This window comes from Gilliamella sp. Gris3-2 (assembly GCF_001690345.1).
Classification (GTDB): Bacteria; Pseudomonadota; Gammaproteobacteria; order Enterobacterales; family Orbaceae; genus Gilliamella; species Gilliamella bombi.
The window spans coordinates 57,672-115,342 of the sequence record NZ_LZHB01000023.1 but is presented as its reverse complement, the minus strand read 5'-3'; the positions used below and the strand labels follow the sequence as shown (position 1 = coordinate 115,342).

The 57,671-nt window shown below is 34.0% G+C and carries 48 protein-coding genes and 1 pseudogene (2 of these 49 cut by a window edge); 35 read left to right on the top strand and 14 right to left on the bottom strand.

What is annotated here, in order from left to right:
- The 7 genes in view from A9G32_RS03905 to A9G32_RS03875 are tightly spaced (at most 27 nt apart) and all read right to left on the bottom strand, a layout consistent with a single transcriptional unit that may run on beyond the window.
- A protein-coding gene (locus tag A9G32_RS03905) for an ApeI family dehydratase (RefSeq protein ID WP_065574790.1) crosses the window boundary here: on the bottom strand, window positions 1-305 show its 5' portion. It extends 58 nt beyond the left edge of the window; 305 of the gene's 363 nt are visible here — the first part of the coding sequence; it begins with the start codon at window positions 303-305; the stop codon falls past the left edge of the window.
- Window positions 302-1,681 carry an AMP-binding protein gene (locus A9G32_RS03900; RefSeq protein WP_065590080.1) on the bottom strand — a complete coding sequence of 460 codons (1,380 nt, stop codon included), beginning with the start codon at window positions 1,679-1,681 and terminating at the stop codon, window positions 302-304. Before A9G32_RS03900 ends, A9G32_RS03905 begins: the two co-directional genes overlap by 4 nt.
- Window positions 1,651-2,220 (bottom strand): hypothetical protein, encoded by a 570-nt coding sequence (locus tag A9G32_RS03895; RefSeq protein ID WP_065590081.1) that lies wholly within the window; start codon window positions 2,218-2,220, stop codon window positions 1,651-1,653. Before A9G32_RS03895 ends, A9G32_RS03900 begins: the two co-directional genes overlap by 31 nt.
- Window positions 2,217-2,468, bottom strand: coding sequence for an acyl carrier protein (locus A9G32_RS03890; protein ID WP_065590082.1), 252 nt, complete (start codon window positions 2,466-2,468; stop codon window positions 2,217-2,219). Before A9G32_RS03890 ends, A9G32_RS03895 begins: the two co-directional genes overlap by 4 nt.
- A 12-nt stretch (window positions 2,469-2,480) precedes the next feature.
- Window positions 2,481-2,735 (bottom strand): phosphopantetheine-binding protein, encoded by a 255-nt coding sequence (locus A9G32_RS03885; protein ID WP_065574786.1) that lies wholly within the window; start codon window positions 2,733-2,735, stop codon window positions 2,481-2,483.
- Window positions 2,736-2,762: 27 nt separating this feature from the next.
- The gene (locus tag A9G32_RS03880) at window positions 2,763-3,557 is read right to left on the bottom strand and encodes a lysophospholipid acyltransferase family protein (protein WP_065590083.1); all 795 of its coding nucleotides are present in this window, start codon (window positions 3,555-3,557) and stop codon (window positions 2,763-2,765) included.
- A complete protein-coding gene (locus A9G32_RS03875; RefSeq protein WP_065574808.1) occupies window positions 3,539-4,258 on the bottom strand; it encodes a beta-ketoacyl synthase chain length factor in 720 nt (239 codons plus the stop codon). Before A9G32_RS03875 ends, A9G32_RS03880 begins: the two co-directional genes overlap by 19 nt.
- Before the next feature lie 138 nt (window positions 4,259-4,396).
- On the opposite strand from A9G32_RS03875, the gene A9G32_RS03870 reads away from it, so the two are divergent.
- The 8 genes from A9G32_RS03870 to A9G32_RS03835 all read left to right on the top strand — a co-directional run bounded on the left by A9G32_RS03870 (window position 4,397) and on the right by A9G32_RS03835 (window position 14,835).
- Window positions 4,397-5,476, top strand: a complete 1,080-nt coding sequence (locus A9G32_RS03870) for a methyltransferase (RefSeq protein WP_065590095.1) — start codon at window positions 4,397-4,399, stop codon at window positions 5,474-5,476.
- A 20-nt stretch (window positions 5,477-5,496) separates the two neighbouring features.
- Window positions 5,497-5,895, top strand: coding sequence for a hypothetical protein (locus tag A9G32_RS03865; RefSeq protein WP_065590084.1), 399 nt, complete (start codon window positions 5,497-5,499; stop codon window positions 5,893-5,895).
- Window positions 5,896-6,220: 325 nt separating this feature from the next.
- Window positions 6,221-7,921, top strand: coding sequence for an aspartate-alanine antiporter (gene aspT, locus A9G32_RS03860; RefSeq protein WP_065590085.1), 1,701 nt, complete (start codon window positions 6,221-6,223; stop codon window positions 7,919-7,921).
- A 29-nt stretch (window positions 7,922-7,950) separates the two neighbouring features.
- The gene (locus A9G32_RS03855; protein WP_065561708.1) at window positions 7,951-9,543 is read left to right on the top strand and encodes a bifunctional aspartate transaminase/aspartate 4-decarboxylase; all 1,593 of its coding nucleotides are present in this window, start codon (window positions 7,951-7,953) and stop codon (window positions 9,541-9,543) included.
- 468 nt (window positions 9,544-10,011) lie between these two features.
- Window positions 10,012-11,604: a bifunctional phosphoribosylaminoimidazolecarboxamide formyltransferase/IMP cyclohydrolase gene (gene purH / locus A9G32_RS03850; RefSeq protein WP_065590086.1), complete on the top strand. Its 1,593-nt coding sequence runs from the start codon at window positions 10,012-10,014 to the stop codon at window positions 11,602-11,604.
- Window positions 11,605-11,687: 83 nt separating this feature from the next.
- The gene (gene purD / locus A9G32_RS03845) at window positions 11,688-12,977 is read left to right on the top strand and encodes a phosphoribosylamine--glycine ligase (RefSeq protein WP_065590087.1); all 1,290 of its coding nucleotides are present in this window, start codon (window positions 11,688-11,690) and stop codon (window positions 12,975-12,977) included.
- 404 nt (window positions 12,978-13,381) lie between these two features.
- On the top strand, window positions 13,382-13,885 hold the full coding sequence (locus tag A9G32_RS03840) for a hypothetical protein (RefSeq protein ID WP_065590088.1): 504 nt from the start codon (window positions 13,382-13,384) through the stop codon (window positions 13,883-13,885).
- Complete coding sequence (locus tag A9G32_RS03835) at window positions 13,822-14,835, top strand: hypothetical protein (RefSeq protein ID WP_065590089.1); 1,014 nt, start codon at window positions 13,822-13,824, stop codon at window positions 14,833-14,835. The genes A9G32_RS03840 and A9G32_RS03835 overlap by 64 nt, the downstream gene beginning before the upstream one ends.
- 401 nt (window positions 14,836-15,236) lie before the next feature.
- On the opposite strand, the gene A9G32_RS03830 is transcribed toward A9G32_RS03835, so the two are convergent.
- Window positions 15,237-16,448 carry an MFS transporter gene (locus tag A9G32_RS03830; RefSeq protein ID WP_065590090.1) on the bottom strand — a complete coding sequence of 404 codons (1,212 nt, stop codon included), beginning with the start codon at window positions 16,446-16,448 and terminating at the stop codon, window positions 15,237-15,239.
- A gap of 194 nt (window positions 16,449-16,642) precedes the next feature.
- Between A9G32_RS03830 and gap the strand changes: the two genes are divergently transcribed.
- Together gap and A9G32_RS03820 are read left to right on the top strand one after the other, a co-directional pair.
- Entirely contained in the window at window positions 16,643-17,644 is a 1,002-nt protein-coding gene (gene gap / locus A9G32_RS03825; RefSeq protein WP_065590096.1) for a type I glyceraldehyde-3-phosphate dehydrogenase, read from the top strand.
- A 50-nt stretch (window positions 17,645-17,694) separates the two neighbouring features.
- Window positions 17,695-18,279 carry a TetR/AcrR family transcriptional regulator gene (locus A9G32_RS03820; protein WP_065590091.1) on the top strand — a complete coding sequence of 195 codons (585 nt, stop codon included), beginning with the start codon at window positions 17,695-17,697 and terminating at the stop codon, window positions 18,277-18,279.
- Window positions 18,280-18,378: 99 nt separating this feature from the next.
- Here A9G32_RS03820 and A9G32_RS03815 read toward each other — a convergent pair.
- The 4 genes and pseudogenes from A9G32_RS03815 to A9G32_RS03800 form a co-directional block, all read right to left on the bottom strand.
- A pseudogene (locus A9G32_RS03815) lies at window positions 18,379-19,043 on the bottom strand (aldo/keto reductase); the annotation flags it as partial.
- Between the two features lie 226 nt (window positions 19,044-19,269).
- Window positions 19,270-20,856: a sulfatase-like hydrolase/transferase gene (locus A9G32_RS03810; RefSeq protein WP_141672727.1), complete on the bottom strand. Its 1,587-nt coding sequence runs from the start codon at window positions 20,854-20,856 to the stop codon at window positions 19,270-19,272.
- Window positions 20,857-21,013: 157 nt separating this feature from the next.
- Window positions 21,014-22,330 carry a phosphoethanolamine transferase gene (locus A9G32_RS03805; RefSeq protein WP_218055824.1) on the bottom strand — a complete coding sequence of 439 codons (1,317 nt, stop codon included), beginning with the start codon at window positions 22,328-22,330 and terminating at the stop codon, window positions 21,014-21,016.
- Between the two features lie 704 nt (window positions 22,331-23,034).
- The gene (locus A9G32_RS03800; protein WP_176701311.1) at window positions 23,035-24,462 is read right to left on the bottom strand and encodes a phosphoethanolamine transferase; all 1,428 of its coding nucleotides are present in this window, start codon (window positions 24,460-24,462) and stop codon (window positions 23,035-23,037) included.
- Window positions 24,463-24,942: 480 nt separating this feature from the next.
- On the opposite strand from A9G32_RS03800, the gene A9G32_RS03795 reads away from it, so the two are divergent.
- The 23 genes from A9G32_RS03795 to acuI all read left to right on the top strand — a co-directional run bounded on the left by A9G32_RS03795 (window position 24,943) and on the right by acuI (window position 51,887).
- The gene (locus A9G32_RS03795; RefSeq protein ID WP_218055823.1) at window positions 24,943-25,176 is read left to right on the top strand and encodes a Flp family type IVb pilin; all 234 of its coding nucleotides are present in this window, start codon (window positions 24,943-24,945) and stop codon (window positions 25,174-25,176) included.
- Window positions 25,177-25,282: 106 nt separating this feature from the next.
- Window positions 25,283-26,590 carry a CpaF family protein gene (locus tag A9G32_RS03790; protein WP_081296737.1) on the top strand — a complete coding sequence of 436 codons (1,308 nt, stop codon included), beginning with the start codon at window positions 25,283-25,285 and terminating at the stop codon, window positions 26,588-26,590.
- The gene (locus A9G32_RS03785) at window positions 26,587-27,513 is read left to right on the top strand and encodes a type II secretion system F family protein (protein ID WP_065590812.1); all 927 of its coding nucleotides are present in this window, start codon (window positions 26,587-26,589) and stop codon (window positions 27,511-27,513) included. Before A9G32_RS03790 ends, A9G32_RS03785 begins: the two co-directional genes overlap by 4 nt.
- A 3-nt stretch (window positions 27,514-27,516) precedes the next feature.
- Window positions 27,517-28,395 (top strand): type II secretion system F family protein, encoded by an 879-nt coding sequence (locus A9G32_RS03780; RefSeq protein ID WP_081296736.1) that lies wholly within the window; start codon window positions 27,517-27,519, stop codon window positions 28,393-28,395.
- Window positions 28,396-28,408: 13 nt separating this feature from the next.
- On the top strand, window positions 28,409-29,821 hold the full coding sequence (locus tag A9G32_RS03775; RefSeq protein WP_065590814.1) for a tetratricopeptide repeat protein: 1,413 nt from the start codon (window positions 28,409-28,411) through the stop codon (window positions 29,819-29,821).
- A gap of 50 nt (window positions 29,822-29,871) precedes the next feature.
- Complete coding sequence (locus tag A9G32_RS03770; RefSeq protein WP_065590815.1) at window positions 29,872-30,756, top strand: hypothetical protein; 885 nt, start codon at window positions 29,872-29,874, stop codon at window positions 30,754-30,756.
- Window positions 30,757-30,758: 2 nt separating this feature from the next.
- Window positions 30,759-32,195 (top strand): type II and III secretion system protein family protein, encoded by a 1,437-nt coding sequence (locus A9G32_RS03765; RefSeq protein ID WP_065590816.1) that lies wholly within the window; start codon window positions 30,759-30,761, stop codon window positions 32,193-32,195.
- A gap of 18 nt (window positions 32,196-32,213) precedes the next feature.
- Complete coding sequence (locus tag A9G32_RS03760) at window positions 32,214-33,377, top strand: hypothetical protein (protein ID WP_065590817.1); 1,164 nt, start codon at window positions 32,214-32,216, stop codon at window positions 33,375-33,377.
- A 30-nt stretch (window positions 33,378-33,407) separates the two neighbouring features.
- Window positions 33,408-33,878, top strand: a complete 471-nt coding sequence (locus A9G32_RS03755) for a TadE/TadG family type IV pilus assembly protein (protein WP_065590818.1) — start codon at window positions 33,408-33,410, stop codon at window positions 33,876-33,878.
- 27 nt (window positions 33,879-33,905) lie between these two features.
- Entirely contained in the window at window positions 33,906-34,676 is a 771-nt protein-coding gene (tadF, locus tag A9G32_RS03750; protein ID WP_065590819.1) for a tight adherence pilus pseudopilin TadF, read from the top strand.
- 135 nt (window positions 34,677-34,811) lie between these two features.
- Window positions 34,812-36,674 carry a hypothetical protein gene (locus tag A9G32_RS03745; protein WP_065590820.1) on the top strand — a complete coding sequence of 621 codons (1,863 nt, stop codon included), beginning with the start codon at window positions 34,812-34,814 and terminating at the stop codon, window positions 36,672-36,674.
- Between the two features lie 15 nt (window positions 36,675-36,689).
- Window positions 36,690-38,048, top strand: a complete 1,359-nt coding sequence (locus tag A9G32_RS03740; RefSeq protein WP_065590821.1) for an RCC1 domain-containing protein — start codon at window positions 36,690-36,692, stop codon at window positions 38,046-38,048.
- 8 nt (window positions 38,049-38,056) lie between these two features.
- On the top strand, window positions 38,057-38,506 hold the full coding sequence (locus A9G32_RS03735) for an A24 family peptidase (protein ID WP_081296735.1): 450 nt from the start codon (window positions 38,057-38,059) through the stop codon (window positions 38,504-38,506).
- Between the two features lie 450 nt (window positions 38,507-38,956).
- Entirely contained in the window at window positions 38,957-40,192 is a 1,236-nt protein-coding gene (locus A9G32_RS03730) for an NRAMP family divalent metal transporter (RefSeq protein ID WP_065590822.1), read from the top strand.
- A 14-nt stretch (window positions 40,193-40,206) separates the two neighbouring features.
- Window positions 40,207-40,983 (top strand): LamB/YcsF family protein, encoded by a 777-nt coding sequence (locus A9G32_RS03725; protein WP_065590882.1) that lies wholly within the window; start codon window positions 40,207-40,209, stop codon window positions 40,981-40,983.
- 121 nt (window positions 40,984-41,104) lie between these two features.
- Window positions 41,105-42,712, top strand: a complete 1,608-nt coding sequence (locus A9G32_RS03720; protein ID WP_065590823.1) for an urea amidolyase family protein — start codon at window positions 41,105-41,107, stop codon at window positions 42,710-42,712.
- Window positions 42,696-44,453 carry an acetyl/propionyl/methylcrotonyl-CoA carboxylase subunit alpha gene (locus tag A9G32_RS03715; protein ID WP_065590824.1) on the top strand — a complete coding sequence of 586 codons (1,758 nt, stop codon included), beginning with the start codon at window positions 42,696-42,698 and terminating at the stop codon, window positions 44,451-44,453. The genes A9G32_RS03720 and A9G32_RS03715 overlap by 17 nt, the downstream gene beginning before the upstream one ends.
- 132 nt (window positions 44,454-44,585) lie before the next feature.
- The gene (locus A9G32_RS13190; protein ID WP_218055821.1) at window positions 44,586-44,945 is read left to right on the top strand and encodes a hypothetical protein; all 360 of its coding nucleotides are present in this window, start codon (window positions 44,586-44,588) and stop codon (window positions 44,943-44,945) included.
- Window positions 44,946-45,008: 63 nt separating this feature from the next.
- Window positions 45,009-45,935 (top strand): SWIM zinc finger family protein, encoded by a 927-nt coding sequence (locus A9G32_RS03710; RefSeq protein ID WP_218055820.1) that lies wholly within the window; start codon window positions 45,009-45,011, stop codon window positions 45,933-45,935.
- Window positions 45,925-46,584 (top strand): hypothetical protein, encoded by a 660-nt coding sequence (locus A9G32_RS03705; protein WP_065590825.1) that lies wholly within the window; start codon window positions 45,925-45,927, stop codon window positions 46,582-46,584. The genes A9G32_RS03710 and A9G32_RS03705 overlap by 11 nt, the downstream gene beginning before the upstream one ends.
- A complete protein-coding gene (locus A9G32_RS03700; protein ID WP_065640639.1) occupies window positions 46,559-49,240 on the top strand; it encodes a hypothetical protein in 2,682 nt (893 codons plus the stop codon). Before A9G32_RS03705 ends, A9G32_RS03700 begins: the two co-directional genes overlap by 26 nt.
- Before the next feature lie 182 nt (window positions 49,241-49,422).
- Window positions 49,423-50,682, top strand: a complete 1,260-nt coding sequence (sstT, locus tag A9G32_RS03695; RefSeq protein ID WP_442902817.1) for a serine/threonine transporter SstT — start codon at window positions 49,423-49,425, stop codon at window positions 50,680-50,682.
- 209 nt (window positions 50,683-50,891) lie between these two features.
- Window positions 50,892-51,887, top strand: a complete 996-nt coding sequence (gene acuI / locus A9G32_RS03690) for an acrylyl-CoA reductase (NADPH) (protein ID WP_065590828.1) — start codon at window positions 50,892-50,894, stop codon at window positions 51,885-51,887.
- A 169-nt stretch (window positions 51,888-52,056) separates the two neighbouring features.
- On the opposite strand, the gene A9G32_RS03685 is transcribed toward acuI, so the two are convergent.
- Window positions 52,057-53,127 (bottom strand): DUF3829 domain-containing protein, encoded by a 1,071-nt coding sequence (locus A9G32_RS03685; RefSeq protein WP_065590829.1) that lies wholly within the window; start codon window positions 53,125-53,127, stop codon window positions 52,057-52,059.
- A 1,247-nt stretch (window positions 53,128-54,374) separates the two neighbouring features.
- Here A9G32_RS03685 and A9G32_RS03680 point away from each other — a divergent pair.
- Complete coding sequence (locus A9G32_RS03680; protein ID WP_208610499.1) at window positions 54,375-54,824, top strand: LexA family protein; 450 nt, start codon at window positions 54,375-54,377, stop codon at window positions 54,822-54,824.
- Entirely contained in the window at window positions 54,770-56,086 is a 1,317-nt protein-coding gene (locus A9G32_RS03675) for a Y-family DNA polymerase (RefSeq protein ID WP_218055819.1), read from the top strand. Before A9G32_RS03680 ends, A9G32_RS03675 begins: the two co-directional genes overlap by 55 nt.
- A 317-nt stretch (window positions 56,087-56,403) precedes the next feature.
- On the opposite strand, the gene A9G32_RS03670 is transcribed toward A9G32_RS03675, so the two are convergent.
- Window positions 56,404-57,671 carry the 3' portion of an MFS transporter gene (locus tag A9G32_RS03670; RefSeq protein WP_065590831.1) on the bottom strand. 118 nt of this gene lie beyond the right edge of the window, so only the last 1,268 of its 1,386 coding nucleotides appear in the window; its start codon lies beyond the right edge, outside the window; the stop codon is at window positions 56,404-56,406.

Here is a 57,671-nt window from a genome sequence, read left to right as displayed (position 1 = left end):
ATGAAGGTATAGATGAATTCTAGTTTTTTAATCTTTTCATGCCATTTTAAATGTAAAGTAAGGCGATCTTCGGGAATTACAGGGCATTGAAATTTGATTACATCGATAGATAACAAGTGTAATGAATCATCAATATATTTTTGTGTGTAATGAAGCACCCAGTTAAGTTGAACAACTCCCGGTAATAAGGGTTGGGATTTAAAATGACCTTCAAACCAAAAAAGATCAGATGAGATTGTTAGTTCAATATCAGCGGAGGTGTTGCTAATATTAATTATATTTTCCTTTGCAAACTTTTTTTTCATTGTTTTTGTTGTGTATCAAATAATTTTTTTAAATCAATATAAGTACATTTCCCTTGAGAGTTTTTAGGTAAAGAATCAATAAATCGCCATTTTTTGGGCGTTTCAACTAATGATAATGTATCTTTCAATAAAAGTCGAAAATATTGTGTTAATTCGAAATGATTATACTGTTTTAATGACTGTTTGTATAAGGAAGATAATTCAATAACTGCACCGAGTATTGTTCGATTATTTTGTTCTAGCGGAATGACAATAGCTTGTGCCACCTCATCAAGTTGATTAAGCTGTTTTTCAATGAATACTAGCGATACTCTGTTTTCAGATATTTTTATAATCTTATCTATTCGCCCGTTTAAATGAAAATGGCTTTCATCCACTACCTTGATTTCATCGTTTAATTGTTCAGGTTGAGTTAGTAAAGGTGAAAATAATAAAGGCGGCTTTGATTTTTTGCATTCGATATGCATTGATGGAAACAGTTTCCAAGGTGTGTCTGCTTGTGTTTGTTGCCGAGTTGCTATAATGCCCGTTTCGCTTGAGCCGTATATTTCATCAGGTAATACGCCATAGCTTTTTCCACATAATAGTGCTTCTTCATATGTAAGCTTGCCGCCAGATGAGATTATTTTATCACAATTTATTGTTGGCAATTTGTCATCCAAATTTTTGATTATTGATGGTGTTGTAATATAAATAATTTTTTTATGACTATAAGTAGTTAGCTGCTCTTGATAAAGTATAGGTTCACAAATGAATGGAATTTTACAGCTAAGAGGTAACATTATCTTAAATGTTAAACCATACATATGTTCATGGGAAACCGATGCAATAAATAGGTTATTTTCAAATTTTCCCCAACCCGCTTCAAGTACACCAATCTCTAATTCAAGCTGAGAAACCGATTTTTCAATCGGTTTTGGCATTCCAGTTGAGCCTGAAGTAAACAGTGTTAATGTTTGGTGTTTAAATCCAGATTCTATTAATTGCTTTTCTGTAATTATATTATTTATATCAATTTTATTGATATCGATAATTTGTTTGCTTGAGAAATATTGATTAGTAAATTTAATATCATCAATTAATAGACCATCATAGTGATGTTTCATTTCTTTATGGTGAGGGTTGATTAATATTGGTTGCTTACCGGAATAGAAAAGCGCCAATAATCCTGCAATGAAATTAAAACTATCTTGCATGTATAATGCCCAACGCATATTAGAATAGTTATTTAATACATTATTTATGTTTAAAACCTGTTTTTTTAAATCACCTATTGTTAACGGCTGGTTATTTCTAAATGCTACAATTTCATGTTCTGGTCGTAATAGTTGCTTTGATAGCGATATTAATGTTGTATTTTTTGACGTATTAACCATTCAACCCCCATAAATATACCAATCAAAATATAGCTAATCAAACCATTATATAAAGTCCACCAGTACATATTATTTATCAAGCAAGTAGTTAAAGCGATAGCTCCATTGACAATAAAAAATAAACACCAATATAAGGTTACTTTTCGCGTATATAAAACACCCTCTGCAGATAAATTTACATGTTTTAATCTAGCAAATTTTTCAACCATAGATTGTGGTTGGTATAAGGTGTAACCAAATGTGATGAAAAATACGAAGTTAACTAATACTGGATAAAAAAGGAGTATTTGATATTTAGCACAAAACCAACTCATCAACGCCAAAAATAGGCCTATACATGCAATAAGCTTCGTCATCCAACGTATATTTGCAAATAAATTGGGTAAAGTGACTAGTCGTAAAACAAAAGAAACAACTAAATAAAAAATAGCTAGGTTAACCCAGTTGTAGTATAAAGATAAGTAAATAATAAATGGGTAACCGACAAATAGAATATTTGTCACAATATTTATTATTAACTTAACTCTATTTATTTTCATTCTTTTGCATTCACTAAGTTATTAATTGCCTCAACAACATCTTGTACTGTTCTAACAGACTTGAATGTTTCGGGATCAACTTTTTTACCAATCTTTTTTTGAAGGTGTACAACCAAGTCAACAGCATCAATACTATCTAAATCTAATTCTTCAAAGAGTTTAGACTCAGGTTTAATATCTTTTGCTGATAACTCAAAAAGTTGCACCAGTGCAGACTGAATTTGTTCAAAAATCTGTTGTTTGTCCATGCTATGTCTCTCCTATTGTTGTGATGAGATAAAATCAGCTAATGATTGAATTGAGTAAAATGCTTTTTTCGTTTCTTCACTTTCTGCAGATAAAACGATCCCATATTTGTTTTTAATAGCAAGACCAAGTTCTAACGCATCAATAGAATCTAGCCCTAGTCCATCATTAAATAAAGGGGCTTGAGAGTCGATATCATCAGGTGTGATAGCTTCCAAATTTAGTACATCAATTATGAGTGTCTTTATTTCATTATGTAGTTTTTCCATTAGTTTTCCTTTTACATTGAGACTGTTTTAATTTATTTCAGTTTCATTAAATACTGAAGTCAAATACCGTGTTAATTGCCTTGCTGCAACAGTTGTATTTGGGCTGATAAAATCAGCAATTGAAATTTTTTCTCCGACAGTAATATTAAAACAAGCTTTTTTTATTGGTATATCATACCATTTCTGTTCCTTTATAAGAAAAGGAGGAGCACATTTTATATGAATGACTCGAATATCCACTTGGCAACGTAATGCTATATTAGCGGCACCTCTTTGTAATTTTATTGGTTTGTTTGGTATACTTCTTGTCCCCTCGGGAAATATCAGTATTCGCCCACCTTTTGCCAATATTTGTTTGCATTGTGGTAATATTTTTTCTGATTCGGCATTTAAAATGTATCCCGCGGTTTTTATGATGCGGCTGATAAAAATATTGTTGATAAGTTCACCTTTAATTAAGCAGTCACAACGAGGCATTACTGATGCTAAAAGTACAACATCAAGCAAAGAAGGGTGATTTGCCACAACCAAACAATTTTTGTCTTGTTTGAGTTTCTCAAGTCCATTGAATTGATAATTAATTACCCCTAATGATTTTATTATCCATATAAAAACTTTAAAACTAAAACAAACACTTTTTTGGGCAATAATGCTTCGTTGATGTTTGTTCCAAATAAATATTCTTAACAGACTAAACCATAATAGTGAAATTATAAAAAAACCACATAATCCAAATAACGTAAAGCCTAGCGCAGTAATTAATAAACGCCAATATTGATTAAAATTATAGGTGTTTATTTTCTCTATAAATTTATTATCCATTGCCAATCTTGAACGTTTCCTTGTACTATAAATTGTTTTTGTTTATTCAAATAAGCATGCAAAAAAGCAAGAGATTGCGGATAATCTGACTTATAAACTTTTGATGTTTTTTCTATACTTTTACAACTAAATTCATTGCCACTTGTTAATATGTATCCTACAGCATAAATCGGAACTAACTGTTTGATACCCGTTTGATAAAATTTGGGAACGATGCCATCAAAATCTATTAATAGTATTTTTTTGTTGCTTTGATTTAATAAAGGTAAAGCTTCTATCAAGCCTTGATGAAAACTATCATTATGTGCTGATAACGAAGTAATAGGAACCGTTTGATTTGCAACAATTGTTAGTAAACCTGCAGTCGTATTATGAACTGATAGGGCAAAATCAGTAGGTGAAATCTCATTATTTTGATTAAGTTCAGATAATATTTTATAAGTTCTTTCTAATTCACCATGTCGACTAGTAAAGATAGCCAAATCAACGCTATTATTGTTTATAAGTTCCAGACCAACCTCAACAGCTAAGCGTGATGATGTACTCATTCGGCGCACTTGCATCATGGGCAGTTTATTTGATTTAGGTAGAGGTAAACTCCAATCGTGTTCTAATTGTTGAGACCACAAAAACCAATCATCTTTACTAGATAATCCGGAAGATAAAGCAAACCAATTTTCAATAGAAAAAGAAAAATTCATTTCGTTAATATTTTTAATTAATTCTTTACTTAACAATATTTTGTAATATTATTTAATATAAATTTACTTAAGTATGCAATGTGCTGATACAATACATTAAAAATTTAAAAAGGCAAGAGATTGACTGAACAAGAAAATATAAGATATGGATATTATAAAGATATTTATACCGCATTAGACGCAATAACAGAAGCACAAAAAATAGCATTTTATCCTATCTTTTTTCAAGCAATAGTTTGTATGAAAAACAAAGGTATCTTAACTTGCATAGATCAAGCAGGGAAAAGAGGCATTTGTTTTGACGAAATAGCAAAACAAATTTCTTTATCCCCTTACGCAATTGAGCTTTTGTTGGATATTGGATTAAGTATGCATGTTATCTATAAAAATGATGGGCACTATATTCTTGGTAAAGTAGGGCATTATTTATTACATGACAAAATGACCGAAGTTAATCTTAATTTTACTCAAGATATTTGTTATCAAAGTATGTTCTATCTACAAGATTCGCTTGAGTCTGGAAAACCTGAAGGATTGAAAGTCTTTGGTAATTGGAAAACAATATATCCAGCATTACAGTCATTGCCTAAAAAAGCTAAAGAAAGTTGGTTTGAATTTGATCATTTTTATTCTGATCATTCATTTCCAATTGCTTTTTCTCATATTACCCAATTGAATCCCAAACACATTTATGATGTTGGTGGTAATACAGGTAAATGGGCTATTTATTGTACTAAACACAACCCCAATATCAAAGTTACATTATTAGATCTACCCGAACAGATTTCTGTTGCCGAAAATAATATTAAGCAAGCAGGTTTTGATGATCGCATTGACTTCTATTCCGTCAATTTATTGACTGCAGAGATATTACCAAATGAAGCAGATATTTGGTGGATGAGTCAGTTTTTAGATTGTTTTAGTATTGAACAAATCACCCATATTTTAAAATTGATTCACAGTAGCATGAAAGATGATGCTATAGTATGTATTATGGATCTATTTTGGGATAGACAAAATTTTGAAGCTGGAGCATTGAGTTTAAACGCTTCTTCTTTGTATTTTACATGTTTAGCAAATGGAAATAGTCGCTTTTACCATTCTAAGGTATTTTATAATTGTCTTAAGAATGCTGGTTTTTATGTCGAAAAAGATATTGATAATTTAGGTTATGGCCATACGCTGTTAATCTGTAAAAAGCTAATTAGTAATAAATAAACAAAATAAAGGAGTAAACAATGAAGTTTTTAAAATATATCGTTGGTGCATTATTACTTTCGCTATTAATTGGATGTTCTGGTAAATTCCAAGAACCTAAAAATATTACCACCCCAGTAACTGGACTGTCAAAAGATCAAGTGAAAAAAGCTATTTTAGCTTCTGCTACTAATGGTCGAGCTGCATTTGGTACATGGAAGATGGATGTTATTGACAGTAATACTATCCGAGGGCGTTTATTCAACCGTAAGTTTGAAGTTGTAGTGAATATACCTTATTCTGCTAAGAGCTACTCTATTAATTATGTATCAGTTAGTAATAATTTAAAAAATAGTCAGGGCGGAGTTCATCGAAATTATAATCGTTGGATAAATAATCTTGATGCTAAAATTCAAGAAAATATTTTCAAAGCAAAATAAAGTAGATTTTTGGCTGATTTAACCATATCTGATAAAAGATAAAATGAAAGTATAGTTAGTCTAAATTTATTAATTAAAAATATTGAGCTCAATTCAAAAATTGAGCTTATACAATCTAAATACATTTATTTCAAAATTTCTTGTCCTTGATTAAATATCCATTAAACATAGCGCTTGTTAACTAATTTTTAACGATAGCATTAATTGTCAAAACTGAATATCCATTATTCTAAATAGGTTTAATATATAAACAGTCCATGAAAATTAATGGATAAACTCTTTCTTTAATCGCATTTCTTTATGTTTCTCCTTGAGGACAATTAATATGTTTCAATGGCTTTCAAATTGGGTTTTAGATGGGCTTAAACACTCCCCAGAAATTCTATTATTTTTATCGTTAAGTTTAGGATATTTAATTGGTGGCATTCGAATGGGTAAATTCCAACTCGGTGGTGTTGCCGGTTCGTTACTTGTCGCTGTTGCTTTAAGTGTTTTTGGCGTTACTATTGATGCTGGGGTTAAGTCGATTCTCTTTGCACTATTTATTTATGCTGTGGGTTATGAAAGTGGTCCTCAGTTTTTCCGTTCACTAGGCGTGAAAACATTACGCGAAATATTCTTAGCATTATTTATTGCTGTCGCAAGCTTTGTGACTGTTGTAATTTTAGCTAAAATATTCAATTTAGACAAAGGCCTTGCTGCTGGTTTAGCTGCAGGAGGATTGACCCAATCAGCCATTATGGGCACAGCCTCTGATGCATTAAGTCAGCTTGGATTAAGTGCTGAAGAATTAAGTAAAATGCAAGCTAATGTCACTATTGGTTATGCAGTCACTTATATATTTGGTTCACTAGGTGCCATTATAGTGTGTGTCAATATTCTACCAAAAATAATGGGTAGAGATATTGGCGATGATGCAATTAAAGCACAAGCAGAACAGCTTCATGGTTCGCTCTTATTGGGCAATGATCAAAATTTAGCTTTATCTGATATTAGTGGTCGTTTGTATCGTATTACCAATAAAATCAACCAAACTGTTTCCCATATTGAACAAACTGTAAATGGTATCAGTATTGAACGTATTAAACGTGGCAATAAAATAATAGAAGCAACCCCTGAAACAGTATTAAAGTCAAAAGATATCATTCTGGTTGTGGGTCATCGTGACGCTATGATTAAAGCACAAGATCTACTTGGTAGCGAAGTAAATTCAGCATCAGGTATGGATGTAGTGATGAACAAACTAGATGTTGAAATGCGTAATAGCCGTTATGTGGATCAAAATCTTACTCAAGTACTTCAATCTGACGAAGTTATGAAATTAAAACATGGAATATACCTTTTGGCTATTCATCGTGATGGACAATCCCTTCCACTTAATAACGATATTAATTTAAAATTTGGTGATGTTATTACTATTTATGGTGCTGATGGTGATCTTCGTCGTGTTGTAGATAAAATTGGTGCTCCAATCACTAAAAGTGAAAAAACTGACTGGATATTTCATGGTTTAGGGCTTGTTGTTGGTCTTATTATTGGTTTAATCGTTATACGTGTTAGCGATATTCCTATTACATTAGGAGCTGGTGGCGGTGCGCTTTTATCGGGATTATTATTCGGCTGGTATCGCTCTGTTCATCAAACTATTGGTAACATACCAACTGGTGCTGTGCAACTTTTAAAAGATTTTGGCTTGGCAGGTTTTGTGGCGGTTGTTGGTTTAAGTTCTGGTCTTCAAGCGATTAATACTATTAAAGAACAAGGTTTATCCCTATTTTTAATTGGTGTTGTTGTTACTTTATTGCCAATGTTACTTGCCATTTATTTTGGTAAATATGTACTAGGCTATAAAAATGTAGCGGTGTTTGCCGGTGCTTTAGCGGGTTCGCGTAGCGCTAATCCTGCTTTTGGTGAAGTGCTAAATAAAGCCGGTAACTCAACACCAACCAACTCTTTTGCCATTACTTATGCTTTAGCTAATGTTTTCCTAACTTTATTAGGACCATTAGTTGTTGCTTTTGTTTAATTGATCCATCAAATTAAGGATACAAATGTATGAAAAACAAAACAGAATACAGTCAATATGCTAATTTAAGTCCTTTTGAATTAAAAGATAACTTAATTAAACTGGCACAAAGTCATACTGATCGAGTAATGTTAAATGCAGGTAGAGGTAATCCCAACTTTCTTGCTACTTGGCCTCGTCAAGCTTTTTTCCAATTAGGTGTATTTGCAACCCAAGAATCCGAAATGTCATTTTCATATTTAAATGAAGGTATCGGTGGCATGCCAATTAAAGCAGGACTAACCGGACGCTTTGAACATTTTATTTGCCAAAATTACAACACTCCTGGTGTTGCCTTTTTAGGTAAGGCATTTTCTTATATTCGTGATCAACTAGGGCTTGACGAAAACGCCTTTTTACAAGAAATGGTAGAAGGAATTTTAGGATGTAATTATCCAGTACCAGATAGAATGCTACATTTTAGTGAAGATGTGGTTAAAGCATATGTTTTACAACAAATGGGTGCTCAATATCTGGATCGTAATGATATAGATTTATTTGCTGTCGAAGGTGGCACAGCTGCCATGGCTTATATTTTTAACTCAATGAAAGAAAATGGATTAATCCAAAAAGGTGACAAAATTGCCATTGGCGCACCTATATTCACGCCTTATCTCGAAATTCCTGAACTTAACGATTACCAATTAGTTGAGGTATTAATTAATTCTGATCCTAACTCAAATTGGCAGTATCCTGAGTCAGAATTGCGTAAATTAGAAGATCCAGCAATTAAAGCCTTTTTTGTTGTTAATCCTTCAAATCCACCATCAGTTAAAATTGATGACAAAAGTTTAAAAATCATTGCTGAGATTGTTAAAAAACGTCCTGAATTGATCATTTTGACTGATGACGTTTATGGAACATTTGCCGATGACTTCCAATCTTTATTTGCAATTTGCCCTCAAAATACTATTTTAGTTTATTCATTCTCTAAATATTTTGGTGCTACAGGTTGGCGTTTAGGTGTTATTGCAACAGCACATGATAATGTAATAGATAAAGCCATTAAAGCGTTACCAAGCAAAACCAAACAGATCTTAAATAAACGATATAGCTCAATTGTTACTGACCCTGAAAATCTAAAATTTATAGACCGCTTAGTAGCCGATAGTCGTGCGGTTGCATTAAACCATACTGCTGGACTATCAACACCACAGCAAGTACAAATGGTATTATTTGCATTATGTGAAATGATGGATAGCGATCAAAGCTATAAAACAGCATTAAAATCACTAATTCGACGCCGTGCAGCATCACTTTATCAACATTTAGGTCTTAAACATCAAACCGATGAAAACAGTGTAGATTATTACACTCTAGTGGATCTTGAACATATTTGCCGAGAATTATATGACGATAAATTTGCTAAATGGATCCTAAAAAATAAAAATCCTTCTGAAATGTTATTCAGAATTGCTGATGAAGCAGGTGTTGTACTACTACCGGGTAAGGGATTTGCTGTACAACATCCTTCTGCTCGAGCATCGTTAGCAAACTTAAATGAATATCAATATGCCGCAATTGGATTATCAATGCGTAAATTAGCAGAAGAATATTATGCTGAATATAAAGCGAAGAATTAATAGTTAAATATTTAAATCAATAAACTTAATTAATACCCTAGCTAGTCTAGGGTTTTATTCAACCAAAATGTTGTAAATTTTCTACTACTGATGTATCCAAAAGTAACAGTATTACAACAATCTATCTTTTGGGAAAAATATAAAATCAATATACTACCTGAGTTATGTAAAACGAAAAATAGACCTATCTTTATACGTTAAAAGGTTAATATAACCATTTATACGTCGTCAAAATATGCCGACAAATAAGCGAGCATAACACGTCAAACAAGCATTTTGGAAGCGGAAGTGTTAGGTATTTTGTCAAGAATAAAATATAGCTGATTTGTCAAAACCGAAATAAAGTCAAATATTATCATTCAACTACTTTGATCGTTTTTGATAAGTTAACACTAAACTTCTATCTTTAATTTATATATAATGTTGGCTCAATAACTTAGATTGTAGATATCAATTTCGGAGCCTTTCATGCAGCAGTTTCGTCCTATCCGTCGTGCTTTACTTAGTGTGTCCGACAAAACCGGTATTTTAGAATTTGCAAAAGCCTTATCAGAACGTAATGTGAAACTCCTTTCGACTGGGGGGACAGCAAAATTATTAATGGAAAACCAAATACCTGTTATTGAAGTATCAAATTACACTGGTTTCCCTGAAATGATGAACGGGCGAGTTAAAACCTTACATCCTAAAATCCATGGGGCAATTTTAGGGCGACGGGGTATTGATGATGATATTATGCAACAACACCAAATTGCACCGATTGATATGGTTGTTGTTAATCTTTACCCCTTCGCACAGACTGTCGCTAAACCAGATTGTACGTTAGATGATGCGGTTGAAAACATTGACATTGGTGGCCCGACAATGGTTCGATCTGCTGCCAAAAATCATAAAGATGTTGCCATTGTAGTTGATTGTAGTGATTATGAAAATATCATCAATATGATGGATAGTAACCAAAACTCCCTTTCATTTAAATATCGTTTTAACCTTGCAATTAAAGCCTTTGAACACACGGCTAAATATGATGGTATGATTGCCAACTATTTTGGGCGATTAGTGCCACCTTACATGGATGAAACCAATCAACCATCGGGCGAGTTTCCTCGAACTTTAAATCTACAATTCATTAAAAAACAGAATATGCGTTACGGTGAAAACGCACATCAGCAAGCGGCTTTTTATGTTGAGCAAGATGTCAAAGAAGCCTCGATTGCAACAGCAAACCAATTGCAAGGTAAAGCCCTTTCTTATAACAATATTGCTGATACCGACGCTGCCCTTGAATGTGTAAAATCATTTGATGAGCCAGCATGTGTGATTGTAAAACATGCTAATCCTTGTGGTGTAGCGGTTAGTGATAATATTTTACATGCTTATGAAAAAGCCTTTAAAACTGATCCAACTTCAGCTTTTGGTGGCATTATAGCCTTTAATCGACAGCTTGATGTAGATACCGCAAAAACCATTGTTGATAAACAATTTGTAGAAGTAATTATTGCCCCATCAGTTAGCCAAGAAGCTTTAGCCATTACTCAAGCTAAAAAAAATGTGCGTGTACTTGAATGTGGTGAGTGGTCAACATCAGCATCAGTAAGTTTAGATTTTAAACGTGTCAATGGCGGTTTATTAGTCCAAGATCGCGATCTAGGCATGATATCGCCAAATGAATTAACAGTAGTAACCAAACGTAAACCAACTGCTCAAGAGCTTTCAGATGCGCTATTTTGTTGGAAAGTGGCAAAATTTGTTAAGTCAAATGCCATTGTCTATGCAAAAGATAATATGACAATTGGTATTGGAGCAGGGCAGATGAGTCGTGTTTACTCTGCTAAGATAGCGGGAATTAAAGCTAAAGATGAAAATTTAAACGTTGCTGGATCAGTTGTTGCTTCAGATGCGTTTTTCCCATTTAGAGATGGCGTCGATGCCGCTGCAGCCGCAGGTGTGACTTGTGTGATTCAACCTGGTGGCTCGATTCGAGATGATGAAGTGATCCAAGCCGCAAATGAGCACAATATCGCGATGATCTTTACTAAAATGCGTCATTTTAGGCATTAATTGTGTGATCACTTTGTTAGTTTTTAAAAAGAGTTATCTATATATATCTTTATATTATGAAAGGCATCTTAAAAGGATCTTTTATGAAAGTATTAGTAATTGGTAATGGTGGGCGTGAACATGCGCTTGCTTGGAAAGCAGCACAATCTCCATTGGTTTCAAAAGTTTTTGTTGCACCTGGCAATGCTGGTACTGCGCTGGAACCAAGTTTAGAAAATATTAATATCAAAGCCACCGATGTGAGTGGACTGCTTAACTTTGCCCAGCAACAGCAAGTGGATTTGACCATTGTTGGTCCTGAAGCACCACTGGTTATTGGCATTGTTGATAGCTTCCAAAAAGCTGGATTAAAAATCTTTGGCCCAACCAAAGCGGCTGCACAACTTGAAGGATCAAAAGCCTTTACTAAAGATTTTTTAGCACGTCATAAAATTCCAACAGCTGAATATCAAAACTTTACTGAAGTTGAACCAGCAATTGCTTATATCCGTGAAAAGGGCGCACCGATCGTGATTAAAGCCGATGGACTTGCGGCTGGTAAAGGCGTTATTGTTGCCATGACACTAAAAGAGGCCGAAGACGCCGTTCGTGATATGTTAGCTGGAAATGCCTTTGGTGATGCAGGTCACCGAGTAGTGATTGAAGAGTTTCTCGATGGTGAAGAAGCTAGCTTTATTGTTATGGTAGATGGCAAAAATGTCGAACCCATGGCAACTAGCCAAGATCATAAACGTGTTGGCGATGGCGATACAGGTTTAAACACGGGTGGCATGGGCGCTTATTCGCCAGCTCCTGTTGTAACTGATGCGGTTTTTGCAAAGGTAATGGATGAGATCATCTATCCAACGGTCAATGGTATGGCGCAAGAAGGCAACGTTTATGTCGGCTTTTTATATGCTGGCTTAATGATTGACAAAAACGGCAATCCCAAAGTTATTGAATTCAACTGCCGATTTGGCGATCCCGAAACACAGCCGATAATGATGCGAATGCAATCAGATTTGGTCAAACTTTGCTTAGCGGCGGTAGAAGGCAAATTAGATACGGTCAAATCAAAATGGGATCCAAGATCCGCATTAGGTGTAGTGCTAGCTGCAGGAGGTTACCCAGGTGAATATCATACCCAAGATGTAATTCTTGGACTACCAGCAGAATCAACAGAAGATTGTAAAATTTTCCATGCAGGTACTAGTTTAGAAAAAGGGCGAGTCTACACCAATGGGGGACGAGTATTATGTGTAACTACACTTGGCAACACAGTACTTGAAGCTCAACAACGTGCTTATCAGCAAGCCAAAGACATCTATTGGCATGGTTGTTTTTATCGGCATGATATTGGTTACCGTGCAATTGAGCGGGAAAAAAATAAATAACCGTTTATGAAAAATTGATTTATTAAAAAACAATAAATAAAAAGTTCAATAAAATCAATGCTCTACCTGAATGTTTTTGCCTTGGGTAGAGTGTTTGATAGCGCTAAGTGCTTTATCATTTTGATATAAAATAGCTTAAATAGTATGATGTCACCGTTGCGATTTGCTACTCTCAAAGCTCAAAATATCAGAATTTTAGCTAAATTTTTAAATAAAAAATGTATCCTAAAAGTTGTTATAATCCCAAAGCAATAACACTCACTCCTAACAAAAATTAACCAAAACTTATCTAAAAACTAGCAAAAATTTACATAAACGGATATAATTTCATCAATTCGGTAATAGTTAATTTAATTATAAGGTTAATATAGAAACCAATAAACTTAATCGACAGGTGGAACGTAATGCAGTATCATTTTAGACACAAGCAGAGGCAAGCCAATGTCTTAAATTTATTAAATAACCAAGCTAGATGTAGTGTTACACAAATCTTGTTTATCTTATCAAAGTTATCTTTAAAATTTTTATCGAAATCACTTGCTAAATTTCCGTTTTCATTGACACTACTACTATTATTGCCGTATTCATTGGAATCGCAGGCATTATCGGCCACGACTTCTAAACGTATTAATGGTACTGTACCTTATTTAACTTTTGAGGATGGTACTACCAAAGTGACTACAACAGATGACTTATTAAGTATTAGGTTATCAGATGGTCGTACACTCACACCGCAAAACAATTCTTCATCATCAACAAATCCCATTGAGCTACCCGCATCAGGTCAAAGTTTTGAAAATATTGACATGATAGTACCGACATCAACCAATTCTGTGAACCTGGAATGGCAACACATTTTAGTATCACAGATAAAAATAACCAAACGGTTAGTCGTAATGAAGTATTAACGATAAGTAATGCACCTTATAAAGTAAAATTAAGTAGTACAGAGGGATCTTTAAGCACACAATACGGGAAACCAAATGCTAGTATCTTCACAGAAGGTAGTGAAACATATTACATCAAACCAAAGGTTAAAGTAGGAGTCAACTTCGTAAGGCCGAATTTGCAATTAGGAACAGATATTTTCGCGGGTCCTGCTTACGAATGGAACCCTGATAAGGGATTTCTAGTTCAATCAACCAATTCAGTATCATACGCGTTAAATTTTCCGACTACGGGTGCTGATGGTTTATATTTTGATTTAGATATAGTTGGAGTAGATGCAAGTCAGTTAACTTGGGAGCCCGTCACGCATGAAGGAATAACCGCTACGGTGACAAAGACAACCGCTAGCGATAGTTGGATTCCTAATGGTTCAGAAACAGTAACGCGTGTTACTCTAACGGGTCCAGAGGCTAAAGCACAATGGGATAGTGCTAATCCCAATCCAATTACAATCCCAAATTTACCGAAAGAATTTGAATTAAAAGGCAAGGATAGCAGTGGTAATGTGGTGGTAAAATATGGATTTGTTTTGCAAAAGTGGTTTGTCAATGGAGGAACTAGATTTGATATCTATCCTAATAGCGTATCTTGGTGTAGTAGTTTAGGTTATCGAATTCCACAAATAAGGGATCTTACTAATACATACAGTTCTGCTTGGGGAAATGATTGGCAAGGAGCTGTACCGCCATCCTCTAATAATGGTTCTTACCAACGACGAATAGGGGCTGGATTAGCCACAGAGTGGGGTGACATGATGTATTATACTAATACAGGTTTTGAATACATCATGAACAACTGGACTAGTGATAGTATAGGAGGAACAGGCTATTATATGTACACAGTGGGTTTGTCGAATGGTATTGTTTACTACTCTACAAGCTTATCTTCTATTGTTTGTGTTACTCCTTAGTTTTTGCACTTAAACTTAAACTGAGGACACTCAACCAAAGAACAAAGTCCTGTGTAAAGCTAGACGACACGCCCAATAGGTTTTAAAAGCTTGCGCTTTTTCTAATAAATAGCAAAAGCGCTTTGCAAAAATAAAAAACAAAAGTTAACTTAACAAACGAAAGATAATCTATAACTATTTAATCCCATCAAAAAAATAAAAATTAAATAAAATCAATAGTCTACCTGAGGTGTTTTTTATAAGGTCATCTTAATAAATATTTTCAATGCTTTTCTTAAAGACTTAATTTTTTTTCTATTCATTATCAAAGTTTTTGGATCACTATAGGTAATTTATGTATTGTATATAGTGAGCAATTACTTTATCGTCATCATTTTACTAATTCAAACTAATAATAGAAACTAAAGTTTAATTTCTTTATTTGCCAATGAAATAAAACACAATAGCGAAGCAAATGTCAGAATGGTTACAGTGCCCCATACCGTTCGCCATCCGTAGCTATGGGCGATATCAGCAATGATAATAGGAGTTAGAAACGAAGTGATAAATACGGTAGTGCCAATCATACCCAAGGCTGTTCCCGTACGTTCAATGCCCGCTTTCACTGCTACCTCGGTATAAGCAATACCGTGCCACGCATGGCCAAATAAACCTGTTAACACAATAAATATAATCCCCATATATGTATTATTCACCATTAAACAAAGCATTAAAGATGCCATTCCACCAAGTATGGCGTAATATTTTAATAAGGCAATACGATTCTTTTCTTTGTCTGTATAGTAACCTGACCAGATCCTGAGCACCCCACCGCCAATCTGAACACCAATAAGAATAATAGCAATTGATGCTAAATCAATATGTAGGTTATCACGCATATAGATGCTACCAAATGTGAGTACTGCCATTTGAGGTACCGTTAGAAAACCCGCAGCCATAACGACCCTCCAAACTGCCCCAGTTTTTAGTGGGGAGGGGATAGTGAGGGTTGATTTTGGTGTATATTTTGATTCACTCTGTTTAGTGTTGATAAACAACACAACTACAAGACCAACGCTAAAGCCTGTGGTAGCTAATACAATAAACATCAGTTCAAATCCATATGAATAGGATAACCAAGGCAGTAGTCCAGTTCCAATCGCACCGCCAACTGGGATTGCGGTTTGACGAACACTCATAGCAAATCCACGTTCACTATCATCAAACCATGACATCACAGTTCTGCCAGATGATGAGTTAATACTACCGCTGAAAGCTCCTGTTACAACTAGGGCTGCTCCCAAGTGTAAATATTTAACACCACCACCAAGTGAAGCTTCTGGCGTGAGTGATATGGCGATTAAGGCATACATTATAGCTGATGACCATAACCCAAGAATCAAAACCTTCTTGTCACCTAATTTATCTGTCAAGATCCCCCAAATTATCTCTGAAGCTGCAACACCTAACCCCATTGCTCCTAAAACGAAACCAAGTTCGTATAATGAAAAATGATAAGCATCTCGCATTAAAATTCCAGTAATGGGTATGCCAGCAAAACCCATCGCAAATGTTGCTTGTGCCAGAACACCAATTCCAAGCACAAACCAACGATAATTAATTTTTTTATCCATTTAATTTTTCCTTACTTGATAGCATACCAACTGGTATGTTTCGATTCATAGTATTCTATTTATTTGTATAAGTAAAATTAAATAAATTTCAATAAATTATTTTAATTTATTAATTATTTTAATTTTAATTAGTATATAGGGTGTTTTTGTGTTACCGTACCAATTGGTATGTTTTATTAATGTAATTGGAGGTAATAATGACTAATGTAGCAATTAATGGTTTTGGTCGTATTGGGCGTAGTTTTGTCCGTGCATTGCAGGATTGTTCACATCACATCAAAATAGTTGCGATCAATGATCTGGGTTCAATTGATCAGCTCGCTCATCTTTTAAAATATGACACAACTTTTGGACGTTTTGCTAAAAGTATTGATGTAAAAAAAGGTTGCTTAATTATTGACGAACAAGAGATTGCGATATATCAAGAACGTGATCCTGAGGCTCTCCCATGGGATAAACATCAAGTTGATGTGGTATTAGAATCAACTGGTGTATTTAATGATGGCACAAGAGCACAGTCTCATATTAAAGCTGGAGCTAAAAAAGTGCTCATTTCTGCTCCAGCAAAAAATGTCGATTTAACTATTGTTCAGGGGGTGAATGAGCACTTGTATAACAAAGATGAACACCACATTATTTCTAATGCTTCATGTACAACAAATTGTTTAGCCCCTTTAGTTAAGGTGTTACATGAGAATTTTGGAATTAAATCAGGTTTTATGACAACGATTCATGCTTATACGCAGGATCAAAATCTTCAGGATGCACCGCATCGGGATATGAGGCGAGCACGAAGTGCAGCACAAAATATTGTTCCAACTTCAACTGGTGCAGCGCAGTCAATTGGACTTGTTTTTCCTGAATTAAAAGGCAAATTAGATGGTGGTTCGGTGCGTGTTCCTGTCATTACTGGATCTATGATAGATCTTACATTAAATCTAGAGAAAGAAGTGACAGTACAATTAGTAAATGATACTATCAAAAAAACAGTAAACTTGAAAAAAATGGATGGTATTCTTACCTATACAGAAGATGAAATTGTTTCTTCTGATATTATTGGCAATCCAGCTTCCTCTATTTTTGATGCTAAGCTAACTAAAGTGATGGATGGTACTTTACTCAAAGTTGTCAGCTGGTACGACAATGAATGGGGATTTTCAAATCGTTTGGTGGATACCATTTTACAAATTAAATAATTAGTTAATTAAACATACCGTCAATTGATGGTGTGTTGAGTTATAGCAATATGAATAACGAACAAAAAACTAAACAAAATTCCAGAGAAAAGCTCATTATTGCTATGGCTGATCTCTTATTAGAAAAAGGTCTTGCAAATACTAGCCCTAAAGATATTTTAAAGCGGTCAGGAGTTGGACAAGGTAGCCTTTACCACCATTTCAACGGTAAAGAAGATTTGGCTTTATATGCTATAACTTATAATGTAGAACAGTTAATAAGCATAAATGCTTCAGTACTAAATACTGATACAAATGCTTATAATAAACTGTCAAATTTGCTATTAAAACCTCGTAATATACAACGAGGCTGTTTAGTTGGTCAAATGGCACGAGATAGGTCTATTATGACAAATCCTCATTTAGCGGCAGAAGTTATACGCGGATTTTTAACAATGAAACAAACGTTAGAAAATCTTATAAGAATGGGAATTTCTGATGGAAGTATTTCTAATATTCTTGCACCGTTAGAAGCAGTAACACTGATCATATCCACTTTGCAAGGCGCTTATATTTCAGCAAAAGGATTGCAAGATGAATCCTATTTTCACCTAACAATCAATTCACTATTGAAAATATTTACGCCAAAATCATAGTTTATTTTTGTTTAATTTGTGTTGAATTACAAACAATAAAACAGTCAAACCGTCATTTATAGCACAATAAAGTAGCTCATTTTTTCTTTATTGTTTTTTCTATTTCACAATAGACATAAACCACTCCACCGCTTTTGGATCCTGATGCGAGAAGAATAAGCTATGACCTGTATCTAAAGCCGCTATACTTGCCATTTCTTGATTTGAAAGTGAGAAGTTAAATACATCAAAGTTTTCTTCCATTCGTTCTTTTCGGGTCGATTTAGGAATGGCAACAATACCATTTTGAATCAGAAAACGCAGTGCAACTTGTGCAACTGATTTTTGGTATTTTTTGCCAATTTCAATAAGTACTGGGTTTTCAAAAAAATTGTTTTTACCTTCGGCAAATGGTCCCCATGATACTATTTGTGTACTTAGCTTTTGCATCACTTCGCGCGCTACTTTTTGTTGTTGAAATACATGTGTTTCAACTTGATTAGCCGCTGGTTTTATACGAACAAAATGATTTAAATCAATAAGGCGATCTGGATAAAAATTGCTAACGCCGATGGCTTTAGCCTTGCCTTGTTCGTAAGCTTCTTCCATTGCGCGATAAGCGCCATAGTAGTCATTAAATGGCTGGTGAATTAATAATAAATCAATATAATCTGTTTTTAATTTGCGTAATGATTCTTCTATTGATTGCTTGGCTTTGTAGTTAGCGTTGGTGATCCATATTTTTGTGGTAATAATAGTTCTTGGCGGGGAATGCCACATTTTGTATGGCATTGCCAACCTGACGTATTTTAAAAATTAAGACCTGTTTTAGATGGACGGTAAATCCATCTAACATTCATTATTTAGCCAAATTTAAAATATTAGCAATGACCTGCTTGCTATAAATGTCACTAATAGCAAAAAAGGGGCGTTTTGTGCCCCTTTTATAATATTTTATATACAATTTATAGCCGATTTCTATCAATTCCTCAACGTATAATAGGTAACAAATTAATGCTTGTTAAGTACTTCTAAAAAAGGCATGACACTATTGTTTGGCATAAAAACTCGATCATTATTCTTTTCTTTGTTAAGGATAGCTGGATCAATCTCATAACCTAACAGATTAGAAAGAATATATTTATTCATAAGCCCACTTAAATAACCATCTGATCCTCGAAATGATTCAATAAATTGACAATTATATCGTTGATTGGTTGATATAAACATAAAAGGGATTAGGAACTGGTCAACGTTGTCACCTATACCATGCCCAACATTCACAATTTCGCCATGATCCGAGGTATAAATAACGGTATAGTTGTTACTATATTTATTAATAACATCATATAATGCTTTGATTGCACGGTCGGTGTGATGAATAGTTAAATCATATTCTTCGACATCAGGTAAAGCCAACTTATCAACTTCATCATAACCTTTTGTATAGGGTTGATGGCTACCGCGCAAATGTACAAAAATAAATTTTTTCGGAAAATTATCTTTTTGTAGAGTGTCTTCTAATAATTGACTTAAATTAATATCCAGAATATCTTCAGTAAAAGTGATAACATCGCTTTTACGTGCAATAAAACCAAACTTAGTATTAAATGTACCTTGAATTTGTTGCCCAGCCGATGCTAGCCAATAGGTTTTGTAATGATTGAACTTAGCCATCTCAATAATCGATTTATTATCAAATAAATTATCATCACTTTCGGGCACATTGAATGAAAGTGTCATAGGTATAGAATCCCGAGTAAAGGCTGCCGCTGAGTGGCTATTTGGGATAATACATCCGCCATTTTGACTAAAAATATTGGTCATAAAAGGCGTAGTTTGTTTATGATAACCGTAAGTGCTATAGCGGGAAACTAAAGATGATTCCCCCATGATAAATACGATCAAGTCGTTATCAGGCTTACTAGGCGGCAAAAGAATAGCCTCATTAAATTTTTCAATTTCATTGGCACTTGAATAAATATCTGTTGATGCATAACTAGCCAAAAGATAGGATAAATTACCCAATGCCGCTGGATAAATTCGACGAACTATCTCAGCAGTAGTTTTATAGTTGCCTCTCTCGATTTCAGACTTCTCTGCTAAATTTTGTGAAAAAACAATAAAAAAAAGTAAAATTAAATACAATATTAATGGAATAACAGGTCTAAATTTAACAGTAATTGCTTTTCTAAAAATAAATAAAATAAGAAAAGTTGCAATAAATGCGGGGCCAGCTATGATTAAAACTTGTTTAGACATTGACAATATTTCATAAGAACTGGTTTCTACTATAGAGTCTAGCACGGTATCAGATATTACTTGCCCGTAATAAATAAAATAACTTATTTCTAGTAAAAACAGAAATAGAAATAACGAGCCAAGAGCAAATATAAAATAATTAGGGCTAAGAATACTAGTATGTAAAAGAATAATAAAACATAAAGTTGTTATCAAAACGGCATAAAATATAGGTTCATTAAAAATAAATTTGCCGCCAATAACATCAAATGTTAAGTAAGAAAAAATAGCACTAAAAACGATATAAACCAACAATAAAATGAAAGAAAGATTCCATTTAATTTTAAAAAATTTCATTATATTACCTTATTATATTTTTAACATATTAGGTTAACTTATTGTTCTATTTGTGTGATTGTTAGCTTGTACTGAATCAATTTTTTTAACAACTTAATGTATTTATTAAAAAACATAATGATGATAAAAAATTTTTCAACGTATAGTAAGTAACAAATTAATGTTTGTTAAGTACTTCTAAAAAAGGCATGACACTGCTGTTTGGCATAAAAACTCGATCATTGTTTTTTTCTTTGTCAAGGATAACTGGATCAATCTCATAACCTAACAGATTAGAAAGAATATATTTATTCATAAGCCCACTTAAATAACCATCTGATCCTCGAAATGATTCAATAAATTGACAATTATATCGTTGATTGGTTGATATAAACATAAAAGGGATTAAAAACTGGTCAATGTTGTCACCTATACCATGCCCAACATTCACAATTTCGCCATGATCTGAGGTATAAATAACGGTATAGTTGTTACTATATTTATTAATAACATCATATAATGCTTTAATTGTACGGTCGGTATGATGAATAGTTAAATCATATGCTTCGGCATCAGGTAAAGCCAACTTATCAACCTCATCATAACCTTTTGTATAGGGTTGATGGCTACCGCGCAAATGCACAAAAATAAATTTTTTTGGAGAATTATCTTTTTGTAGAGTGTCTTCTAATAATTGACTTAAATTAATATCCAAAAGATCTTCACTAAAAGTGATAACATCGCTTTTACGCGCAATAAAGCCATATTTAGTATTAAATGTACCTTTAATTCGTTGCCCAGCCGATGCTAACCAATAAGTTTTGTAATGATTGAACTTAGCCATTTCAATAATCGATTTATTATCGAATAAGTTATCATTACTTTCGGGTACATTGAATGAAAGTGTCATTGGTATAGAATCCCTGGTTAAAGCGGCTGCTGAGTGGCTATTTGGGATAATACATCCGCCATTTTGACTGAAAATATTGGTCATAAAAGGCGTAGTTTGTTGATGATAACCATAAGCGCTATAGCGGGAAACTAAAGAAGATTCGCCCATAATAAATACGATCAAGTCGTTATCAGGCTTATTAGGAGGTAAAATCACAGCTTGATTAAATTTCTCAATTTCATGGGTATCTGAATAAATATCTGTTGATGCATAGCTGGTTAAAATATAAGCTAAATTAGCAAGTACAGCAGGATAACATTTACGAATTATGCTATCACTAGTTTTATAGAAACCTCGCTTAATATCAGGTTTTAATGCTGTGTAATTTACTAGACAATAAATAAGGTAGAACAATATAAGCACATAAATAGTTATGGGAATAAAAAGTTTAAATTTAATACGAACAATTTTTTTAAGAATCAATAAAATAAGGAAGTCTGCAATAAGCGCAGGAATTATTATGATTGAAGCTTGTTTAGCCATTGACATTGCTTCATAAGAATTAGTCTCAATAATAGAATCAAGTACTCCTTCTGATATCATTTCTCCATAAAAAATAAAATAACTAATTTCGGATAAAAAAAGAAATAATAATGAAAAGCCAAAGACAACAATAAGCTTATGACAGCTGCAAATACAATTATGTACTATCATAATAAAAATTAAAGTTGTTATTATTGTAATATAGAAAAACAAATCCCCAAAAATAGATTCGGTAGATTTTTCATGATAGCTATTATTAAAGCAGTAAGACCAGATAACACTGATAAATGTATAAACTAATAACAATAACATTAAGGGCAGAACTCTTTTTATCCCACATAATTTCATAAAATATAACCTCATCCTATATTTGTGTATTTACTAGTTAAAGGTAACAGTTGATTTTGTTACTCCAGCCCTTAAATATCCTCTAGAATATCTCGCCACGTACAGCTACCGCGTATTCAATATAAAATATTTTCTAGTCTGCTTATATATTTGTTTATTTTTTCTTATTTATTTACAATTTCTGTTTTTTCCCAGTAGTTATCTGTTACATATGTTCTACATATAACGTGCTGTTATTGTTCATTTTGGCAAAACTATATCATATACAATATCTTTTTATTTTCTTTTTATTGAAAGATCGATAGCCTCTAGTATGTAATAACAAAAAGGAGCTATATTTTTACGCCCCATTTAATATTTTGTATAAAACCAATATCCTATCCCTATCAATTCCTCAACGTATAATAGGTAACAAATTAATGTTTGTTAAGTACTTCTAAAAAAGGCATGACACTGCTGTTTGGCATAAAAACTCGATCATTGTTTTTTTCTTTGTCAAGGATAACTGGATCAATCTCATAGCCTAACAGATTAGAAAGAATATATTTATTCATAAGCCCACTTAAATAGCCGTCTTGTCCCCGAAATGATTCAATAAATTGGCAATTATATCGTTGATTGGTTGATATAAACATAAAAGGGATTAGGAACTGGTCAACATTGTCACCTATACCATGCCCAACATTCACAATTTCGCCATGATCCGAGGTATAAATAACGGTATAGTTGTTACTATATTTATTAATAACATCATATAATGCTTTGATTGCACGGTCGGTGTGATGAATAGTTAAATCATATTCTTCGACATCAGGTAAAGCCAACTTATCAACTTCATCATAACCTTTTGTATAGGGTTGATGGCTACCGCGCAAATGTACAAAAATAAATTTTTTTGGAGAATTATCTTTTTGTAAGGTGTCTTCTAATAATTGACTTAAATTAATATCCAGAATATCTTCAGTAAAAGTGATAACATCGCTTTTACGTGCAATAAAACCAAACTTAGTATTAAATGTACCTTGAATTTGTTGCCCAGCCGATGCTAACCAATAGGTTTTGTAATGATTGAACTTAGCCATCTCAATAATCGATTTATTATCAAATAAATTATCATCACTTTCGGGCACATTGAATGAAAGTGTCATAGGTATAGAATCCCGAGTAAAGGCTGCCGCTGAGTGGCTATTTGGGATAATACATCCGCCATTTTGACTAAAAATATTGGTCATAAAAGGCGTAGTTTGTTGATGATAACCGTAAGTGCTATAGCGGGAAACTAAAGAAGATTCGCCCATAATAAATACGATCAAGTCGTTATCAGGCTTACTAGGCGGCAAAAGAATAGCTTCATTAAATTTTTCAATTTCATGGGTATTTGAATAAATATCTGTTGATGCATAACTGGCCAAAAGATAGGATAAATCGCCTAGCACAGCAGGGAATATTGTTCGAATTACACTAACACTACTTTTAAGATGACCATTTTTAATGTCAGACTTTAGTGATGATTTAGTTACTAGGAATAAAAGAACAACGGATAGTATAAGTATATACAAAGATAGGGGGACAAAAATCCTAAATTTAACGAAAATTAATTTTTTAAGAACAAATAAAATAAGAAAGGTTGTAATAAATGCTGGACCTATTATGAGCAAAGCCTGTTTAGTCATTGACATTACTTCGTGAGAATTAGTCTCAATAATAGAATCAAGTACTCCCTCTGATATTATTTCTCCATAAAAAATACAATAATTAATTTCAGATAAAAAAAGAAATAAAAATAAAAAGCCAAAGACAACAATGGGTTTATGACGACTACTAATACTTGTATGTACTAACACAATAAAACATAAAGTTGTTATTGTAATTAGATAAAAAAAAGGATTCTCAAAACAAAATCCATTCCGCTGTGTACCAGACTTAGTAAGGTAAATAAAAGCAAAAATAACACTAATAAAAGTATAGATTAACAGTAAAATTAAACGGGAACTTTTTTTAATTCCATATGATTTCATAATATATTTTAGTTATCTTATCGTTATTTTGTAAAAATTATAATAATCAATTATATTTTTTCAATTAAATTTTATTAAATAGAGTGCATTATTGTATTTTTAAAAATACATCTTTTTGAAAAAAAAGAAGTAATATAATTATGTTAATGGTGAATATTTACTCAATAACCATGATTTGAATCATTAAAATACAATTTTCGATCGATAGCTAGTCATTTCAATTTTATTAGTGTATGATATGTACACTTCTTGATAAAGAAGTATAAATTTTTAGTAATAATTTTAAAAATTTAAAAGGAGAAAATAATGATGTATTTATCAGCAATTCGTGCTCAAGCAAGAAATTTTTTAGGTAAATTTGTTAAAAATGAGCAAGGCGTAACAGCAATTGAATATGCAATTGTTGCAGCTGGTGTTGCTACTGTTGTATTCGTTGTCTTTAAAGGTGATGGTCCAGTAGCCACAATGTTAAGTGACGTTTTTAGTACTTTAAAAACTAAAGTAACTTCTACAATCAATGCTGTATCTACTGCTGGTTAATTAGTTTGAAGATAATGTATTATTATCTTTGTTAAGTCAAAGTTACTAGCACGAGTTAAAGTGCTAGTAACTTTTTTGTAATGTAAAAAATAATATAATAAATGTTATGGCTGATGGACAATCTAAGTTTTCTGATGAATGGGGTAGAGTTCGTGATTTGGTTTTTCAAGTACTTGATCTTGATTTAATTGAGCAATTAAAAAACGAACCCAATCGAGTTTTGCGTGAAATTCAAACAATAATCAGAGATATTGTTAATTCTGGCAATGCTTATATTACTGCCGATGAATCGGGTGTATTGGCAGGTATGATTTGCGATGAAATTATTGGTTATGGTCCAATTGACTCATTAATGAAAGATGAAACGGTTAATGATATTTTAGTCAACGGCCCTTATAGTATTTATGTTGAACGGGGCGGGATCCTAGCCAAAACGGATAAGTTTTTTATAAACGAACGTCAACTACTTGATATCGCAAGACGTTTAGTCAATAAAGTCGGTAAAAATATTGATGAGGCACATCCGTTAGTCGATTCACGGATGCCCGATGGTAGCCGACTTAATGTTGTTATTCCTCCAGTTGCCATTGATGGAACATCGATGTCAATTCGTAAATTTGGTACTGGCCGTCGAACATTTCATGACTTGATCAACTATGGTTCACTAAATGAGGACATGGCTAATTTTTTAGTTATTGCTGCTCGATGTCGAATGAATATTATTGTTTCAGGTGGAACAGGTTCTGGTAAAACAACAATGCTTAATGCACTGTCTGGATTTATAGGTGAACATGAGCGAACTATTACACTTGAAGATGCCGCTGAATTAAAGTTGCAGCAAGATCATGTGCTTAGACTGGAAACCAAATCAGGTGGTGAGGATGGTCGTGGAAGAGTAACTATGCAAAATCTCTTAGTTAATGCATTGCGTATGCGACCAGATCGAATTATTTTAGGGGAGTGCCGTGGTGAAGAAGCTTTTGAAATGCTTCAAGCTATGAATACCGGTCACAATGGTTCAATGTCGACATTACACGCTAATACTGCTAAAGATGCTTTATCTCGATTAGAAAGTATGATCATTATGGCTCAACCTGAATTACCTATTGTTGCAATTAGACATTATATTGCTTCTTCCGTTAACTATATTATTCAGGCTTCACGCCTTCCAGATGGACAACGTAAAGTAATGAGTATTACTGAAGTTATGGGATTAGAATCTGATAATATTGTTACTCATGACGTTTTTAAGTTTAAAATTCATGACGAAAGAGATGGAAATGGTAAGATTCAAGGTGAATTTGTCTGTAATGGATTAGTTAGGCGATCTGCACTTTATGATAGTGCTCAATATTATGAAATGTCAGATGTGTTAGAAAAACTAATGTTAAATGCAGTAGGTTTAAAAACATGATTCTACTTCTTTCGCTTGTGCTTATTTTTGTTGCCGTTATAAATATTTTTGCATTGCATCGCCGTAGTGGGCGATTACAAGTATTTTATAATGTCGAAACTAAAAATACTTCGTTATCAAGTTTGGTCGAAAGACAATTATCTCAAAAAAAGCAATCCTTTTGGGAACGCATCAGCTTTAGTATTAAAATGATGATTAGAGCTGATTACAATTTTCTTGTAATAGGGCAATCAAAAAGTCGGTTGTTTGTTTATATTTTTGCAGGTACAGTTGCGGGTATCATATTGAATGAAAAGTATATTAACTATAATAGCTATTTTGCTACTTTAGTTAGTATTATTACCACAATTGTTATAATTATTTTTATAAAAAAAAGAAAGTTAAAAAAAGAGTTTTACGATACATTTCCTGAAGCATTAAACACCATTACAGGTGTTGTGTCATCTGGTGGCGCAATAACAACAAGTTTTAAAACGTGTGGAAATTCTATTGGTGGAATTGTTGGTGAAGTAATGAAGGATGTGGATAGCCGAATTGAAATTGGTGAAAATATTGAGGATGTGTTAATAAGATCTTATTTAAAGCTTCCATTTCCAGAATATTATTTTTTTATTTTGACAGTAATGGTTAATCTAGATAGTGGTGGAGAATTAAAAGAAGTTCTTAGTCGGTTAACAAAAATGTTAATAAACAATCGAATTTTAACTAAAACTAGAGACGGTAAAACGGCGGAATTAAGAATGACTATGAAAATACTAGGCGGTATGCCTTTTGCTTTTGTATTTATTCTTAAATTTGCTTCACCAGCAAATTATGAACAATTGGTTGGCACAATGGTTGGTCATTATATTTTATATTATATATTTGGTAGTGTGGCTATTGGGCTTTTCATTATAAAAGGAATGGTTAGTAAGGTCATTTAAATTATGATGAATTTATTAAATATATTAATTCCCATTATTTTAATTTTTATAGGTAGTAGAGAATTAGTCTGCTTATATTTGTTGCATCAAAGAAAAGAAAAACTTAATTTGTTATTAAATAATGAAAATGAAGAAAAGAGAACACCTAAAAAGCATATTAACCAAAGAAATCTTGCTTTTGAGAGACTCGCTGCAAAAAATAGTATAAGCTTAACTTTTTTGCGCCGTTTTCAAGAACAAAATAGTTGGAAGATTTACGCTATCATTATCGGATTTTCATTTTTTTATCTTGTGAATCAAATATTTTCTTTTATTGAACTTAGTTCAAATATATTACTAATTGTATTATTCTTTATTATTATTATAGTCATTATTCTGCCTGATAGATTAGTAAAAAAACAGACAGAAAAAAGAATTAAAAGAATTTCACAAGATTTACCATTGATCATTGATATGATGGCAATTATGGTGAAATCAGGCATGACAGTCGAAAATGGTTTTAGATATTTAAGCACGAGAGTAAAACCAATTAATAGGGATGTGGCAACTATTTTAGAAAGAGCTTGTTTAATGATGGATGTTAATGGTATCGAGCTCGCTATTGATTTAATTTTGAAAGAAGTACCGTGTAAAGAAGTCAGAATGTTTTGTATTACTTTAAAAAGGAGTATTAGTTATGGTAATTCGATTTATGACGCTTTATTAGAATTATCAGCTGAAATCAGAGAAGTACAAAAATTAACAATAGAAGAAAGAATCGCTGCTATTGCAGCTAAAATGACAATGCCGATGATGGTATTCTTTTTAGTTCCTGTTCTTGTTGTTGTAGTTGCGCCAGTTATTATGAATATTATATCGACATTAAGTCAGATGAATAATTAGGGATCTAGAGATAATGAATGACTTTTTAAAATTCTGTAAACCAAAAGTGTTAATAAATCCGAAATTTATTGCGGTATTTTCAATATTGTTTGTTGCTACTGGATGTCAAAATAGTACCTTAAGATATGATTTAAATGAGCAGCAAAAAATTTTCATTCATGAAACCACAAAAAATTATGGTGGTTTAATTGAGCTTTATAAACAACGTTTACAAAGATCTGATACTGAAGATACAAGATATAAACTTGCTCAAGTCTATTATTTATCTAATGATTATGAAGCGGCAAAAAGAACATTAACCCCTGTTTTAAATAAAAGCAAAAATGATAATCTTTTTGTTTTGTATGGTCATGTTGAATCAAAAATGGGGAATAGTGACACTGCATTAGAATATTTAGACAAAGCAATCACGATTAATCCTAAAAACGGTGAAGCATATAATGTAAAAGGTATTGTTTTGTTAAAAAAGAAACAATACGATGCTGCACGATATTCATTCAATCTAGCTAGAGAAAACTTTTATGATGAGAACAAAGTCACAAATAATCTAGCTATGCTATCAATTTTGAATCAAGATTATAATGAGGCTTATAAGCACTTAAATATTTTATATACAAAAGGATATCGTGACCAAACCATTCTTCATAACTTGCTTTACACGTTAGTTAAATTAAATAAAATTCAATTAGCTAAGTCATTTTGCTTAGGGCATAGGTTATCTAATGAGCCAGAAATATTAATACAAGAACTAAAACAGATCGAGCCAATTAAAGCGATTAAATTTAATGAAATTGTGCCAGCGCAAAGTGAAAATCAAAAGCAGTATACAATTGAAAAATCGGCATCACAAAAGGTAAATAAAACGGACAAGAAAGTTGTTAAGCCTGAAAAAGTAACTAATTCACAAACAACTGATAAGTCGGAAGTTAGTGCTAAATTATCGAGTGTGGCTAAATTAGATTCAGAAACTGAATCCAAAACAGCTTCTCAAGCTACTGCAACTAATTCGGCAGTTGTTAATAAAACAGATTCTAAACAAAATAATCAAGTCAATCGGGCGGCGACTCAATCGACTATTTTAGCTGTTCGATCTGGCGAACATCGAAAATTTAGCCGAATAACTTTTGAAACAGTTAGTCCATTAAATAAAAATCAATACGTAATTGAAAAAATTTCACCAACAGAGTTCAAATTATCGTTATATGACGTAACCCTTCCTAGCAAAGGAATAAATTATATCATTAACCAAATTTCTCGTAGTGCTCGTGATTTTGCCAATGTTACAGGAACTTTAACTGCCGAAAAAACATTAGTTTTACAAATAAAAACAAAACAAGACTCAATAGTGAAGGATTTCGATGCAGGCCCTAATTCTAAGGGTAAAGCTCATTGCTTTGCATTTGATTTTTATTTAGAGAATAAATAAGTGCAAAAAAAATAATAATAACAATAGATATAAAATTTTAGGGAGTTTGCATGAAACAAAAAAGAATAATTGTTCTATATATATTAATGTTAGTTGTGGGACTGGCATTACTATTTACTAAATCATCGCCTGAACCTGTTGCTGAGCCCATAGTTCAGCAACCAGTTCAAGTTAAAGAAGAACCTAAAAAAGAAGAACCCAAGACAGAAATCATAACTGTAGCTGCTGCTAAACGTAGTATTAGTAAAAGCAAAATTTTGACTAAGGATGACTATTATTTTAAATCGATAGAAGTCAAAATTGGGTCTAATGACAAATCCAAATATATAGGCGATGCAGCAAAAATCGATGCTTATGTTGCTAAAAATAATATTGCAAAAGATACATTTATAGAAAGAAGTTTTATTGCTGCACCTAATTCAGAGGAATACTTAATGTCAGTGATAAAAGAAGGAAATTATATGTTTCCATTCAAATTGGATCAAATTGATTCATACTTGGTAAAAAATCTAAAGAGTGGCGATCTTGTTGATCTTTATATATTTTATAGTGATGATGAAATAGCTAAGTCTAATACTAATAGTAAAAATTATGAAGGAACTAGATTAGTTTCACCTAGTGATGATTTTGTTAAAAATCGCATAAAACCAATTATTGTTGGTAAAAAGATTCTCTATATTGATCTAGGAGATACAATAGACCAAAAATTTCAGAGAAAAGAGGTAGGACAAGTTCAATTAGAGCTTTCAAATCAAGAAATTAAATTATTAAGAACACTAATGACCAATTCCACAGTTATGATGTATCCAAGTACTTATAAACAAAATGTTGATGATGGATTACGTTTGTTAAGTGATAAAGAAAAGAAATGGCCATTAACTGATAAAGCTATTTTCTCAAAGAAAAAACAAATTAATTTGCTAAAAGGGAATTAAGAATGCTAATAAAAGTTAAACCAATTATGAACAAAATTAAACTGCTAGCTTGTTTATTATCAATTAGCTTCTCTCCGTTGGTTTTTGCTAATACTCACAATTTACAGATTGGACAAAGTAAAACAATTGTTTTACCTGAGAATGTAGGTACGGTTTTTATTAGCCAAGACAGCGTAGCAAATTATGAAGTTGTTGATGGTAAATCACTAATTATATATGGTAAACAAAATGGTAGAACTAGTTTACTTGTTTATGATGATGCAAATAATATTATTATTAATGACACCATTAATGTCGATCCACTTTTATCTCAAATTACAAATAGGTTAGCGCAAAACTTTCCAAATAGTAGCGTAACAATAGATCGTTACGATAACGGTGACCCAAGTGGTAGATTTGTCTATGTACTAAATGGTACTGCACCCGACACTACAACAAAAGGTAAAATCATGGCGCTTGTAGGTACACTTGTTGGGCAAAATGCAGAGCGAATACGGAATAGAGTATCGGGTGAAGATTTTGTCAACCAAGAACTTACATTCCAAGATTACTATGTATATAACAATATTATTGATAATATTAGAGTAATTGAAGAGTATCAAGTTAATGTCAGATTGACTTTTGTTGAAGTTAGCAAAACTTTTACTGATTCATTGGGTATTGAGTGGCAAAGCTTAACTTTGGATAGTATGGCCAAAGGTCAACAAGATCTTAAGATGAACAATATTGGCGAGTTCACTCTATTAGGTCTAAAAAAAGGATTTAATATTCATAACATTACTACAATGATTCGTGCTATAAAAAATGATCGCCTAGCTAAAATTTTAGCACAACCTAATTTATCTGTATTATCTGGCGAAAGTGCAGCATTTCTTGTTGGTGGTGAGATTCCCATTGTGACTAAAGGTAAAGATGGTGATTCTGAAGTTACTTATAAAGAGTATGGCATTAAATTAAATATCAGTACTAAAGTAAACAATGACAAACGCATTAGATTATTTATTAATAACGAAGTGAGTTCGGTTGCTGGTTCATATGCTTTTAATAACTATAATATACCGACTTTACAAACTCGAAAAACAAGTTCTACTATTGATTTATCTGATGGTGACAGCTTTGTTATTGCAGGATTAATTAGTGAACAGGACTCAGAAACATTATCTCGTATTCCTTTTGTTAGTGAAATTCCTATTTTAGGAGCATTGACTCGTAGTACTACAACAGGTCGTGAAAAGACTGAAATGGTCGTATTTGCAACAGTTAATTTAGTTACACCTAATAATAGTTTTGATGGTGTAGAATTACCGATTTTAGAGCGAACAGATGCAGTAAATAGTTTCTTTAATATTAAGAATAATATGGATAAACAACGCCGAAAAACAGTACCAATATCTAATGAAAGTGAAAAGTTTATTAACGATATGGGTTTTATTGAATAAAAAATTAGTGGGATTTTTATGCAATTATTTGGTAATAAAAAAGATAAAGATATATCAAAAGAACCATCACAAGAATTTGTAGTTGGACGCATTTCTGGTTTTCAGATCGCTATTTTAAGCAAAAGACCTGAATTGATTGAAAATATTCGTTCGGTGCTTTTCCTTTATAACGTGTTAGCCATGGAGATCTTCTCATTAGAATTATCTGAATTAAAAGAGGCCCCACGTTGGAATAAATATGATGCTATTATTTTAGATATTAAAGATGAAGGTGATGCTGAGCTATTATCTGAAAATGTCAATCGTTTTTTTCCAATTCAAGCATCAACAATACTTATTGGTAGCCATGATTCAATCCAGTTTTCTGAATTTTTATTAAAAAAAGGAATTCATTTTTTATTAGAGAATACTCAATTAGAGAAAATTCCTGATATCTTACACTCAAGGAGTATTACTCCACCAGGTTCTAGCCAAAGAGTCGGTAGCGTTATTACATTTTTAGGTTGTAAAGGTGGAATTGGCACATCATCATTAGCAGTTCATACACTAAAAAAAATCAGTTCGTTAACAAATTATCCGCTTCTTTATATCCAAGGTGCAACTACAAGCCCTAATGCAGATTTTTTATTTGAAACACCAATTCCTCAAGATGGTTCAATTGTTGATATTGAAATGTCTTTACGAGTAAAAGTTGAACTTGCTGATAAGGCTTGGAAATATGATGATCTAAATTCAGGTCGATTCAATATTACTGTTATTGATCAAAATATGGGATTGCAATCTTCGTTTAAGCATTTTGATGAAATCATAAAGCTTTCAAACATTGTGTTTATTGTAATAAATAGAGATCCCTTTTCAATCAAAGTTGCTAAGAGAATTTTGGAGGAAATCGCACGTATTAGTACACAAAATACGGATTTATTAAATAAACGTTTTTTGGTTTGTTTAAATGAAAACCTTCCTTATGATAAAAAAAATGCTTTACAAAATGAGGATATTGAAGAATTCTTAGGTAGAAATATCGATTTTACACGCAAATTTATTCCAAGATTAGATAAATTTAAAAAAGCACATACTAGCAGTGAAATAAATGAAATGGCTGCGGCTATTATTGGTAATAAAAAAGTTAAAAAAAATAAACAAAAGATGTCTTTTTCAATATTAAAGAAAAAGAAAGATTAATCGTTAATATAATAGAGTAGAGCAAAAATTATGTTTAAATATTGGAAATTATTCTTCGGTAAAAAAAATGCAAGTGTTTCGATAGAGTTTGCAATTGTTTTTCCTTATTTAATTGTTCTATTTTTATTTGTACTAGAATTTAGTCGAATTATGATTATTGGTTCGGCTTTAGATCTGGTGACTACAGAAATAACTAGAAAAACGGCGATTTCTCAAAATGCAGACTATAATCAACAGTTGCAGGAATTGATTAATTCTGAAGTACCTTTATGGCCTTATATAGCAGAACCACAAAAATTTGAAATAACTGTGAAATACTGTAAAAAAATTGATGAGGCAATTAATAATAATTGCCTAAATACTCCTGTTAGCGATGCTCCAATACTATTATTTGAATTGAAGTATGACTACAATGCTATATTCTCCAAGCAGTTTGGTCGTATACTTGACAGCTCTCTGGAAAAGAAGACTATTGTTTACCGTGAGTTTTTATTAAAATAATTGATAATTAAAGGAATGAAATAGCAAATGAGATATTCTGATAATTTTTTTCGTAATAAAGACGGTATAATTTCAATAGAGTTTGCAGCATGTTTTTGTTTGTTTTCACTTTTAGTATTTATTATCTATGATACTTACAGTAGTATTATGTTACAAAATAGATTAGAGCGGGCAAATTATACTGTAGCTTCTATTTTTCGTGAAAGATCAGCAATTTATCCAGTTATAAATGGCTCGACAGTTCAAGAGGTGGCTGCATTATGTGCTGATTCTAACTCCTGTTTTAATTCTCATGAGTTATTCGATGGTACCCAAGTGGAAGAACTCAGCCGCCTAGCAAGTTCATTACTAGATGGACGTAATGTTACTTTAAAAGTCGATAGTTTATTTATTTTTCAAAATGTTGCTAACCCCAAAAGCTTGGCTCATGCGCAACTTGTTAATCTAAGCGCTAGTTCTTGCTCCTCTGGTGTATGTAATGATGGTGGTATTGGGGACTATTTTAATTCGTTACCCAGTATGACTGATAATTCAAATAACTCACTTACTGACTATTCCAAACTTGTTCCATATGTTGAACGTGCTGCTGATCCCACAACAGGGTTAGCGGGGCGTTGGATTCCCTTATATCGAGTTAGTATGTGTATAGTTAACGAAGAAAGCCTTTATTTAAAATGGTTTAATTCAAGCAGAAAAGCTACCGATACTATACCAAATTTATGTAGCAATATTGTAGTGTTATCACGTTGTAATGATATTTCAAGATCTAATGGAAATTGCCCAATTTATTATCAGTAATCAACACACTTTTGAGAGTATTATATGAACTATAATAAACATAAACAAATTAATCATAAGAAATCTTTTTTTAAGTGTTCTTCAGGGAGTGCTACTATAAGTTTCGCCTTGATGTTTCCCACAATGCTAATTTGTATGTTAGTTTCAATAAATTATACTCAAACAATGCGCGACCGTGCAAGGATCTCAGAAGCGACTAACGAAGCTTCGTTGGCGATTATCGCATTAAACAATGAAAATGCTGATAAGACAGCAATTGAACAAAATCGCAAAATGGCATTGAACTATATTAATTATTTTGTTTATCAAAAAATTAGTGATGATTTAGTAGAAGATGCCGATGCCTCTATTAATATAGAATATAATAAAAACACAAAGGTATATAGTATTGCCTATAAACAGAAAGTTGATTCCTTAACAAGTAGTAAAGACAAAGGAAAAGTTGGTGAGTTAAATCAATCTATGATTGTTAGCAATAAAACTGAAAGTTATGGTAATACAAAGAAATTTAATAGATATGACTCATTTGATATTGCTCTTATTGCTGATTTTTCAGGTTCAACAACATGCCAATATGACGATACAAGTTGTAATGAATACTCTTCTCAAAATGGAAATAGTGATCAGCAACGCCTTCAATATATGAAAAAAGCAATAGCTGATATTATTAATCAGTTTAAAGGATCCTCAGAGATTAAATTTGCATTAGTTCCTTATGATATTGGTGTGCCAGTTCAGCAAAACACTGAAAACCTAGTTGATGCTGAGAATGGTGAGAGCTATGGTTGTTCAGTTATGTACAAATTGAAAAAAGGCTATGATGAAGTTGATTATAACTTTTGGGCAAATAAAAACATTGCATATGCTAGATGGCGTAATTTAATGGAAAGCGGAGAGATTAAGAACTATTTAGATTATGACTATTTGGGTAAATATGCGAATACGGTTACTTATTATTTAGATTATTTTAATTATTTTTATTATTCACAAATAATTGGACCTGCTAAAGATTTGAATAATGATAGTGCCTTAGTGCGCGAAAAATTGTGCCGCGCTAGAGATCAAGATGAAGTGCTTAATATGGGAAGAGCAAAGTATGCTTGTGGTGAAGATCGTCCTGATTATCCATTGCGTGATGAAAATAAGAAAACTATTGAAAGCCAATATGGTAGGGTTGTTCAACTATATGACCTCATGTTTTCGGGAAAGCCTGATGTACATTATTCATTTGCTAACGGCAGAACAATTGATGTACAAGCTACATTGGATACATTGTTCAGTGGTATAAAAAGTAATACAATAACGTTTAATCGACCTATTTCGCCTACTGTTAGTGATTTTTCACCATTTTTTGGAATGTGCCAATCGCCTTTATATAGTAATAACATAATGAGCGAAGAGGTGATTAATTTACCAACTAACCATCAAAGGTTTTTAGAAGCATCAAAGCATATTGGAAAATTTAAGGCGTTTCCTCGTTTAGTCCCTTTTAGTGAAAATGGAAATCATAATTCGGTTTTACTAGATTATATCAAGAATGGGAATTGGCAACCTGGCGGAGGAACAGATACTATGACGGCTTTGTTAAGGACAGTCCCAGTAATGGCAAATGGCTATGCTAATAATAAAATGATGATTATTATTACAGACGGTAAAGACGATGTTGGAGCAGATATTCTCAGAGACGTTTTTTTGAACAAAGGTGTTTGCCAAGAAATAACGACTGGATTAACTTCAATAACTAATGAAAATAGTGGCTATATTGAAAAAGCAGCTAACACGGCGACGATCCACTATATAAAACTCGATCCTAATGCAGCCAATTTAACAACAGATAGACAATATGAACTAGTATATGGAAAATGGTTTACTAAATGTATGAAGGGCAATAGAGAATATTTACACGATGCTCAAGATTATCAGAGTTTATTTGATACTATGAAAAAAATTATTCAGACAGAAACGGGTAATTTTGTTAACAAAGATGAATCTGATTAATAGAGGTTAATCTAAATGAAACTAACTAAATTAATGGTATTTTTTGCATCATGTTTATGCTTTTCATTATTTGCAAACGAAAGAAAAAGTGATGCCGTCGTGTTGACAACAAAATCATTTGTAAAAACTCCTACTTCAACTAACTCTATTGATACAGGAATTACGATAGAAAATGGAGATGTTTGGCTTACAGGTTACAGAGATGCTGGGATATCAGGTAGTGGTTCTTTGGGTTATAGTTCTTCGAAGCCTCCTTACAGAGTAGAATTTTTTGTCAAGAAAGGGATTTATATTACGCAAATAGCGGCAGGAGCATATCACCAAATTGCTCTTGATGATCGTGGTGATGTTTGGGCATGGGGTGACAATCGAGCTTGGCAAGCATCAGCTATTAAGGCTGGAAATCTAGGAGGTTATCAAACTATACCAACCTTAGTTTTAGAAGGTAAAGATGTCATCATGATAAATGCTGGGGAATATACTTCTTTTGCTTTAACCCGAAGTGGGGAGGTTTATGCTTGGGGAACATCAGCTTACGGCCAAATGGCGAATGGTTCGCTAGTTATTGGACCAACAGTACTTCATCGTATTCCTCAATCATATTTTCACGATAGTCCAGTTGTGTTGATTGGGGCGGGTTATGAATCTGCCTGGGCTATAAATGAACGTGGTGAAGTTTTTGCTTGGGGAGATGATGAGTCAAATCAATATGGGTTTAGGCATAGTATCATGGGAATACCAGTACATGTTTACCAGACATACCCTGTGCAAATTACTAATCTTCCCCCTGGTATTAGTGGTGGAGATATAGTAACTATTACGGGAGGGAACCGCTATACTGCATTTTTAACTTCGGAAGGTGAAGTGTGGGCTATGGGGGCAGCCAATCATTTAGGTATAGGATTTGGTTATCTAGGAAGTGAAAAAAAAACACCTCTAATGTATGAGGTTGATAAGGATGGAAATCAATATAAAGTAGATAACGAGCTAGATGTAGCCGATCCCCAGTTTGTTATGGATAATGTTAATACGCTTTATTGCCGATATGGAGGGTGTTGTGCCATCACTAATGATGGGGAACTATATACATGGGGGGTAACGGTTGCGGCTAATGATAGACACAATTGGCAGATAATGTATGGTTATATACCAATAAAAAGGGATATTATTGGTAATTTGACTAAAATCGATGGAGGTAAAGAGAGTCTGATTTATTGGAATGATGAAGGACAAGCTTTTGGAGTAGGCTGGAATAATTGGTATAAATATTATTCACCAGTGAACCCTGTTAGCTGGCCAGGAGTAGAAATAAAAGAATTGCCAAAAGCGATGAAAGAAGTTTATGGTAAAGATTTTGTTCCTGGTCGAGGATAAAGACTATAATGATTAGCCAAGAATTAATTAATGATATTATCATTTTAGCTATTTGGGCATGCTTGTTATTTTCATGTTATACGGATTTAAAATATCGAACTATCTCAAATAAAATTGTTATAATAATATTCATTTTAGTTATTTTGAATTTTGCCTTTGGCAAAGGGCAGCTAGATTATATTGCATCAGCTATATTTTTAATTTGTGGTCTATTCATGTTTTATTGTCGACTTGTTGGTGCTGGAGATATAAAATTAATTACTGTTCTTTTGATTTCTATTCCAATAAACAGTGTGCCGTTTTTCTTAGTCGTTATTACCTTTTTGGGGTTACCAATGGCAATCATTGCAATAATATACAGATCCTTCAAAAAAAATTCTGTTACATTGCCTTATGGGCTTGCCATTAGTGGTAGCTATTTTTTAACATCAATAACCTTATTTGAGGTTATACTGTAATAACTAACTTGTAGTTAACATCTTAAATATAATCGCATTTTTATAATAAATATCAATGTTTCCCATCCTCAATAAGGCGGGCGGGAAACTCTTTTTTAACCTGCAAACACTTAATAACTGTTATTCCTTAAAAAATATTTGAAATACTCTTACACATAGCTATATAAAAATTATTATGTTTTAGTCACTTTTAATAAAAAGTTTATCCCCTTATTTTAAGAATATGTATGTATACCATTTTGGTGCATATCAGGTCTTTATTAGAGTATTATAAGTTTATTACTTTTTAATGATGAATCATTATAATTATTTTTAATTAGTTTTTTGCTTAAAAAACAGTAATTATATTAACTAACATTTATCAAACTTTGTTTAAGTTATGGCATAGTTATTGCTTATAAATAACATTGGATAGATTTGTAATTATAAATATTTAGAGGAAACATCCGTATGGAAAATCATAGCAGTAGTACTGTTGCTTTTGTTAAAAATCGGCGTGCTTCATTAATCAGTGCTATTTTTTTAATGGCAACATCAGCAATTGGCCCAGGCTTCATTACTCAAACCGCTACCTTCACCGTTACGCTTGGTACTGCTTTTGGATTTGGTATTTTAGCCTCTATTATTATCGATTTTGTTGTTCAGCAAAATATTTGGCGAATTGTGGCATTAACCAAAATGAACTCTTCAGATATAGCTAATGCAACCATTCCATTTAGTGGTTATTTGCTGGCGGTGTTAATTATATTTGGTGGATTAGTATTTAATATTGGTAATATAGCTGGTGCAGGTTTAGGTTTAAATGCATTGGTTGGCCTTGATCCTAAATGGGGAGGGGCAATTAGTGCACTTTTAGCGGTTTACATATTTTCTTCCCGTAAAGCGAGTCATTTTATAGATCGTTTGATGATTGGTTTTGGTTTGTTGATGATTTTTTTGACACTGTTTGTGGTGTTCGCATCGCATCCACCGATTGGTCAAGCTTTAAAAGAGACAGTGCTTCCAAGCCATGTTGATTTTGCTTCAATTACGACCATAGTTGGTGGGACAGTTGGCGGTTATATTTCTTACGCAGGCGCTCACCGTTTACTTGATAAAGGTATGGTTGGTGTAGAGCATATTGATTATGTTTCAGGCGCAGCCACAAAAGGAATTGTCGTTGTTGGTTTAATGCGTTACATTTTATTTTTAGCGATTTTAGGTGTCGTGGCAAGTGGTGTGACAATTGATATTTCAAGTTATGCTGCTAACCCTGCATCGCAAGCATTTCAAGCGGCTTTGGGAGAGTTTGGATTGCGCCTTTTTGGTTTGATTTTATGGGCAGCAGCCATCACTAGTGTTATTGGGGCAGCTTATACTTCAATGACGTTCATTACTCCGTTTAAACGTACTATTACAGACAGACAACGTCAGTTTGCTACCATTATTTTTATTGTTGTTTCGCTTGCAATTTATTTAATTATGGGGACTGCACCAGTATCATTATTAGTCTTTGCTGGTGGTTTTAATGGTTTAGTTTTACCGCTTGGGTTAACTATTTTTGTTTATATTGGTTGGCGACGAGCTGATCTTATGTCTGGATATCATTATCCAAGATGGTTATTACTTTCAGGCGTAGTTGTGTGCGCAATTACTTGGTATATGGGCATAATGTCGGTCGCGACTATTTTTAACTATTTAAAATAGAGGACAATATGACAATCACCAAATGTATTGATTTAAATAGTGACCTTGGCGAGAGCTTTGGTCAATGGCAAATGGGTAATGATGAAGCAATGCTAAATGTTGTTAGCAGTGCGAATATTGCTTGTGGATTTCATGCAGGTTCGCCTGCTGGCATTTTAAAAACGTTGAATGCCGCTAAAGCCAATAATGTCCAAGTGGGTGCTCATGTTGGTTACCCTGATTTAGTGGGATTTGGTCGTCGTAATATGGATATAGCAACTGATGAGTTAACCGCTGATGTGATTTATCAAATTGGCGCACTTAAAGGATTAGCCACATCAATCGGTACCAAAGTGAGTTACGTTAAACCACATGGCGCATTATATAACACCATTGCGCATGATAAGCGTCAGGCAATGGCGGTGATTGATGCGCTTTGTGCGGTTGATTCGACATTGACTTTGGTTGCTCTTGCAGGCTCAAAATTGATTGAATGGGCTAAAGAAAGTGGCTTAAGCGTCGTTGCTGAAGCGTTTGCTGATAGAGCTTATCATGCTGATGGTACATTAGTTTCTCGTAAAGAGGTTGGAGCGGTATTGCATGATCCTGATCTAGTTGCCGACCGTATGTTACAATTGGTTAATGATGGTGGCGTGATGTCTATCGAAGGGCAATTTGTGAGTATTGATGCAGGATCCATTTGTGTCCATGGCGATAGTGCAGGTGCTTTAGGCATGGCACAAAAAGTACGACAAAAACTACAACAAAATGGCATTCATATTGCCTCGTTTACTAAAAGTAATAATAACTAAATTAGTTAATATTTTGAAAAAAATTAATTAAATTAATAAAAAAATAAAAATATGATTAAACCAAACAATATAAAATATGTATTGTTAGTGATTGGATATTGATCATATTTCGAGGTACTTAATGCGATTTTTACCCGTTAATATCGATGCATTTATCGTAGAATTAAACAGCCTTGAGCAAACCATGGCGCTTACTGATGTGCTTCAAGGTGTTATTGCTGATTGGCATATCAAAGAAATAATCCCAGCGGCACGAACCCTATTAATCCGTTATAACCCCATTGTAACCAATGCTAATATACTTGCTGAGCAGATTGCTCAATTAGATATTTCGGCAAGCGTTATGCAATCAGGCGAACAGGTAATAATACCTGTTCGCTATAATGGTGAAGATTTACCTCAAGTGGCAGACTATCTTGGCATAACGGTTGCCGAAGTCATTGCAAGGCACACTGATAACGAGTATCAAGTGGCTTTTTGTGGCTTTGCTCCTGGATTTGCTTATATGGTATCTAAAACGGCTCAGCTTAATGTGCCACGTCGAAGTTCGCCACGAGTCCGCATTCCAGCAGGATCTGTAGCTTTGGCCGGGGAATTTAGTAGTGTTTACCCACAAGCAAGCCCTGGTGGTTGGCAATTGATTGGCATTACAGATACGGCAGTTTGGGATATTTATCGTGATGAGCCAGCGCTGTTCAAACCTGGTACTCGGGTTAATTTTATTGATGTGAGCCAATCGAAAACAACTTATCATTTACCTGCTCATTTATCAGTAGCTAAAAAACAAGATGATCTTGTTGAGCAACAAGATATAACAGTATTAACGACAGGATTGCAAACATTGTTTCAAGACAATGGCCGAATTGGGCAGGCGGCGTTAGGCATTTCTGAATCGGGAGCGATGGATAAAAACGCATTACACAGTGCCAACCGCGTGTTAGGTAATTCAATTAATGAACCAGCGTTAGAAATTACCCAAGGTGGTTTTAGCGCCCAAATAAATAGACCAATGTTAGTTGCTGTGACGGGCGCTATATGTGAGATCACAATAACCACCATCCAAGGTGAAATCTATACTACTCCTATGTATCGGCCAATTCAATTAGAAGCAGGTGATATTATCCGTTTAGGTAATGTAAAATGTGGCGTTCGTAGTTATTTAGCTGTGCGTGGCGGTTTTCAAGTAACACCTATTTTAACCAGCTGTGCTTTTGATACGCTTGCACAAGTTGGGCCCTTACCACTAAAATCGGGTCAAATGTTGGCGATTAAGCAAGCAAAAACGTTAAATCCAGTATCATTATCAGAAACTCCTATGATTAATTACCCAACTAGTGATGATATAGTAGTGTTAGATATTGTGCTTGGACCACGTACCGATTGGTTTACTCAGCAATCGATAGCGCTTCTTACTTCACAGTTGTGGTCGGTTACTCCAGCTTCTAACCGTATTGGCTTGCGTTTATCTGGAAAGGAACCGTTAATTCGTGAAAAACAACAAGAATTACCTAGTGAAGGTACCTGTATTGGAGCAATACAAATACCAGCTAATGGACAACCTGTATTATTTTTGAATGATCACCCTTTAACAGGAGGTTATCCTGTTATTGGTGCAGTATGTAATTATCATTTAGATTTAGCAGGTCAAATTCCAGTCAATGCTAAAATAAAGTTTAATCCTATAGGGATGTTTAAAGAATTTGAAGGGAGTGATGTTGATCATGTCTGAAAATAATCAAACAATAACGCATAAAGTATTAATTGCTAACCGTGGCGAAATTGCCGTACGCATTGTGCGTGCTTGTCGTGATATGGGATTTTTATCTGTTGCGATTTATGCTGATGCAGATATTAACGCACTTCATGTACAAATGGCCGACGAAGCTTATGGGCTAGCAGGCAATATGCCAAGCGAAACGTATTTAGATATTGATAAAATTATTGCTATAGCTAAAAAATCAGGAGCAACGATGGTGCACCCTGGTTATGGTTTTTTATCTGAACGTGTTGAATTTGCAAAAGCGGTACAAGATGCAGGGTTAATTTGGGTTGGACCCAATCCCGAAACGATTGAAATATTAGGTGACAAAGTCAAAGCAAGGCAACTTGCATTGCAAGTGGGTGCGCCATTGGTTGTGGGAACAAAAGAACCAGCTAAAAACGCTAAAGAAGCGATCGAATTTGCCCATGCACATGGTTTACCTATTGCTATAAAAGCCGCATTTGGTGGCGGTGGTCGAGGCTTAAAAGTAGCTTGGAAAATAGATGAAGTAGAAGAGCTTTACCATTCAGCCGTGCGTGAAGCAACTGCCGCTTTTGGGCGTGGAGAGTGCTTTTTAGAACAGTTTTTACATAATCCTAGACATGTCGAAGCACAAGTTATTGCCGACAAATTAGGTCATATTGTTGTGGTAGGTACGCGTGACTGTTCATTACAACGTCGTAATCAAAAATTAATTGAAGAATCGCCCGCTCCTTTTATTAGCGAACAATTAACCGAACAAATAACCCAAGCATCAATAGCTATTTGTGCTAAAGCAAATTATGTTGGTGTAGGGACGGTTGAATTTTTGCTCAGCCAAGATGGCAAATTATCGTTTTTAGAAGTCAACACACGATTACAAGTAGAACATCCCGTAACGGAAGAAACAACAGGCATTGATCTTGTTGTTGAACAACTGCGTATTGCCCAAGGTTTGCCATTAAGCATTAATGAAACACCAAAACCTAAAGCACACGCTATTGAATTTCGTATCAATGCCGAAGATGCCGCTAATGGCTTTTTACCTGCGGCAGGTACCATTACACGCTTTGATGTGCCATTAGGAGCAGGTGTTCGCGTGGACAGTGGCGTAACGGTGGGGTCAACAATTCCTGCCTCGTTTGATTCACTGATGGCAAAATTGATTGTAGTTGGTCATAATCGACAACAAGCCATTGCTAGAGCTCGTCGTGCTTTGGCTGAGTTTTCTATTGAAGGGGTAGCTAGTGTGTTGCCATTTGCTCGTGCGGTTATTGAACATTCTGATTTTTTTGATGATTTTAAATTACATACACGTTGGATTGAAACTGAATTTACTACAACAATAGCACCAGCCAAAAGGCAAATACCACAAAAAGAAGCAGCGTTGATACGCACATTTATTGAGATTGACGGTAAACGTTGTAAACTCGGTTTACCTGCACAACTCCTTGCAGGGTTATCCTTGCAAACGGAAGCTAATTTAGATACATCCTCAAGCGTGAAAGAAGAATTATCTGAATTGATTGTCCAGTCACCTGTTTCTGGTAGTCTTTTTAAATGGGTGATCAATGATAATCAAAGCGTAAACGCAGGCGATGTCATTGCTATTATGGAAGCCATGAAAATGGAAGTTCAAGTTATTGCACATCGAAATGGTGTGCTAAAACAAATACTCAAAGAAGGCAATTATGTTAACGCAGGATCACCTGTTGCAGAAATCATTTAGATAACGCTGATAAAACAAGAATGTTTTTCATCAAAATAGCAAAAAACATTAAATATAGACAATATATTTTGTTTGTTTTATGCTCATTAGCATGATGTTTTGTCTATTTTTAATGTGTTAGGATGATTTATATTGAAGTTTTCTCAGCAATCAAAACTCACTAACGACGTATTAGCCTTAGCGTTATCGCCAGCCTTAACACCAGATGGAATTATTGACAACCCTCAATTTTTTGCTGGTTATGCACTTTACCCACAAATTCTTGCTAGATCTTTACTGGTTCTAGCTGATATTACTGCGACCCGATATTTTAAACCAGTGCCGGTAGCTTTTCGTGATCCTATTTTATCTGCACAAGGGAATCAATTAAGAGCAGAGGTTTTTTCTGCCTGCAATAGTGTTTATGCTCGTTTAGATTTGTTACAACAAGGGTTTGATGGACAAATATTACGAGGCACAACCAATGTAGATATTGGTATTAGCTTAAGGTAAGCGCTAACTCAGGTTAATAATAGAGACAAACTTCATCTTAATATTGGTAATCAAGGTTTGGCTATGCGCCATATCCAAAAACAAGATGAAGATGTAATTGGAATAAAGGCCATTATTGAGCGCCCTGTTGCAATGCCAGATAGGTGGATTCGAGCACTTGGTAATGTAGCTGAAATTCATACCAAAATGGTCGCTGTTTTTACGGTAACGGGAATACAAGCACAAACCTTTATTGCAGGATTGCCAACCGTGACTAGTAAACATCAATCAAGCTGGCTAGTGCCATCTAATACTGGTATTAAATTGATGGCTCAAGGCGGTCTCGATAGTGTGTATATTTCTGGGCTACATCGGTTAAGTGCACTTAAGCGATTAACGACCAATGTTAAGCGTTTAACTTTTTATCAGCTAGCAAGTGGCGAACAAGGACCCTGCATGGTTGAAGTTGAACTCGACGGTGCAAGACTTACTTTGAGCTTAACTGCACAGCCATGGCAAGGCTATTCTGGCGAAGGTGCCTTACTTGAGCTGCTTGCACCAAAACAGCAATTACAAAATGCTCAACTTGTTCAATCTATTTTACAATTTGATTCGCTGATCGATCTGACTCAGCTAGCGATAAAAACAGGGTTAAATACTCAGTGCATTAATAGTTCGCTGGCGTATCTAGCTGTTTCAGGTAAGTTGGGTTTTGATGTACACCAGAATGGCTATTTTCATCGTCAATTGCCTGAAGATCCTAATCGACTTATCAAAGATAATCCGCGTTTAAAATCGGCCTATAAATTGATTGAATGTATTGATCGGGTTGATGAAAACACATGGATGGTTTGCTCGAATAACGAAGACTATCGTGTCCGTTTTGTTAGGCAGAATAGTAAAATGACATCACAATGTACTTGCTCATGGTACCTGAATCATCAACTCAAAAAAGGGCCGTGTAAACATATTTTGGCAGTGCAAATTAAGGAAAATATTTATGAATGCTAACTTAGCAAAAGCCGAAGTGATTTTTACTTCTTTGAATTGGAACAATGTCACAGCTGATAATATTTTACAACAACCGTTAGGTAGCAAAGAGCAGCAAAAGATTGCACTTTTAGGATTAAAAAGTGGCAAATGGGGTGACTATGTCAAAGTAAGCAACACTTTTGTATGGCAAGATTATGTTAAGTGTAATAAAGCATATTTAGCTTTGTACGCCATTCGGATTGGGGTATCAGTGAGCCGAGCGTTAAAGCTTGCTCATTATACTTATTCATCTTTGTTATTGCCGGTTATTATTGAACGAGGTGAAAATTACGCACAAAATTTTGTGCAACAAGCGTCTGCGCCTACAGATCTTGCTGTTCAGTTGGTTGATCGTTTAAATTTGGTTATTCCTAAAAATCAGAATTATATCGGCGGTTGGACGTTGTATGCGGCGGTTGCTATGCGTGGTGATGATGTTGTAAAGCATTTTTCAGTTGCTACTCATGATGCAGATGTTGTCAACCCTTTTTACGATAAAATTCCTCCAAATATAGCTCAATGTCAGCGTCGATTTATCGAACATATTCATATTGCTATAGCGATATACACCTGCTACACGGTCATTTATCGAGGTGCTTTGCTTGGGGGTAACATTAGGTTGGCTTGACCGAGAGCAAGCAAAAGAGTTACTTTTTTTAGCTTTAGATATCGCTATTCGTCCTATAGATCGTAAAGTATGGTTAGATACACTTTATGATTTAGGTATTACCGATGCTGAATTGTGCCAGCGAGTACCTGCTTTAATTCCGTTACTAGCCATGGGTGAATCTGCAATAATTAATCGATTAGCACCTGTTTTAATTCCCTTTGTTGATGATGAATTATTAATCGAAGTGATGACGGCATGTTTATCATCTAAAATAAAATCGGTCAAAAAATTAGTGTTAAAGATAGCCCTAAATCGCAAAGCGCCCCAAAATACTGATTTGTTTATGCCTTTGTTAAACCTATTACTTGACCAAACTGATGAATCAATTGTGGCTTTAACTAGCAAGCTAATTACACAGTGGCATCTTGATGATCATACCGTACAATCTAATTCCTCCGAATTACAACAACTTTGGCAACCAACACCGCCACTTTGGCAATTGCCGCCTTTTGAATTAGAGCCTATTTCCCCTGATGTATTAACTGAGTTAGCCTCTGAATTAGTAAAAAGAAACATATCTGGTCATGATAGTGTGACGGAAAGATTTTTAGCTGTAGCTAATATTATTGCTTATCACGATCCTCAAGCAGCAAAAGCGAGTTTAGCGGGTATAAAATTACGGGTTGATCAGCTTCTTGGTTTTCTATTTTATTGGCGTAAAGGCGAAGAGATTCCGTATCATAAATATTTGTCTGATTTATTAACAGCACGCGATTATATTGTTTGTAAAAACTTAGGCAAAATACCTTGTTTACTGTCGACACCAAGCATGAGTGATCTTTCAATAACAGTGGATGATCTTAGTCAACGATTAGCGATTTATCAACAGTTGAAAATTGATGCATTAGAGGCGGATCTGTTTTTAGCCTTGACTCGTCTTGATGTTTCGACAAAAACATCATCAACGATAGAAAAACTCAAGAAGTTAAATGTTGCAGTCGTTTTGCAATCAGGACAAAAAATGCCAATTGATGCTAGCTCTTTAGTATTACAGTATCTGGACGATCCATTAATCGAACCTAAATTAGCGTTAAATACTTATATTGAAGACGTACTGTCTTTACCACAATCATTAAATTATTTTCCTAAACGTATTGGAAATAACGGGTTTACAAAAATTCTTGCTATTTTCCCGTTATGGAACGATAGTGCAATACCGTCAGATATTGATTGGGCAACATATTACCATCAAGGTTTTGAGTTCCAGCAAATTGTTAACAGGCGTTCTCCTTTTGATTCACGTTCTGCAATGGCATTGTTAGCTATGCAACGCGCTAATTCGCCTTATGTGGCTAGCAATATGGCTCAAGCCGTAAACGATGCATGGCAAAGAGGTTTGCTTATTCCAGGTGTGGCGGATATTTTGTTACTGGAGCGATTTAGTCAGGTTCCTTGTCGTATAGCTAGTTTAGTGTCAGTATTAACCGATATTGCAAAACAAGGTATTCTTTCGGTGGTTTGGCCTATTTTGGATCAATTAATTATCGCATCATGTAAAGCACCAAGACTGTTATCTGGCACGCTTGAAACTGTTGATGCGATAGCTGAGTTTTTACCAGAAGTTCAATATGCTGTCGATCAAGGCATAGCCGATGCCAATCAATTGCAATTACTTGGCATCAGAATGTTAGCCAGTAAAAAAGAGGGTAGTGCTAATGCGATTAAGAAAGCAAAAGCCATAGTTGAAAAACTACCTAAAATCGCCCCTTTAAAACAAGACGTATCGATGCGAGCTCCTGATGATTTTGACCAAGTATGGCCAAAACCGCAAAAGGCTAAAGTTGTGCCTGAAGATAATGTTTCAATTACTATTAGTAAGCCTGTAATAGAACAATCATCACGCTTTTCTAAAGCATTGGCTAAATCGTTAATGTTTACTTTAAAACTCCCCAATGTGTCTAATCAAGTTTTCCACATAGTAAAAAATGATTGGTATTATGATTTAGAATACGAATTCCAATGCGAAGCTTACCCAGCATTATCAAAAGATCAACAAGTTATACCTAATTTTCAATCAAGAGTTTGGTTACATTGGTGTATTAACAAACAGTTACTTGTTGTTGAGAAAACACGTAATTGGCAAGAAAATAACGATGGGCCATTATCAAGTAAATATAATTTGATTTTTTTAAACACAGATAATCTGATTTTTTCAAAATCGTTAGTGACAGTGATTATCGGATTATTGGCTCAAGACAGTGATACTTATAAAGCAAATTTTATTTTTGAAAAAAATGTTAAAAAAGGAATCATTGATGCAGATACCATGCGCAAAGCTATTATCTTGTTTCTTGATTATCCTGATTTAAGCCCCGCTAAATTAATTCGATTACTAGAAAAAAAGCCAAGTTTATTGCCAATATTTTGTCCAGTATTAATTGAATGCATTAAGTTTGTTGGAAATCTAGTAAAACAAGGTGAAAAAATACCTGCTTGGATTAATCGGATTTTAGATATGTCATTAAACTATGCTCCTTATTTGAAAGAGGCAACTAGGCGCGGTTATCTAACTGAACCTGATTCTCAATGGCAAGGCTTAGCGGATATTGCCCAAGCAAAAGCAAAATCAGTAGCAGTAAACAAAGCAAAACAACTACTTGAATTACTTAAGTAAGATGGTTATTTTTGGGAAATGATTAGAACACTTAAAATAGGTCTAATATAAAAGCAATAAATAATTAAATTTAATCATCATGTAAAGTGATATATAAAAAAACATTATAATGATGATTATTTTCTATAAACACAATGTTGAATTATGTTATTGTTTTACCTTTATTTTAATAAGAAAGGAATATTATGACTCATTCTTCACATCCTTTGGTTCGTTTTTACTTAAAAGTAGGGTTGATACGGCAGATCTTATGGGGCTTAATATTTGGTATTATTCTCGCTGCGGTGTCGAAAGATACCGCATTAGCGATGTCTCTTATAGGTGGGCTATTTATTAATGCTTTGAAATCAGTTGCTCCTGTACTTGTGCTCATTTTAGTGATTGCATCGATATCGAATCATCAACATGGCAAACAAGCCAATATGAGACCGTTAATTACTCTTTATTTTGCCGGAATGATGTTAGCCGCATTATTAGCAACCATTGCTAGTTTTTTATTCCCATCACAGATTTCATTTGGTGATACGTTAAATAACCTTGAACTTACACCGCCTAGTGGTATTGCTGCTGTTTTAAAAACCTTATTAGAAAAAATGATCGACAATCCGATAAATGCACTAATTAATGCAAACTATATTGGTCTTATCATTTGGGGTGTTGGTATCGGTTTGGCATTAAGACACTCTAGCCAAAGTACTAAAACCATGATGAATGATCTGTCTTATGCTATTTCTTTTATTGTAAGAGTTATTATCCGATTTGCCCCTTTGGGTATATTTGGACTTGTCGCTTCAATATTAGCCGAAACAGGTTTTGATGAACTGTACAAGTATGCCCATTTATTGGTTGTATTAGTTTCTTGTATGTTAATTGTTGCATTAGTTATCAATCCATTACTTGCCTATTTAGTTATGCGAAAAAACCCTTATCAGCTAGTGTTTACCTCTTTAAAAGAAAGTGCTATACCTGCTTTCTTTACGCGTAGCTCTGCGGCTAATATTCCAGTGAATATTGAAATCTGTAAAAAATATAACATGGATGAAGACACCTATACTGTTGCAGTACCGCTAGGTGCAGCAATTAATATGTCAGGTGCTGCCGTTACTATAACAGTTTTAACTCTAGCCACCGTCAACTCAATGCCAGCTAGTGCTGGTATACATGTTGATATCTATTCTGCGGTATTACTTTGTATTGTAACTTCAGTATGTGCTTGTGGGGCATCAGGGATTGCGGGTGGATCGTTACTGCTTATTCCTGTCGCATGTAGTATGTTTGGTATACCTAACGAAATTTCAGCCAAAGTGATTGGCATTGGAATTGCAATTGGCGTTATTCAAGATTCGGTTGAAACTGCATTAAATTCGTCAAGTGATGTTGTGTTTATTGGTGCGGTTTCATCAGCCGCGCAGAAGAAGAAAAATAATACGACTAAAAATTAAGTATTCAAGCCTATTTAATTGGTAACTCTGATTTATAACTGAGCATGGTAATTTGTTATTATCAGCTCAGTTTTTATTTATCCCTCACAACCAAACATATCACATTGCTTTTTCTCGAATGACTCTTTATTATTAAAAAAACATCTAATATTTAAGTGGATTATTATATTATTTAGATGTTCCGATACTATATGTGATGAGGAGACACTATGCCATTTAATGCCATTGTTTTATCGAAAGAAGAAAAAACGGGGTTTTCATGCTCCTTAAAGAGTATTAGTAAACAGCAGTTATTAGCGCAAGAAGGTGATACCTTAATCCAAATAACCTATTCAAGTATTAACTATAAAGATGCGCTAGCTTTAACTAATAAAAGTCCTGTTGTTAGACAGTGGCCAATGGTACCAGGTATTGATGGTGTTGGTATTGTGCTAGAGTGTCGTAGTGGTCGCTATCAAAAAGGCGATATAGTTATATTAAATGGATGGGGGTGTGGCGAGACTCATTGGGGATGTTTGTCACAATATGCTTATTTAAAATCTGATTGGCTAATACCCTTGCCCAACAAACTTACAAATTATCAAGCAATGGCAATTGGTACAGCAGGTTATACAGCAGGCCTTTGTGTCCAACGTATTGTTGATTTAGGTGTAAAACCACAAGATGGTATGGTTTTGGTAACAGGTGCTAGTGGTGGAGTTGGCTCAATTGCCGTTGCATTACTTACTAAACTTGGTTATCAAGTCACCGCATCAACGAGTAAAATTGAAGAAGATCATTATTTACGACAACTTGGCGCAGTTAATATTATTGATGGTCAAACCTTAAAAGAAACGGGTAAACCATTACAAAAAGAACTGTGGTCAGCTGTTGTCGATGCGGTTGGTTCGCACACTTTAGCAAATGCTTGTGCCCAAACTCGATATGGCGGAATTGTGGCGTGTTGTGGTCTTGCTCAAGGCATGGACTTACCAGCAACGGTTGCGCCGTTTATTTTAAGAGGTGTTTCGTTAGCTGGGGTGGATAGTGTGATGGCAAATTATGATAAACGTGTGGCAGCATGGAATTTATTGGCACACAATCTGGATGAAAAAGTGTTATCTCATATTAGTAATACAATCACACTAAATGATTGTGTTGAGGTGGCAAATAAAATGATTGCAGGGCAAATAAAAGGGCGTTTTGTTGTTGATGTAAACAAATGAATCTAGGTTTGACTAAACAGTAGTATTTTGATAATTACTTGCCCTACTCATTTGCTATAAAGTTAAAAAAAAACAGCGATGTAATATTTACACCGCTTTTATTTATACCACTATTTATTGTCATTGATAATGACTAAAATGTTAGCAATGAAACGATCTTTATCTATTTTTAATTGATTACTTGATTATAGCCATTAATTACACTTTTAAGTTCCCCATTCAAAGAATCAACTTCTCTTTCTACAGTATTGGTCTGTAAATTTTTTAAAACTACTTTCATTTGATTAATCAATCCAGGTAAACGATCAACAAAACCGTCATAATACATATCGTTTAAACCTTGTTGTTTAATCAATTTATTTTTGCCTTTATTCGTCATTAATTCATTGGCTATGGATTCTATTTGTTGAATTTTTTGTTCAAGGGCTGATTTATCGAGATTTTTAAACTGGTTGTCTTCGTTAAAGCTTTCATTGATTAAATCGATAACATCTTCAGATAAATCCATGATTTCCATGCAATTGTAGTTAAGTGTTAACCCTTTGTTTTTTATTTCTGATTTTTGAAATGCATGGATTTCTTTGTATAATTTACCATAAGCCGCTAAAGCCACACTTTTTGCTTCAATATATTGGTTATAAAGCGTGTTCAAATTATTTAACAGTTCAGGTAATTTGGCAAAGTCATCCAATTTATACTCATTATCTAAATAATATTTAGCTATCTGATCATAAGCTAATCCTATTTCAATATATTTATCACTTAATGCTTTGCCTGCGGCATCAAGTTCGGGTAACTCTGGTTTAAATGCTAATAACTCAGTAATCAATTGTTTATATTCATCAAGCTCTTTTGGTCCTGGGTGATAACCGATAAAAAGTTTCGTTGGATTTTTTTTCACATAATTGACATCAATTTTACCGTTTTTATCACTGATACCTCTTAAAAAACCCTCAACACTGCTATCAAGATGATAAAGAGAAGAAGTCATCCTGCCATGTCCATTCCCTCTTAATTTATCTGCAGCTTGGGAGACATTAGCATTAAAAACATCTAGCCATATGTTACCTTTACGTGCTTTCAGTGCAAATTGCCGTGAAACATCTTCAGTAGTTTTAGACTTAGAAGATTTAACTTCTGAAGCTGCTGTTGGTTGTTGCGTTTTGTTTTCAGTTGGTTTGTCATCACAGCCAATCATCAAAAATCCAGCAATCAATACGGTTAAAAAATTTTTTTTCATTGTTTATCCCTTCATTTTTGTGTTCTAAATTCATTGAATTAATACTTTATTATCTTTTAAAGATTATTTCTAATAAAATATGAAATGAAATAAAAATTGTGATATTGGGGCTTAATTTTGTAATAAGTCTTATATTGTAGGAAAACACCGAGTTGCTTATATTTCATGGTTAAAATGATTTTTTAAAAACTCATAAGGCATTTTGTTGGAAATTATTTAACCTTTTGTTTTTTATCTTTGAATGGTGAACTATTTGCTGATCATTCCATTAAGGTATGTATTATTTTTTTGATTAACCCATTTATTTGAGGAATACCTGTTTCGTGAGTTTTTAATTGATATGATGGTGATCACACGCTTTACTAAGAAGGATTCTGAGAAGTTTTAATTATCAAATGATATTGACTCCTGAATCTGTTTACAAAAATATAATCTAAAAAGTGAATATTTTTGTAAATACCCTATAGTGCTTATCTGGAAAATTACGCTTACGCTGTTTGTTTTAGTGTTTTATATATTATAGAAGTTGTGGTATTCAATATTTAACAGCACATTTCAGCGCTTAAATGGTTGTAAGGTTAACTATAATTTTTAGTCAAATTAGTGACAGTTATTTTTTGATAAAATTGAATTTATATTTTTTTAAATTGTAGTTTATTGATTTATAATGAAAGAAGATGGAGGAAGCGCAGAAAAAGTAAAATTCGAGCAACTAAATTGTTAGGATTAATTGCTCTCTAGGTCTTTTAGCTGGAAGAAAGCTTTTTTATTAACTAATTCTTTTTGTAATAGTGCTATAAAACTTATACTCCACTAAACGGTTATCATCTTGCAAATGTTGTTCAATGGTTCGTGTTTACATTAGGATTCATCATTTCAGTCCTTACAGTCATAATAATAGAAAAATTAAAATACAATATTAAAATAAATAGTCTATTTTTCATGTCCAGTTGACCTTATTAATTGATTCAAAAGTTGCTCTTGTAGATAGTGTAGCACGTTGTCTAAACTAAAAAAGTTATTACACTCTGTATTAATCGCTTTGATATATCCAATTTTATTCCTTGATTTGACACTATCAAGCTAACTTATTCACATAGTGCTTTATTTACACTTTTATATTTTTTTACACTAAAATCTGTTGAAGTTCGCATTATATGCTGTATATTTATCCATGTTCGTTTTTTGCCACGATAACTAAAAAAACAGTGGTGATGTTCTTTCGTTTAGTTTTTAGGAGTATTTTCTTGCACAAATTCAGTTGTATTGTGCTTGGCTGTGTTGATACATCTATTATTAATCAACTACCGTTGGTGGATATACCAGTTAGAGCTGGTTTCCCTTCGCCAGCTGATGATTATTTAGAAGCGAAACTCGATTTAACTGAGCATTTAGTCAAACACCCTAGTGCGACCTATTATATCAAGGCAATGGGTGATTCAATGGTGGATTATGGTGTTTTTAGTGGTGATTTATTAATTGTTGATCGCTCTTTAGAACCAGTAGTCGGTGATGTGGTCATTGCAGCCATTGATGGAGAGTTAACCTGTAAATGCCTTGGCGTAATTAATGGTCAATATCATTTATTAGCTGGTAATGCGCTTTATCCACCGATCTCATTAGCTGGTAAAGAAGTGCATATTTGGGGAGTAGTGATTCATACGATCCACTCTCTCAGAGGTCGTGGCTATTTGTGATTGGGTTAGTGGATTGTAATAATTTTTACGCATCTTGTGAGCGAGTGTTTAATCCTAAGCTTGAAGGACAACCGATTGGTATTTTATCCAATAATGACGGCTGTGTCATTGCGCGATCGAATGAGTTGAAACCACTTGTTCCGATGGGTATGCCTGCTTATCAAATTTCCCCGAGTGTTCGTAAAAAAATCACCTTGTTGAGTTCTAATTATGAGCTATACGGTGATATGAGTCAGCGTGTTTTTAATACAGTGCGTGATTATACAGCAGATGTAGAACTGTATTCGATTGATGAAGCCTTTATTTCCTTAACAGGGTTCTCAGATGTTATTTCGCACTGTCAAACAATAAGAACCAAAGTCAAACGTGATACAGGTATCCCCGTCAGTATCGGTATTGCGTCAACACGAACTTTAGCCAAAATAGCCAATTATGTTGCTAAAAAACAACCCACTTATCAAGGAGTTTGTTATTTACCGAATAATAAACCTTTATTGAGTCGAGTCTTGCAGCAGTTTCCTGTGAGTAAAGTGTGGGGTGTTGGAAGGCGTATTTCAGAGAAACTACAATCGTTAGGCATCCAGACTGCATGGGATTTGCGGCAAGCAAACACTAAACAAATTAGACAGCAATTTTCCGTGATGCTTGAACGGACGGTGTTAGAGCTACTAGGTACACCTTGTATCGAATTGGATGATTTATCTATTCCTAAACAGAATATTATGGTTTCGCGTAGCTTTGGTCAGTTAACTGGTGAGCTATTTGATGTGCAAGAAGCGATTCGCGTTCATGCTAGTCGAGGAGCTGAAAAGCTCAGAAAGCAAAGTTCTGTGACTAGTGCCGTACAGGTCTTTTTAAAAACTAATCGATTTCGTGAGGATATCGTGCAATATCATCCTTCTATCGTGGTTCCACTGCATTTGCCTACAGATGATTCACGGCTCATTATTCAAGCCGCACAAAAGGGATTGCAGGCTATTTATAAACAAGGTTTTTTGTTTATGAAGGCCGGCGTGGTGTTACTTGACTTACAGGTTAAGCACACCGATACGCAGTATGAGTTATTTGAAACGTTCAATAATATAGAGCAAAAGCAAAAAAGTGATAAGTTGATGCAAGCACTGGATGCCATCAACCAGAAGATGGGTAAACATACGGTGCAATTAGGCACCGTAAGAAAGCAAGCCCCTTGGCAGATTAAACGTGAATTACTGACTCCGCGTTATACTACTCGGTGGGAAGAGTTGTTAATCGTTAAATGATTATTTTTTAGTTTGATTTAGTAAAACTATGATATTATCGATATAAATGTTTGAATTTAAGTCATTAAAGCAAACACAATTATTCTTATCTCGATTTGGCAATATCTATGATCATTTCAATTGTGTAAGGTGCTTGTGCTCTGCTAAAACCTTTCGAGTTTTAGTCACATGTCAATTTACCGAATGGTCTCTATTACCCGAGTTTCACCCAAAATTATAAATAAAAAATTAGTTATCAAATTTAAACTCATATTAGAAAGTTAATTTGACAGTACCTTTGGAATTTATATACACAATTAATCACCTCTTGAATTTTTTTAACAACGTAGACGTAATGTACTAACAACTGATGATATTGCAGCAATCACACAAGCAATAGAAAAAATATATACACCAAATTCTGCGTTGGTACTCTCCATTAATCCATTTAATAGCGCAATTACCATAGCTACCAAAGCAGCACCGATTGACTGCCCAGTCGTTCTGGCTGTAGATAATACTCCAGACGCTGTGACTGTTCGATTTTTTGAAACATTGCTAAACATTTCCTTATTATTTGGCGGGAGAAAAAAACCATAACCAACGCCACAAATGACCACTCGCCACAAGAAGTCACTCACTGTTGCAGCTTCCGATAACAAAGCTAATGAACCTAAACCTATACAAAAAAACATCACGCCAATAGTAGATATATGGGTAGGATTAAAACGGTTTGACAGTCTTCCTGCAATAGGTGCGCAACAAGCTACAGCTAGTGGCCACGGTGAAAAGATAAAAGCAGACTCTAGCACAGAATAGTTATAAGTATGTTGTAAAACAAAAGGTAAGCTTACCAACGCAATTCCTTGAGCAACAAACATAGATAGGGAAGAGATCACCGCAAAAGTGTATCGGCGTGAACAAAATATATCAAGCGGTAATAAAGGATGCTTTGAACGAGTCTGGACAGCAATAAATAGGATAAATAAGATCGTTGAAACCACTGCGCAAAATATCAACGAATGATTTTCCCAGCTACCAATTTGATCAACTGTAATCACCATCAAGCCTAATGCTCCTGCCGAGCTAATTGCTCCTGCTAAATCAAAGCCTTTTTCATTTTCATTATCTTTCCCTAATGAGATAAAGGAAAAGATTATAGCAAACCCTCCAAGTGGAATGTTGATATAAAAAAGCCATGGCCAAGATAAATAAGAAATAATAATTCCTCCTAATGCTGGGCCGACAGCCGTACCCACCGCAAATACCATCGCATTTAGCCCAAATATTGTCCCCAACTTATAAGGTGGAAATATAACTCTGTACAGCCCCAACCCAACGCTAATCATTACAGCGTAACTAATTCCTTGTAGTATCCGCATAGTGACCAGAGCACTAAAGGTTGGAGAAAGGCTACAACCTAAGGAAGAGAGTGTAAATAAAATCATACCTGCTGTATAAAAACGCTTTTCACCAATCCTCGATCCAAGCGATGCACAAATTAGCATCGTGGCTGCGCTGGCAACCTGATAGCCGTTGATAATCCAAATACTAGATGCAGAATCAATTTGTAACGTACAAGCAATGGAGGGTAATGCAATATTAA

Bases quoted from the DNA above. Each gene is read 5' to 3' on its own strand.
- A9G32_RS03900 (WP_065590080.1), bottom strand. From the start codon at position 1,681: ATGGTTAATACGTCAAAAAATACAACATTAATATCGCTATCAAAGCAA.
- A9G32_RS03895 (WP_065590081.1), bottom strand. From the start codon at position 2,220: ATGAAAATAAATAGAGTTAAGTTAATAATAAATATTGTGACAAATATT.
- A9G32_RS03890 (WP_065590082.1), bottom strand. From the start codon at position 2,468: ATGGACAAACAACAGATTTTTGAACAAATTCAGTCTGCACTGGTGCAA.
- A9G32_RS03885 (WP_065574786.1), bottom strand. From the start codon at position 2,735: ATGGAAAAACTACATAATGAAATAAAGACACTCATAATTGATGTACTA.
- A9G32_RS03880 (WP_065590083.1), bottom strand. From the start codon at position 3,557: ATGGATAATAAATTTATAGAGAAAATAAACACCTATAATTTTAATCAA.
- A9G32_RS03875 (WP_065574808.1), bottom strand. From the start codon at position 4,258: ATGAATTTTTCTTTTTCTATTGAAAATTGGTTTGCTTTATCTTCCGGA.
- A9G32_RS03865 (WP_065590084.1), top strand. From the start codon at position 5,497: ATGAAGTTTTTAAAATATATCGTTGGTGCATTATTACTTTCGCTATTA.
- aspT (WP_065590085.1), top strand. From the start codon at position 6,221: ATGTTTCAATGGCTTTCAAATTGGGTTTTAGATGGGCTTAAACACTCC.
- A9G32_RS03855 (WP_065561708.1), top strand. From the start codon at position 7,951: ATGAAAAACAAAACAGAATACAGTCAATATGCTAATTTAAGTCCTTTT.
- purH (WP_065590086.1), top strand. From the start codon at position 10,012: ATGCAGCAGTTTCGTCCTATCCGTCGTGCTTTACTTAGTGTGTCCGAC.
- purD (WP_065590087.1), top strand. From the start codon at position 11,688: ATGAAAGTATTAGTAATTGGTAATGGTGGGCGTGAACATGCGCTTGCT.
- A9G32_RS03840 (WP_065590088.1), top strand. From the start codon at position 13,382: ATGCAGTATCATTTTAGACACAAGCAGAGGCAAGCCAATGTCTTAAAT.
- A9G32_RS03835 (WP_065590089.1), top strand. From the start codon at position 13,822: ATGGCAACACATTTTAGTATCACAGATAAAAATAACCAAACGGTTAGT.
- A9G32_RS03830 (WP_065590090.1), bottom strand. From the start codon at position 16,448: ATGGATAAAAAAATTAATTATCGTTGGTTTGTGCTTGGAATTGGTGTT.
- A9G32_RS03820 (WP_065590091.1), top strand. From the start codon at position 17,695: ATGAATAACGAACAAAAAACTAAACAAAATTCCAGAGAAAAGCTCATT.
- A9G32_RS03810 (WP_141672727.1), bottom strand. From the start codon at position 20,856: ATGAAATTTTTTAAAATTAAATGGAATCTTTCTTTCATTTTATTGTTG.
- A9G32_RS03805 (WP_218055824.1), bottom strand. From the start codon at position 22,330: ATGATATCAGAAGGAGTACTTGATTCTATTATTGAGACTAATTCTTAT.
- A9G32_RS03795 (WP_218055823.1), top strand. From the start codon at position 24,943: ATGATGTATTTATCAGCAATTCGTGCTCAAGCAAGAAATTTTTTAGGT.
- A9G32_RS03790 (WP_081296737.1), top strand. From the start codon at position 25,283: ATGGCTGATGGACAATCTAAGTTTTCTGATGAATGGGGTAGAGTTCGT.
- A9G32_RS03785 (WP_065590812.1), top strand. From the start codon at position 26,587: ATGATTCTACTTCTTTCGCTTGTGCTTATTTTTGTTGCCGTTATAAAT.
- A9G32_RS03780 (WP_081296736.1), top strand. From the start codon at position 27,517: ATGATGAATTTATTAAATATATTAATTCCCATTATTTTAATTTTTATA.
- A9G32_RS03775 (WP_065590814.1), top strand. From the start codon at position 28,409: ATGAATGACTTTTTAAAATTCTGTAAACCAAAAGTGTTAATAAATCCG.
- A9G32_RS03770 (WP_065590815.1), top strand. From the start codon at position 29,872: ATGAAACAAAAAAGAATAATTGTTCTATATATATTAATGTTAGTTGTG.
- A9G32_RS03765 (WP_065590816.1), top strand. From the start codon at position 30,759: ATGCTAATAAAAGTTAAACCAATTATGAACAAAATTAAACTGCTAGCT.
- A9G32_RS03760 (WP_065590817.1), top strand. From the start codon at position 32,214: ATGCAATTATTTGGTAATAAAAAAGATAAAGATATATCAAAAGAACCA.
- A9G32_RS03755 (WP_065590818.1), top strand. From the start codon at position 33,408: ATGTTTAAATATTGGAAATTATTCTTCGGTAAAAAAAATGCAAGTGTT.
- tadF (WP_065590819.1), top strand. From the start codon at position 33,906: ATGAGATATTCTGATAATTTTTTTCGTAATAAAGACGGTATAATTTCA.
- A9G32_RS03745 (WP_065590820.1), top strand. From the start codon at position 34,812: ATGTTAGTTTCAATAAATTATACTCAAACAATGCGCGACCGTGCAAGG.
- A9G32_RS03740 (WP_065590821.1), top strand. From the start codon at position 36,690: ATGAAACTAACTAAATTAATGGTATTTTTTGCATCATGTTTATGCTTT.
- A9G32_RS03735 (WP_081296735.1), top strand. From the start codon at position 38,057: ATGATTAGCCAAGAATTAATTAATGATATTATCATTTTAGCTATTTGG.
- A9G32_RS03730 (WP_065590822.1), top strand. From the start codon at position 38,957: ATGGAAAATCATAGCAGTAGTACTGTTGCTTTTGTTAAAAATCGGCGT.
- A9G32_RS03720 (WP_065590823.1), top strand. From the start codon at position 41,105: ATGCGATTTTTACCCGTTAATATCGATGCATTTATCGTAGAATTAAAC.
- A9G32_RS03715 (WP_065590824.1), top strand. From the start codon at position 42,696: ATGTTGATCATGTCTGAAAATAATCAAACAATAACGCATAAAGTATTA.
- A9G32_RS03710 (WP_218055820.1), top strand. From the start codon at position 45,009: ATGCGCCATATCCAAAAACAAGATGAAGATGTAATTGGAATAAAGGCC.
- A9G32_RS03705 (WP_065590825.1), top strand. From the start codon at position 45,925: ATGAATGCTAACTTAGCAAAAGCCGAAGTGATTTTTACTTCTTTGAAT.
- acuI (WP_065590828.1), top strand. From the start codon at position 50,892: ATGCCATTTAATGCCATTGTTTTATCGAAAGAAGAAAAAACGGGGTTT.
- A9G32_RS03685 (WP_065590829.1), bottom strand. From the start codon at position 53,127: ATGAAAAAAAATTTTTTAACCGTATTGATTGCTGGATTTTTGATGATT.